Source organism: Pseudomonas sp. (assembly GCF_030684895.1).
Taxonomy (GTDB): Bacteria; Pseudomonadota; Gammaproteobacteria; order Pseudomonadales; family Pseudomonadaceae; genus Aquipseudomonas.
Genome location: NZ_JAUXXP010000013.1, coordinates 1 through 55788, shown reverse-complemented (window position 1 = coordinate 55788; position 55788 = coordinate 1). Strand labels below are relative to the sequence as shown.

The 55788-nt window shown below is 61.2% G+C and carries 54 protein-coding genes and 3 tRNA genes (1 of these 57 only partly in view); 27 read left to right on the top strand and 30 right to left on the bottom strand.

All coding sequences use genetic code 11. The annotated features are described in order from the left end of the window. The 4 genes from Q8M42_RS02245 to Q8M42_RS02230 all read right to left on the bottom strand — a co-directional run. Positions 1 to 763, bottom strand: the beginning of a protein-coding gene (locus Q8M42_RS02245) for an NAD(P)/FAD-dependent oxidoreductase (RefSeq protein WP_304868795.1). It extends 869 nt beyond the left edge of the window; 763 of the gene's 1632 nt are visible here — the first part of the coding sequence; the start codon lies at positions 761 to 763; its stop codon lies beyond the left edge, outside the window. 123 nt (positions 764 to 886) lie between these two features. Continuing rightward, the gene (gap, locus tag Q8M42_RS02240) at positions 887 to 1894 is read right to left on the bottom strand and encodes a type I glyceraldehyde-3-phosphate dehydrogenase (protein WP_304868793.1); all 1008 of its coding nucleotides are present in this window, start codon (positions 1892 to 1894) and stop codon (positions 887 to 889) included. Between the two features lie 82 nt (positions 1895 to 1976). After that, positions 1977 to 2648, bottom strand: coding sequence for a COG3650 family protein (locus tag Q8M42_RS02235; protein ID WP_304868792.1), 672 nt, complete (start codon positions 2646 to 2648; stop codon positions 1977 to 1979). Between the two features lie 70 nt (positions 2649 to 2718). Further along, positions 2719 to 3111 carry a hypothetical protein gene (locus Q8M42_RS02230; protein WP_304868790.1) on the bottom strand — a complete coding sequence of 131 codons (393 nt, stop codon included), beginning with the start codon at positions 3109 to 3111 and terminating at the stop codon, positions 2719 to 2721. A gap of 254 nt (positions 3112 to 3365) precedes the next feature. Between Q8M42_RS02230 and Q8M42_RS02225 the strand changes: the two genes are divergently transcribed. Continuing rightward, a complete protein-coding gene (locus Q8M42_RS02225) occupies positions 3366 to 3968 on the top strand; it encodes a DUF4823 domain-containing protein (RefSeq protein WP_304868789.1) in 603 nt (200 codons plus the stop codon). A gap of 3 nt (positions 3969 to 3971) precedes the next feature. Next, entirely contained in the window at positions 3972 to 4541 is a 570-nt protein-coding gene (locus tag Q8M42_RS02220) for a DUF1285 domain-containing protein (protein WP_304869125.1), read from the top strand. Positions 4542 to 4695: 154 nt separating this feature from the next. Here the strand turns inward: Q8M42_RS02220 and Q8M42_RS02215 are convergent, their stop codons facing one another. Then, complete coding sequence (locus Q8M42_RS02215) at positions 4696 to 6360, bottom strand: electron transfer flavoprotein-ubiquinone oxidoreductase (protein ID WP_305283172.1); 1665 nt, start codon at positions 6358 to 6360, stop codon at positions 4696 to 4698. A gap of 321 nt (positions 6361 to 6681) precedes the next feature. Here Q8M42_RS02215 and Q8M42_RS02210 point away from each other — a divergent pair, with 321 nt between their 5' ends. After that, positions 6682 to 7431 (top strand): electron transfer flavoprotein subunit beta/FixA family protein, encoded by a 750-nt coding sequence (locus Q8M42_RS02210; RefSeq protein WP_304868785.1) that lies wholly within the window; start codon positions 6682 to 6684, stop codon positions 7429 to 7431. Then, a complete protein-coding gene (locus tag Q8M42_RS02205) occupies positions 7432 to 8361 on the top strand; it encodes an electron transfer flavoprotein subunit alpha/FixB family protein (RefSeq protein WP_304868783.1) in 930 nt (309 codons plus the stop codon). Positions 8362 to 8425: 64 nt separating this feature from the next. Here the strand turns inward: Q8M42_RS02205 and Q8M42_RS02200 are convergent, their stop codons facing one another. Beyond that, a complete protein-coding gene (locus Q8M42_RS02200; protein ID WP_304868781.1) occupies positions 8426 to 9355 on the bottom strand; it encodes an alpha/beta fold hydrolase in 930 nt (309 codons plus the stop codon). A gap of 111 nt (positions 9356 to 9466) precedes the next feature. On the opposite strand from Q8M42_RS02200, the gene Q8M42_RS02195 reads away from it, so the two are divergent. From Q8M42_RS02195 to Q8M42_RS02160, 8 genes are all read left to right on the top strand, one after another. After that, the gene (locus tag Q8M42_RS02195; protein WP_304868779.1) at positions 9467 to 10294 is read left to right on the top strand and encodes an ABC transporter substrate-binding protein; all 828 of its coding nucleotides are present in this window, start codon (positions 9467 to 9469) and stop codon (positions 10292 to 10294) included. A gap of 9 nt (positions 10295 to 10303) precedes the next feature. Further along, a complete protein-coding gene (locus Q8M42_RS02190) occupies positions 10304 to 10660 on the top strand; it encodes a DUF4398 domain-containing protein (protein ID WP_304868778.1) in 357 nt (118 codons plus the stop codon). After that, complete coding sequence (locus Q8M42_RS02185) at positions 10657 to 11469, top strand: OmpA family protein (protein ID WP_304868776.1); 813 nt, start codon at positions 10657 to 10659, stop codon at positions 11467 to 11469. The genes Q8M42_RS02190 and Q8M42_RS02185 overlap by 4 nt, the downstream gene beginning before the upstream one ends. A gap of 232 nt (positions 11470 to 11701) precedes the next feature. Continuing rightward, entirely contained in the window at positions 11702 to 13141 is a 1440-nt protein-coding gene (locus tag Q8M42_RS02180; protein ID WP_304868774.1) for a PLP-dependent aminotransferase family protein, read from the top strand. Between the two features lie 78 nt (positions 13142 to 13219). After that, entirely contained in the window at positions 13220 to 14968 is a 1749-nt protein-coding gene (locus Q8M42_RS02175; RefSeq protein ID WP_304868772.1) for a VWA domain-containing protein, read from the top strand. Further along, entirely contained in the window at positions 14965 to 15546 is a 582-nt protein-coding gene (locus tag Q8M42_RS02170; protein ID WP_269382352.1) for an RNA polymerase sigma factor, read from the top strand. Before Q8M42_RS02175 ends, Q8M42_RS02170 begins: the two co-directional genes overlap by 4 nt. Beyond that, positions 15543 to 16319 carry a hypothetical protein gene (locus Q8M42_RS02165; protein ID WP_304868768.1) on the top strand — a complete coding sequence of 259 codons (777 nt, stop codon included), beginning with the start codon at positions 15543 to 15545 and terminating at the stop codon, positions 16317 to 16319. Before Q8M42_RS02170 ends, Q8M42_RS02165 begins: the two co-directional genes overlap by 4 nt. A gap of 161 nt (positions 16320 to 16480) precedes the next feature. Continuing rightward, positions 16481 to 16978: a hypothetical protein gene (locus Q8M42_RS02160; protein WP_304868766.1), complete on the top strand. Its 498-nt coding sequence runs from the start codon at positions 16481 to 16483 to the stop codon at positions 16976 to 16978. A gap of 34 nt (positions 16979 to 17012) precedes the next feature. Here Q8M42_RS02160 and Q8M42_RS02155 read toward each other — a convergent pair whose 3' ends face one another. Further along, positions 17013 to 18839 carry a long-chain-acyl-CoA synthetase gene (locus Q8M42_RS02155; RefSeq protein ID WP_304868764.1) on the bottom strand — a complete coding sequence of 609 codons (1827 nt, stop codon included), beginning with the start codon at positions 18837 to 18839 and terminating at the stop codon, positions 17013 to 17015. A gap of 180 nt (positions 18840 to 19019) precedes the next feature. Here Q8M42_RS02155 and Q8M42_RS02150 point away from each other — a divergent pair, with 180 nt between their 5' ends. Beyond that, positions 19020 to 19403, top strand: a complete 384-nt coding sequence (locus Q8M42_RS02150) for a VOC family protein (RefSeq protein ID WP_304868761.1) — start codon at positions 19020 to 19022, stop codon at positions 19401 to 19403. Between the two features lie 42 nt (positions 19404 to 19445). On the opposite strand, the gene Q8M42_RS02145 is transcribed toward Q8M42_RS02150, so the two are convergent. From Q8M42_RS02145 to Q8M42_RS02115, 7 genes are all read right to left on the bottom strand, one after another. Then, on the bottom strand, positions 19446 to 20264 hold the full coding sequence (locus Q8M42_RS02145) for an NAD(P)-dependent oxidoreductase (RefSeq protein WP_304868759.1): 819 nt from the start codon (positions 20262 to 20264) through the stop codon (positions 19446 to 19448). Between the two features lie 112 nt (positions 20265 to 20376). Then, the gene (locus Q8M42_RS02140; protein ID WP_304868757.1) at positions 20377 to 22365 is read right to left on the bottom strand and encodes an acetyl/propionyl/methylcrotonyl-CoA carboxylase subunit alpha; all 1989 of its coding nucleotides are present in this window, start codon (positions 22363 to 22365) and stop codon (positions 20377 to 20379) included. A 132-nt stretch (positions 22366 to 22497) separates the two neighbouring features. Next, positions 22498 to 23295, bottom strand: coding sequence for an enoyl-CoA hydratase/isomerase family protein (locus Q8M42_RS02135; protein WP_304868755.1), 798 nt, complete (start codon positions 23293 to 23295; stop codon positions 22498 to 22500). A gap of 201 nt (positions 23296 to 23496) precedes the next feature. After that, positions 23497 to 24654: a citronellyl-CoA dehydrogenase gene (gene atuD, locus Q8M42_RS02130; protein ID WP_275961452.1), complete on the bottom strand. Its 1158-nt coding sequence runs from the start codon at positions 24652 to 24654 to the stop codon at positions 23497 to 23499. 18 nt (positions 24655 to 24672) lie between these two features. Next, positions 24673 to 26289, bottom strand: coding sequence for a geranyl-CoA carboxylase subunit beta (gene atuC, locus Q8M42_RS02125; protein ID WP_304868751.1), 1617 nt, complete (start codon positions 26287 to 26289; stop codon positions 24673 to 24675). 7 nt (positions 26290 to 26296) lie between these two features. Continuing rightward, a complete protein-coding gene (locus tag Q8M42_RS02120; protein ID WP_304868749.1) occupies positions 26297 to 27166 on the bottom strand; it encodes an SDR family oxidoreductase in 870 nt (289 codons plus the stop codon). Between the two features lie 125 nt (positions 27167 to 27291). Then, positions 27292 to 29079, bottom strand: a complete 1788-nt coding sequence (locus tag Q8M42_RS02115) for an acyclic terpene utilization AtuA family protein (protein WP_304868748.1) — start codon at positions 29077 to 29079, stop codon at positions 27292 to 27294. A 242-nt stretch (positions 29080 to 29321) separates the two neighbouring features. Here Q8M42_RS02115 and Q8M42_RS02110 point away from each other — a divergent pair, with 242 nt between their 5' ends. The 3 genes from Q8M42_RS02110 (at position 29322) to Q8M42_RS02100 (ending at position 31733) form a co-directional block, all read left to right on the top strand. Further along, positions 29322 to 29945 carry a TetR/AcrR family transcriptional regulator gene (locus Q8M42_RS02110; protein ID WP_304868746.1) on the top strand — a complete coding sequence of 208 codons (624 nt, stop codon included), beginning with the start codon at positions 29322 to 29324 and terminating at the stop codon, positions 29943 to 29945. 110 nt (positions 29946 to 30055) lie between these two features. Then, on the top strand, positions 30056 to 30841 hold the full coding sequence (locus tag Q8M42_RS02105) for an ABC transporter substrate-binding protein (RefSeq protein WP_304868744.1): 786 nt from the start codon (positions 30056 to 30058) through the stop codon (positions 30839 to 30841). Positions 30842 to 30911: 70 nt separating this feature from the next. Further along, positions 30912 to 31733, top strand: a complete 822-nt coding sequence (locus Q8M42_RS02100; RefSeq protein WP_370692733.1) for a substrate-binding periplasmic protein — start codon at positions 30912 to 30914, stop codon at positions 31731 to 31733. Between the two features lie 54 nt (positions 31734 to 31787). Here Q8M42_RS02100 and Q8M42_RS02095 read toward each other — a convergent pair whose 3' ends face one another. The 7 genes from Q8M42_RS02095 to Q8M42_RS02065 all read right to left on the bottom strand — a co-directional run bounded on the left by Q8M42_RS02095 (position 31788) and on the right by Q8M42_RS02065 (position 39129). Beyond that, positions 31788 to 31955: a DUF2897 family protein gene (locus Q8M42_RS02095; protein ID WP_304868742.1), complete on the bottom strand. Its 168-nt coding sequence runs from the start codon at positions 31953 to 31955 to the stop codon at positions 31788 to 31790. 76 nt (positions 31956 to 32031) lie between these two features. Beyond that, entirely contained in the window at positions 32032 to 33378 is a 1347-nt protein-coding gene (locus tag Q8M42_RS02090; protein ID WP_304868740.1) for a class II 3-deoxy-7-phosphoheptulonate synthase, read from the bottom strand. Positions 33379 to 33544: 166 nt separating this feature from the next. Beyond that, entirely contained in the window at positions 33545 to 35335 is a 1791-nt protein-coding gene (locus Q8M42_RS02085; protein ID WP_304868738.1) for an amidohydrolase family protein, read from the bottom strand. Then, the gene (locus tag Q8M42_RS02080; protein ID WP_304868736.1) at positions 35332 to 36072 is read right to left on the bottom strand and encodes a sulfite exporter TauE/SafE family protein; all 741 of its coding nucleotides are present in this window, start codon (positions 36070 to 36072) and stop codon (positions 35332 to 35334) included. The genes Q8M42_RS02085 and Q8M42_RS02080 overlap by 4 nt, the downstream gene beginning before the upstream one ends. Continuing rightward, entirely contained in the window at positions 36072 to 36854 is a 783-nt protein-coding gene (locus Q8M42_RS02075) for an SDR family NAD(P)-dependent oxidoreductase (protein WP_304868734.1), read from the bottom strand. Before Q8M42_RS02075 ends, Q8M42_RS02080 begins: the two co-directional genes overlap by 1 nt. Beyond that, positions 36854 to 37789: a bile acid:sodium symporter family protein gene (locus Q8M42_RS02070; protein WP_304868732.1), complete on the bottom strand. Its 936-nt coding sequence runs from the start codon at positions 37787 to 37789 to the stop codon at positions 36854 to 36856. The genes Q8M42_RS02075 and Q8M42_RS02070 overlap by 1 nt, the downstream gene beginning before the upstream one ends. Further along, positions 37789 to 39129, bottom strand: a complete 1341-nt coding sequence (locus Q8M42_RS02065; RefSeq protein ID WP_304868730.1) for an NAD(P)/FAD-dependent oxidoreductase — start codon at positions 39127 to 39129, stop codon at positions 37789 to 37791. The genes Q8M42_RS02070 and Q8M42_RS02065 overlap by 1 nt, the downstream gene beginning before the upstream one ends. 163 nt (positions 39130 to 39292) lie before the next feature. Between Q8M42_RS02065 and Q8M42_RS02060 the strand changes: the two genes are divergently transcribed. After that, positions 39293 to 40066, top strand: coding sequence for a spermidine synthase (locus Q8M42_RS02060; RefSeq protein WP_136665054.1), 774 nt, complete (start codon positions 39293 to 39295; stop codon positions 40064 to 40066). Between the two features lie 164 nt (positions 40067 to 40230). On the opposite strand, the gene Q8M42_RS02055 is transcribed toward Q8M42_RS02060, so the two are convergent. Further along, positions 40231 to 41022: a crotonase/enoyl-CoA hydratase family protein gene (locus tag Q8M42_RS02055; RefSeq protein WP_304868726.1), complete on the bottom strand. Its 792-nt coding sequence runs from the start codon at positions 41020 to 41022 to the stop codon at positions 40231 to 40233. Between the two features lie 332 nt (positions 41023 to 41354). On the opposite strand from Q8M42_RS02055, the gene Q8M42_RS02050 reads away from it, so the two are divergent. After that, on the top strand, positions 41355 to 43070 hold the full coding sequence (locus Q8M42_RS02050) for a DEAD/DEAH box helicase (protein WP_304868724.1): 1716 nt from the start codon (positions 41355 to 41357) through the stop codon (positions 43068 to 43070). A 70-nt stretch (positions 43071 to 43140) separates the two neighbouring features. Here the strand turns inward: Q8M42_RS02050 and Q8M42_RS02045 are convergent, their stop codons facing one another. Then, positions 43141 to 43911, bottom strand: coding sequence for a class III extradiol ring-cleavage dioxygenase (locus Q8M42_RS02045; RefSeq protein WP_304868723.1), 771 nt, complete (start codon positions 43909 to 43911; stop codon positions 43141 to 43143). A gap of 171 nt (positions 43912 to 44082) precedes the next feature. On the opposite strand from Q8M42_RS02045, the gene Q8M42_RS02040 reads away from it, so the two are divergent. Further along, the gene (locus Q8M42_RS02040) at positions 44083 to 44739 is read left to right on the top strand and encodes a thiopurine S-methyltransferase (protein ID WP_304868721.1); all 657 of its coding nucleotides are present in this window, start codon (positions 44083 to 44085) and stop codon (positions 44737 to 44739) included. A 53-nt stretch (positions 44740 to 44792) separates the two neighbouring features. Here Q8M42_RS02040 and htpX read toward each other — a convergent pair whose 3' ends face one another. From htpX to Q8M42_RS02020, 4 genes are all read right to left on the bottom strand, one after another. After that, entirely contained in the window at positions 44793 to 45665 is an 873-nt protein-coding gene (gene htpX, locus Q8M42_RS02035) for a protease HtpX (protein ID WP_304868719.1), read from the bottom strand. Between the two features lie 144 nt (positions 45666 to 45809). Next, on the bottom strand, positions 45810 to 46262 hold the full coding sequence (locus Q8M42_RS02030; RefSeq protein ID WP_304868717.1) for a hypothetical protein: 453 nt from the start codon (positions 46260 to 46262) through the stop codon (positions 45810 to 45812). Then, positions 46262 to 47005: an SDR family NAD(P)-dependent oxidoreductase gene (locus tag Q8M42_RS02025; RefSeq protein WP_304868715.1), complete on the bottom strand. Its 744-nt coding sequence runs from the start codon at positions 47003 to 47005 to the stop codon at positions 46262 to 46264. The genes Q8M42_RS02030 and Q8M42_RS02025 overlap by 1 nt, the downstream gene beginning before the upstream one ends. A 12-nt stretch (positions 47006 to 47017) precedes the next feature. Next, the gene (locus tag Q8M42_RS02020; protein WP_304868713.1) at positions 47018 to 48229 is read right to left on the bottom strand and encodes a pyridoxal phosphate-dependent aminotransferase; all 1212 of its coding nucleotides are present in this window, start codon (positions 48227 to 48229) and stop codon (positions 47018 to 47020) included. A 170-nt stretch (positions 48230 to 48399) separates the two neighbouring features. On the opposite strand from Q8M42_RS02020, the gene msrB reads away from it, so the two are divergent. The 3 genes from msrB to Q8M42_RS02005 all read left to right on the top strand — a co-directional run bounded on the left by msrB (position 48400) and on the right by Q8M42_RS02005 (position 49861). Further along, on the top strand, positions 48400 to 48795 hold the full coding sequence (gene msrB, locus Q8M42_RS02015; RefSeq protein WP_304868711.1) for a peptide-methionine (R)-S-oxide reductase MsrB: 396 nt from the start codon (positions 48400 to 48402) through the stop codon (positions 48793 to 48795). Between the two features lie 110 nt (positions 48796 to 48905). Further along, positions 48906 to 49391, top strand: a complete 486-nt coding sequence (locus Q8M42_RS02010; RefSeq protein WP_304868709.1) for a glutathione peroxidase — start codon at positions 48906 to 48908, stop codon at positions 49389 to 49391. Beyond that, entirely contained in the window at positions 49388 to 49861 is a 474-nt protein-coding gene (locus Q8M42_RS02005) for a MarR family winged helix-turn-helix transcriptional regulator (RefSeq protein WP_304868707.1), read from the top strand. Before Q8M42_RS02010 ends, Q8M42_RS02005 begins: the two co-directional genes overlap by 4 nt. On the opposite strand, the gene Q8M42_RS02000 is transcribed toward Q8M42_RS02005, so the two are convergent. Then, positions 49837 to 52149 (bottom strand): response regulator, encoded by a 2313-nt coding sequence (locus tag Q8M42_RS02000; RefSeq protein ID WP_304868705.1) that lies wholly within the window; start codon positions 52147 to 52149, stop codon positions 49837 to 49839. The genes Q8M42_RS02005 and Q8M42_RS02000 overlap by 25 nt on opposite strands. A gap of 99 nt (positions 52150 to 52248) precedes the next feature. Between Q8M42_RS02000 and Q8M42_RS01995 the strand changes: the two genes are divergently transcribed. Continuing rightward, positions 52249 to 53142 (top strand): ATP-binding protein, encoded by an 894-nt coding sequence (locus tag Q8M42_RS01995; RefSeq protein ID WP_304868703.1) that lies wholly within the window; start codon positions 52249 to 52251, stop codon positions 53140 to 53142. Continuing rightward, positions 53135 to 53617, top strand: a complete 483-nt coding sequence (locus Q8M42_RS01990; protein WP_304868701.1) for a GAF domain-containing protein — start codon at positions 53135 to 53137, stop codon at positions 53615 to 53617. Before Q8M42_RS01995 ends, Q8M42_RS01990 begins: the two co-directional genes overlap by 8 nt. Positions 53618 to 53685: 68 nt before the next feature. Here the strand turns inward: Q8M42_RS01990 and Q8M42_RS01985 are convergent, their stop codons facing one another. Next, a complete protein-coding gene (locus tag Q8M42_RS01985; RefSeq protein ID WP_304868699.1) occupies positions 53686 to 54348 on the bottom strand; it encodes a glutathione S-transferase family protein in 663 nt (220 codons plus the stop codon). Between the two features lie 51 nt (positions 54349 to 54399). Further along, positions 54400 to 55170: a hypothetical protein gene (locus Q8M42_RS01980; RefSeq protein WP_304868697.1), complete on the bottom strand. Its 771-nt coding sequence runs from the start codon at positions 55168 to 55170 to the stop codon at positions 54400 to 54402. Between the two features lie 224 nt (positions 55171 to 55394). Here Q8M42_RS01980 and Q8M42_RS01975 point away from each other — a divergent pair. From Q8M42_RS01975 to Q8M42_RS01965, 3 genes are all read left to right on the top strand, one after another. Then, a tRNA-Glu gene (locus tag Q8M42_RS01975) sits at positions 55395 to 55470 on the top strand. 39 nt (positions 55471 to 55509) lie between these two features. Continuing rightward, positions 55510 to 55585 (top strand) — tRNA-Gly (locus Q8M42_RS01970). Positions 55586 to 55628: 43 nt separating this feature from the next. Beyond that, positions 55629 to 55704 (top strand) — tRNA-Glu (locus Q8M42_RS01965). The last annotated feature ends 84 nt before the right edge of the window (positions 55705 to 55788 follow it).

Below are 55788 nucleotides of genomic sequence, written 5' to 3'. Positions count from 1 at the left end.
CACTGTCGAGTACCACGCCCTTGAGCTGACCACCCAGCCGGTCGCCTTCGATCAGCACGTCACTGACGCGCTGCTGAAAGCGTACTTCGCCGCCCAGCGCTTTGATCTCTTCGCGCATGGTGGCGACCACGCCGGTGAGGCGGAAGGTGCCGATATGCGGTTTGCTGACGTAGAGAATTTCCTCTGGCGCGCCGGCTTTGACGAACTCCTGCAGCACCTTACGCCCGTAATGCTTGGGGTCCTTGATCTGGCTGTACAGCTTGCCGTCGGAGAAGGTGCCGGCACCGCCTTCGCCGAACTGCACGTTGGACTCCGGGTTAAGCACGTTCTTGCGCCACAGGCCCCAGGTGTCCTTGGTGCGCTGGCGCACTTCGGTGCCGCGTTCCAGCACGATGGGTTTGAGTCCGGCCTGGGCGAGAATCAGCGCAGCGAAAATCCCGCACGGGCCAAAGCCAACTACCAGCGGACGCTCGGCGAGGTTCTCGGGCGCCATGCCGACAGGTTTGTAGGCGGTATCCGGGGTGATGCTGATATGCCGGTCATCGCTGAACTTGGCCAGCAGCGCCGCTTCATCGCGCAGCTCGCAGTCGATGGTGTAGATAAAGTGCATTTCAGTGGATTTTTTGCGCGCATCGTAGCTGCGCTTGAACAGGCTGAAGTCGAGCAGCTCGCTGTCGGCAATCCCCAGGCGTTGGACGATGGCTGGGCGCAGGGCCTCCTCGGGATGATCGAGGGGCAGCTTGAGTTCGGTGATGCGTAGCATGGGGGCGTTCCACTTTCAGGGCCGGAGGCAACCCGGCAGCTTTTAAAAGGCGGCGATTATACGCCTGATCCGTGGCTAAAGGCCGCCGCCGATAGCGGCCGCGGCCTGTCATATGGCTGAGTGCTAGCGCGCCTCAGGCTTTACCCAGGCCAGCATTACATCGAGCATGCGGTTGGCGAAGGCCCACTCGTTGTCATACCAGGCCAAAACCTTGACCAGGTCTCCCTGCACACGGGTGTGACTGAGGTCGACCACGCAGGACACTGGGTAGCCGTTGAAGTCGCTGGACACCAGCGCCAGCTCATTGCATTCCATCACCCCTGGCGGCAACTGCAAGGCGCCGGCCTTTAGCGCGGCGTTGATCGCTTCGCGGCTGGTCGGGCGTTCGCTGGTAAAGGTCAGATCGACCAGCGACACGTTGGGCGTCGGTACGCGTATCGACAACCCATCCAGGCGGCCGACCAGTTCCGGCATCACCAGGCCGATGGCCTTGGCCGCGCCAGTGCTGGTGGGGATCATCGACAACGCGGCGGCGCGGGCGCGGTAGAGGTCGCTGTGGGTTTTGTCCAGCAGGTTCTGGTCGTTGGTGTAGGAGTGGATGGTGTTGACCAGCCCCTGACGAATGCCCACGGCCTCGTGCAGCACCTTGGCCATTGGTGCCAGGCAGTTGGTGGTGCAGGAGGCGTTGGACACGATCTGCTGATCGCCCAACAACTGGTGATTGACGCCGTAGACCACGGTCAGGTCGGCACTGTCCAGCGGATGTGAGAGCAACACCCTCGGGCTGCCGGCGCTGATGTGCTGTTCGACCTGTTCGCGCTTCTTCAGCTTGCCGGTGCATTCGAGCACCAGATCCACCGCGTGCTCCCGCCAGGGTAGGTTGGTTACTTCGCGCTCACGCAGCAGCTGGATCGGATGGCCGTTTACCAGCAAGGTATCGCCATCCAGGCTGATCTCCCCAGGAAAGCGGCCGAACGTCGAATCGAAGCGGGTGAGGTGGGCGAGGGTGCTTTGCTCGCCCAGATCATTGATCGCGGTGAGGTGAATCTGCTGTTCCAGTTTGCGTTCAAACAACGCGCGCACCAGGCAGCGACCGATACGGCCATATCCATTGATAGCAATGCGCAGCATAACGATATCCCTTTGGCTGACTTCCCTTGCAGCTTAGGCCAATCGTCTGCCGCTCGGCTGATCTATCTCAGCTATCTGATTGCTAATCGTTGCGTGCGCCGCCCAGGTAGGCGCAGCCCCGCAGGACTTGCCCATTGAGGCGCAACTCGGCGCTCAGGTGCTGCACTGCGCCACTCATACCGTCGACGCAACGCTGCCGAGCGACCCATAGATCAAGGCGTTGGCCGTTGGCTTCGCTGCTGAGGTTAAGGCGGCCTTCGGGCAATTGCTCCTCCAGATAAGGCAGCGCCTGTGGCTCCTGACCAGGGCGGTTGAGAATCAGCCCCTGATTGCTTACCGCGATATTCCAGCCCGGTTCGTGGCCGCTGGCACGCAGGATGGTGCGGGCGAAGTTGATGTCCGTGCAGCCATGGCCTTCAGCCTGCACGCGGTACACCTGGCTCGGCACGAACTGGCCGTCGACACCTTTCTGCGCATTGGCCTGCAACTGGCCGCGCATATCGACATACAGCGTGGCGTGGCCATCACCGAACAGCGTGCTGGCATCGCTGCTCAGCTCGGCTGCACTGTCTTCCTTGAGGATAAATTGACGTTGTTCCTGGCAGGGGCGAAACAGCAACTGGCCCGCGTTCAGGCTCAGCTCGCCTTGCATGCGCGTCTGCTGGATCAGCGGCTCGGCGGGTTTGTCGGTGAACACCTGGCAACTGGCGAGCAGTGGCAACAAGGCAAAGCAAAAAGGGCGGCTGAAACGCATCGGTTATCTCCTGATTAGGTGCGCGACGTTAACCAGCTGATCAGTTGATCGCAAGCGGGCTGGTTCGGCTTCAGTCGCGGCAGTAACCCTCACCGTCTCGGATCACCAGGCAGTCGCGCTTGTCCAGTAGCCATTTCATTCCGGTGGCCTTGCCGTCACCGCTGTGCAGGCGCTCGAAGCGTCCTGCGCGAACGAACACGATGCCGTCGGCCTGCGCATCCCCCGGGTAGGTGGCGGCTCCGTCGAGATCATGAATCAGTACGGTGAAAGCGCGGTCGTGATGACTCAGCTCCAAGTAAGTGCCTTCCGTGCCTTGCCAGCGGCCCAGCCAATGCATGTAAGCCTCGGTCGAGGTCGCTTCGGCTGGTTGTGGTCGTGGCGTTGCCGGGGTTTCGGCGGTGCTGCAGGCGCCTAGCATGGTCAGCAGGGGCAGGATGGTCAGTGCGATGAGGTGGGGCTGCATATGAGGGTCCAGTAGAAGTGGGCATGATGAAAGTCGGCTTTTTTCATGCTTAGGGCTGTAGGTTTTAACGGTGTTCTACTACGGGAAAGTTGGATTTGGCTATGTTTGCTGTTCTTTCCTGTTCAATAGCCTGCGCAGGGATGTACGCCACAAGGGTTTGCTGGTGCGCTGTTTTTGCGTTGCGATAGCTGGCGTGAAATCTGCATCTAGGCGCTATCCGCCGGTTTTTTGTCACCGGCTGCGGGAGAGGCGTGATGCGTAGTCTGTTGCTGATAGTGGGTGTGCTGCTGCTGAGCGGCTGCATGAAGGCCAGTGATCTGGCAGATGAAGCGATTTATCAATTGCGCGATGTCGGCGTGCTCGACCACAGCCAGACGCGCCGCGCGAGCCCTTGGCGCTTACAGGCCGATTCGTTCATTTATATCGCTCAAGGCCATTTTGTGCCGCCGGGCTCAGCCTATCCACGGCCCAATGTGGTGGCGGAGGAGGCCTACAAGGGCTTTATCGAGTATTTCCCCATGGTGCGTCGCGCCAAGGCGCCATTAGGCCTGGAAGAGTCGCTGGCCGAGGCCCGTGAGGCCGGCGCGCACTATCTGCTGTACAGCCGCTTTGCCTATGCCGATGACCGTATCGGCACCGTTGAGGAATGGGAGGATCAGGAGGCGCTGGATCGTCTGGGCACCGATCGCGGGGTGATTCAGTTGATGCTGATCGAGACCAATACTCGCTATTTGGTCGACACCACACGCATTCGTAGCCGCGGAGGCTTCCTGACGCTTTATGATGCCAAGCCTGAGGACCTGATCGGTCCGGCGCTGCAGGATTACGCGCGGCGTTTATTGGGCTTGGGGCGTTGAGTGATGACAGATACAGGCAAGGCCGGCGACCTGCTGGCGCAGATACCCAAAGGTGAGGGCAAAGGTTTGCCGCCGGTGCACCTGTGGCATCCCGAATTCTGCGGCGACATCGATATGCGTATCGCTCGCGACGGCACTTGGTTCTATATGGGCACGCCGATCGGGCGCAAGCCCATGGTCAAACTGTTCTCCACCATTATTCGCCGCGATGGCGACAAGTACGTGCTGGTAACACCGGTGGAAATGGTCGGCATCCAGGTTGATGACGCGCCCTTTGTGGCGGTCAGCCTGCAGGTAGAAGGTGAGGGCGAGATGCAGGTGCTGCGCTTTGTCACCAATGTGGAGGATGAGGTGGTGGCAGGTAGCGAGCACCCATTGCGGGTCGAACTGGACGCTCTGACCGAGGAACCCGCGCCTTATGTGCATGTGCGGACTAATCTCGAGGCGCTGATCCACCGCAATGTGTTCTATCAGCTGGTTGAGCTGGCGGTACCGCGCGAGCTCGATGGTAAAACCTGGCTGGGTGTGTGGAGCGGTGGTGAGTTCTTCCCTATCGGCCCGTTGCCGGAATAACAGTACGTAGCCTGGATGAAATCCAGGGGCCCGCTGGCAGGGTTCAAGATTGGTCCCGGATTGCATCCGGGCTACAAAAAGGCATGACCAGCACTCGGGAAACCGAACGCTGCACTTCAAACAAAAAGGCTCCCGAAGGAGCCTTTTTTGCGTCTTACATATTGGGGTAGTTAGGCCCGCCGGTGCCTTCAGGGGCCACCCAGTTGATGTTCTGGGCCGGGTCCTTGATGTAACAGGTTTTGCAGTGCACGCAGTTCTGCGCGTTGATCTGGAACTTCTGCTCGCCATCTTCCTTGGTGACGATTTCGTAAACGCCGGCTGGGCAGTAGCGCTGCGCCGGTTCGTCGTACATAGGCAGGTTCTTGCTCAGCGGAATGCTCGGGTCGGTGAGCTTCAGGTGGCAGGGTTGTTCCTCTTCATGGTTGGTGTTGGAGAGGAATACCGAGCTGAGCTTGTCGAAGCTGAGTTTGCCGTCGGGCTTCGGGTAGCTGATCTTCTGCGCGTCTGCTGCTGGCTTCAGGCAGGCGTAATCCGGCTTGGTGTCATGCAGGGTGAACGGGATCTTGCCGCCGAAGATGTTCTGGTCGAGCCAGTTGAAGCCGCCACCAACCAGTGGGCCGAACTTGTGCAGCGCTGGGCCGAAGTTACGGCTGCGGAACAGTTCGTCGTACAGCCAGCTGGCCTTGAATGCGTCGACGTAGCCGGTCAGCTGGTCGCCGCCTTCCTTGCCTGCAAACAGCGCGTCAGCCACGGCGTCAGCAGCGAGCATGCCGGATTTCATGGCGGTGTGGCTGCCCTTGATCTTGGCAAAGTTCAGGGTGCCGAGGTCGCAACCGATCAGGGCGCCGCCGTTGAAGACCATCTTCGGCAGCGAGTTGAGGCCGCCTTTGCAGATGGCGCGGGCACCGTAAGCGACGCGCTTGCCGCCTTCCAGGTACTGAGCGATCACCGGGTGGTGCTTGTAGCGCTGGAACTCATCGAACGGCGACAGGTGCGGGTTGCTGTACGACAGGTCGACGATCAGACCGACTACCACCTGGTTGTTTTCCAGGTGATAGAGGAAGGAGCCACCAGTGTTTTCGCTTGCGACTATATCCAGCGGCCAGCCGGCGGTGTGCACCACCAGGCCTTGCTCGTGCTTGGCCGGGTCGATGTCCCAGATTTCCTTGATGCCGATGCCGTAATGCTGAGCATCGGCTTCGGAGTCGAGGTTGAATTTCTTGATCAGCTGCTTGCCGATATGGCCACGGCAGCCTTCGGCGAACAGGGTGTACTTGGCGCGCAGTTCCATGCCTGGGGTGTAGTAACCCTCTTTCGGGTGGCCTTCGCGGTCAACACCCAGATCGCCAGTGAGAATGCCGTAGACCGCGCCTTCTTCGTTGATCAGCGCTTCCTGGGCAGCGAAGCCTGGGTAGATTTCTACGCCGAGGTTTTCTGCCTGCTGCGCCAGCCAGCGGCACAGGTTGCCCAGGGAAATGATGTAGTTGCCATGGTTGTGCATGGTCTTGGGTACAAAGAAGTCCGGAACCTTGGTGGCCTTCTCTGCATTGCTGAGCACGTAGATGTCATCGCGCTTGACCGGCGTGTTGAGCGGGGCGCCGAGCTCTTTCCAGTCAGGAAACAGTTCATTCAATGCGCGCGGCTCGAACACCGCACCGGAAAGAATGTGTGCGCCGACTTCGGAGCCTTTTTCGACCACGCAGACGCTGATTTCTTTGCCGGCTTCGGCGGCTTTCTGCTTCAGTCGGCAGGCGGCGGACAAACCAGCAGGGCCGGCGCCGACGATGACGACGTCGAATTCCATAAATTCGCGTTCCACAGGCAATCTCCTACTCAGGGCTCTCTAATTTTATTTGGCGATCGAGCTCGTTCCATGAGCGATGCTGGCGCATTATATCCAGACCCTTCGGATGGGCCAATACAAACGTTTGTTTGAATTTTCTGTAGGGCTGTTAGAATCTTACTACATCGCTGACGATTGGCCGCTTCGTTGTATTGACCAGTCTAGGTCGTGCGGTCAAGATACGGGCGGTTTTGTGTCTGCCGTTATTGGTCGACTCCCGGTTCCGGCCGGTCTGCTGTTCCCCGCCATGTTCGCTTCTGGCGACATTCTTATTCACCGGAGAGTAACGAGGAATCCATGAAGGTTCTTGTAGCTGTCAAACGAGTGGTCGACTACAACGTCAAAGTTCGCGTCAAAGCGGACAACAGCGGCGTTGATCTTGCCAACGTCAAGATGTCGATGAACCCCTTCTGCGAAATCGCCGTGGAAGAAGCTGTACGCCTGAAAGAGAAAGGCGTGGCGAGCGAGATCGTTGTCGTCACCATCGGCCCGGCCACTGCTCAAGAGCAGCTGCGTACCGCGCTGGCGCTGGGTGCTGATCGTGCCATCCTGGTTGAATCCAGCGACGAGCTGAACTCTCTGGCGGTGGCCAAACTGCTCAAGGCAGTGGTCGACAAAGAGCAGCCGCAGCTGGTGATCCTGGGTAAACAGGCCATCGACAGCGACAACAACCAGACCGGCCAGATGCTGGGCGCGCTGACTGGTTTCGGCCAGGGTACTTTCGCTTCCAAAGTGGAAGTTGCCGGTGACAAGGTCAACGTAACCCGCGAAATCGACGGCGGTTTGCAGACCGTTGCGTTGAGCCTGCCGGCCATCGTGACCACTGACCTGCGTCTGAACGAGCCGCGTTATGCGTCGCTGCCGAACATCATGAAAGCCAAGAAGAAGCCGCTGGAAACTGTAACCCCGGCTGATCTGGGCGTTTCCACCGCATCCACCGTGAAAACCTTGAAAGTCGAAGCGCCTGCTACCCGCAGCGCTGGCATCAAGGTCAAGTCCGTGGCTGAACTGGTCGAGAAACTGAAGAACGAGGCGAAGGTAATCTAAATGACTATCCTGGTTATCGCTGAACACACCAATGCCGCCCTGGCTCCAGCCACGCTGAACACTGTTGCAGCTGCTGCGAAGATCGGTGGCGACATCCACGTTCTGGTTGCCGGTTCCGCTTGCGGCGCTGCTGCCGAAGCTGCTGGCAAAATTGCTGGCGTGGCCAAGGTGCTGGTTGCTGACAACGCCGCTTTCGCACACCAGCTGCCGGAAAACGTCGCGCCGCTGGTAGCTGAGCTGGGCAAGGGCTACAGCCACATTCTGGCTGCTGCTACCAGCAACGGTAAAAACATCCTGCCACGCGTTGCTGCTGCGCTGGACGTTGATCAGATCTCGGAAATCATCGCTGTTGAAAGCGCTGACACTTTCAAGCGTCCGATCTATGCCGGTAACGCCATCGCCACCGTGCAATCCTCCGCTGCCGTTAAAGTGATCACCGTGCGTGCCACCGGTTTCGATCCGGTTGCTGCTGAAGGCGGTTCTGCTGCTGTTGAAGCAGTGGGCGGCGCAGCTGACGCTGGCAAATCGGCTTTCGTCGGTGAAGAACTGGCCAAGTCCGATCGTCCGGAACTGACCGCTGCCAAGATCGTCGTTTCCGGCGGCCGTGGCATGCAGAACGGTGACAACTTCAAGCACCTGTACGCCCTGGCCGACAAGCTGGGCGCTGCTGTAGGTGCCTCGCGCGCCGCAGTCGACGCAGGTTTCGTACCCAACGACATGCAGGTCGGTCAGACCGGCAAGATCGTTGCGCCTCAGCTGTACATCGCCGTCGGTATCTCCGGCGCGATCCAGCACTTGGCCGGTATGAAAGACTCCAAGGTGATCGTTGCGATCAACAAGGATGAAGAAGCGCCGATCTTCCAGGTAGCCGATTACGGTCTGGTAGCAGATCTGTTTGAAGCTGTACCTGAGCTGGAGAAACTGGTTTAAGCCGGTTTTCCTAGTGCAGAAAAACCCGCTCACTGAGCGGGTTTTTTCTTGCCTGCATTTTTCGCTAATCCGGCAGCGCTTGAAGAAAGGCCCGGTAGTGCTGCGCGGTCAGCTCTGCTCGCTCAATCATTGGTGCATGGCCGGTATCTGCCAGGATAACCACGCTGGGTTGGCGCAGCAGCGGCTGCATGACCTCGACGCTGGAGACGTGCAAGGCTCGATCTTCTGCGCCCCAGATGATCAGCGTGGGTGCCTGAATCTTCGGTAGTTCAGGCTCCAGCGGGATATAGCGCTCGATCAAATGGGCAAATACCTGGTCGTAGTGCGCGCTGTTGGCGATGGCCTGCTCGGCGAAATAGCCCTTGAGCGATTCCGTCAGGTAGGGCGGCTGCACGAAGATAAAGTCGAGCAAACGCTGAAAATCCTCGGGGCTCTTCACCACCAGCGGATTCGGTTCGCCGCGCTGCAGCCGTTGCATCAGCTCGCTAGGCTGTGGCGATGTGATGCCGGCGTTGTCGAGTAAGGCCAGAGACAGCGTTCTGTGTGGATAGCGTGCGGCATACAGCGCGCTGATATGCCCGCCCATGGAGTTGCCGATCAGGTGCAACTGCTCAATGCCCAATGCATCGATCACGCTGGCCAGGCGTTCGGTCTGGGTGCCGACATCGTAACTACCGGCCGGTTTGTCGCTGGCACCGAAACCCGGCAGGTCGAGGGCTATAACCCGATAATCCTGGCTGAGGTGGCGGGCGAAACGCAGCCAGTTGTCCTTGTTGGCAGCAAAGCCGTGCACCATCAGGATGGTTTGTGCGCTGCTTGGGCCGCCCTCGTAGTAATGAATGCTAAGATCGCCCACGCTGATCTGTTTGAGACTCAGCCCGGCACGCTGTCGCTCCACCAGCTGTATGCTCGTCAACAAGGCGGCGGGCGACAAGTAGAGCAGGGCGGCGGTGCCGGCGAGCAGTAGTATCAAGGCTGCGATCAGTTTTTTCATGGTTAGTCTTTATCGCGAATTCGTATGGATGCGTATTAAGCTAGCATGATCCAGAAGTTTCCCGATGTGTGGCCGCAGACGCCCATCCAAGGTTAAGCCGAGAAGTCGCCAATGCTTGAGCGTGGTTTTTATAGGTTGGTTCTCCTGCTGTTCGCAGCACTGCTGATGCCGGCGTTTGCCGTTGCCGCAGGTAAGTGCGAGCGCCTGGTGGCGACCGGTAATCCGGAGTACCCGCCCTACCTCTGGCGTGACCCGCAGAATCCTCAACAATTGATCGGCGCCAATGCCGATCTGCTGCAGCACCTGGCCAAAGAGCTGGGAGTGGTGGTGGACATCATCTATACCGGGCCCTGGTCGCGGGCGCAGGATGAAGTGCGCACCGGCCGCGTCGACCTGATTGCCGGTGCCTTCCTGACTCTGCCGCGCCTGGGGGTTATGGATTACGTGCATCCAGCGTTCTACTTCACCCCAAGTGTGGTGTGGGTGCATCGCGGGGCGGAGTTCCCCTATGCCGGCTGGGATGACCTGCGCAATCGCACCGGCGATACCCTGGTTAACAACAGTTTTGGCCAGGCTTTTGATGCCTACGCCAAGGGCAATCTGACATTGGAAGGCGTTGCCAGCCTGACCCAGGCGTTCCAGAAACTCCTGCTGGGGCGTACCGACTACGTGCTGTACGAGCGTTACCCGGGGCAGGCGCTGGCCGATAGCCTGGGCATGCAGGGCGACCTGCTGGTGCTTGATCCACCGATCTCCAGTGAAGGCCTGTACCTGACGTTGTCGCATAACTCGGCCTGCAACGATGCCTGGCTGCGCGGCATGCTGGCGAAGAAAATGAACGAAGCAATCGCCAGCGGTTTGCCGGATGACTTGCTGCAGCGCAATCTGCAGCGCTGGAAAGATCAACAGCTCACACCCAGCGGTGACGCTGAACAGTAGGGAAAATCTGTGATTTATCGACGTATCTGTGCGGCCTTGCTGCCGCTCATGCTCAGCGCCTGTGCATCTGATCCCGCGCCCAATGAACAGCTGCGCTTGACCGAACAGGCGCTCAGCCAGGCCAAGGCGCTGGGTATTTCCGCCGAGCAATCGGCCTCGTTGCGCCTGGCTGAGGAAAAACTCGCCCAGGCACAAACGGCCATGCAGGACGAGGATTACAAACAGGCGCGGGTGTATGCCGAGCAGGCCGAGCTGGATGCGCGGCTGGCCGAAGCTGAGCACTTGACCGAAAAAAGCCAGCAGCAACTGGCCGAGCTGAGTAACGCCATCAACCGCTTGCGCAAACAGCTGGGGGGCTTGCAATGAAGCATGCTCAGCTCAGCCTGTTGGCGATTTTTGCGGCTGTATTGTTGACCGGCTGCGCCTCATCGCCCAGCACCAGTGACCAGGCACTGCAGGGCGCGAACGCCGCCTTCCAGCAGGTCAAGGAAGATGCTGACGTGCTGCGCAGCGCACCCAAGGACCTGATTCGCGCCGGCGAGTCGCTGGCCAAGGCTGATCGTCTGTCGAGCTACTGGGGCAGCGCCGCTGATGTCAGTCACTATGCCTATCTCAGCCAGCAGTACAGTGCGATTGCCGGGCAGAAGAGCACGCTCAACCTGAATCAGGAGCGTGCGGTCAAACTGGAGCTGGAACGCCAGCGGCTGCAGTTGGCGCTGCGTGAAGCCAAGCTGCTCAGTGTGCAGGACCAGAGCAACTGGCTTGAAGAACAGATGGTCAGCCTGGCCACCAACCAGAGCGAGCGCGGCCTGGTGATGACCTTGGGTGATGTGCTGTTCGATGCCGGCCACAGTGACCTCAAGGCGTCAGCCAACCGCACGGTGCTGAAATTGGTGCAGTTCCTTCAGCTCAACCCGCGGCGCGTCGTGCGCATCGAGGGCTATACCGACAGCCGTGGTGATGCCCAGGAAAACCTCGAACTGTCCCACGCTCGCGCCCAGGCAGTGGCTGATGTACTGATCGATCTGGGCATCGATGCCAAGCGCATCGACGTGCAGGGCCATGGCGAGAGCTTCCCGGTAACCGAAAATGCCTCGGCCAAAGGCCGGGCGCAGAATCGTCGGGTGGAGATCGTGTTCTCCGATGAGCAAGGTAATTTAGGCTCGTCGCGCTAAGCCATCTGTCGTTCAAAAGCCTCGGTTAGCCGGGGCTTTTTATTGCCTGCCATCCAGACTGCCGCAGCCTGCGTGCGTCGTTAGGCAGCGCCGCACAATTCATACAATGACCGATTGAGCCGTTACAGTCCTGGCGGGTTGGTACTGTATCGCCCACAATTCAGTGAACTGTGCCGGTGCAATTGTAAAAGCCCGGTTTACTGTTACGGTTCAGTCAAGCAGGAACGCGGTCATGACCAATCTGTTGCTTTATCAGCGCATTGCCCAGCAACTGGCGGAAGATATCCGTCGCGGCGTCTACCAGCCCGGTGAGCGTGTGCCTTCGGTGCGCAAGATGAGTGCGCAGCTCAGCGTCAGCCATGCGACTGTGCTGCAAGCCTACGCCAACCTGGAAGATCAGGGCCTGATCCGCGCCCGCCCACAGTCTGGCTTCTACGTGCACCAGACCCCGGCCCTGACTGCGCCAACCCCGGATATCGCCCGGGTAGAGCGCCCTGGCCTGGTGACGCGCAGCAGCATCATCAATCAGGTCCTCACCGAGTCGCGCCGCGAGGGCGTGTTTCCCCTAGGTGCGGCGGTGCCGCATGTGGATTACCTGCCGGTACGTGCATTGCACCAGCAACTGGCCAAGGTCACCCGTTTTCACAGTGCGCGGGCTTTCAGCTATATGTTCAGCCCAGGCTTCGAGCCGCTACGGCGCCAGGTGGCGATCCGCATGCGCGATGCCGGCGTGGTGGTTGACCCGACTGAGGTGGTAATCACCCACGGCTGTGTAGACGCCTTGCAGATGAGCCTGCGGGTGCTGACCAAACCGGGTGATTTGATCGCGGCCGAGTCGCCGACCTATTACGGCCTGCTGCAACTGGCCGACCTGCTTGGCCTGAAGGTCATCGAGATTCCCAGCGACCCCACCACGGGCATCAGCCTTGAAGCCCTGCAACTGGCGGCCAACCAGTGGCCGATCAAGGCGCTGGTGCTGACCGCGCGGCTGAGCAACCCGCTGGGTGGCACCATTCCCGAAGAGCGTCAGCGCCAGCTGCTGCGTCTGGCCAGTGATTACGATATTCAGATCATCGAAGACGATATCTACGGTGAACTGATGTTCGAGCAAGGCCCGACCAAGGCGCTTAAATCCCATGACCGCGAAGGGCGGGTGGTGTATTGCTCGAGCTTCTCCAAGACCCTCTCACCAGGAGTGCGTATCGGCTGGATTGTCGCCGGCAAGTATCAGGATGAAATTCAGCGCCTGCAGACCTTCAGCACCCACTCGGCCTGCAGCGTGACGCAGATGGCGGTGGCGGCCTATCTGGAGAACGGTGGTTACGACCGCCACCTGCGCTTTATCCGTCAGGAATACCGCAAGAACCTCAGCGCCTTCCAGCTGGCGGTGCAGCAATATTTCCCGGAAGGCACGCAGATGAGCCGGCCCAAGGGCGGTTTTATCCTCTGGGTCAGCCTGCCGGCGCGGGTCAATACCAAAGACCTGCACGTGCGCGCGCTGCAGCAGGGCATCAGCATCGCACCTGGGCTGATCTTCAGTAATACCGAGCAGTTCAACCACTGCATCCGTCTGAACTGCGGCATCCCGTGGAACCGCGAAGCTGAGCGCGCCTTGATGACGTTGGGCATGCTGGCCGGGCAGTTGTGTCAGGAAGGCGCTGCGAGTTTTTAACAGCGGCTTAACCCGATGTAGCCAAGGGCTGCGTCTACCTGAGCGAATGGTTCATTCGATCGCTCAGGAGATACCCCCATGTCTGCTTACCCCGTGTTGCTTACCCGTCCTCTGCTTGCCGGTTTTGCCGCAGGCGTCCTGATCAGCCTCGGCGCGTGCAGCGCTGCCAATCCTGAAGCGCCGGCTACCGAGGCTGGCAGCCCGCCGCTCAGCGATCAGGCCCATAAGCGTGAACGTGCCGAGTTGCATGAACAGCTGGCCGCTGCACCCGCTGAACTGCAACGTAAAAGCCAGGCGGCGGGGAGGGCGGTGATGCCCAGCGTGGCGTATGCGCCTATGCCGATGTCTATACAGGCCGATGCCTTGCCACCAGGCTACCGTGACGAGAATCGCGAGCAGTACCAGAAACTGGCCAATAACCCGGTGCATGCGGTGGCCGAGACGCCGGTGTCGACCTTTAGCATCGATGTGGATACCGGCAGCTACGCCAATGTGCGGCGTTTTCTTAATGGCGGTCAGCTGCCGCCGCAGGATGCGGTGCGTCTGGAGGAGCTGGTCAACTACTTCCCCTACGCCTATCCGCTGCCCAAGGGCGATGTGCCGTTTGGCGTGCACACTGAGCTCGCGGCCACGCCGTGGAACCCGCAGAGCCGCCTGCTGCGTATCGCCATCAAGGCCTCGGATCTGCGCGTAGAGGAATTACCAGCGGCCAATCTGGTGTTTCTGGTGGATGTCTCCGGCTCCATGGATCGCCGCGATGGCCTGCCCATGGTGCAAAGCACCTTGAAGCTGCTGGTCGAGCAGCTGCGCGCTCAGGACAAGGTATCGCTGGTGGTCTACGCCGGCTCATCCAGCGTGGTGCTGGAGCCAACATCCGGCAGCGAGAAGGCCAAGATTCGCGCCGCTATCGACCAGCTCACAGCGGGCGGCTCCACGGCGGGCGAGTCGGGCATTCAACTGGCTTATCAGCAGGCGCAGCAGGGCTTTATCGACGGTGGCATCAACCGCATCCTGTTGGCCACTGATGGCGACTTCAACGTCGGTATCAGCGACTTTGAGACGCTCAAGCAACTGGCCGCCGACAAGCGCAAAACCGGCGTCTCCCTGACCACCCTGGGCTTTGGTACCGATAACTACAACGAACAGCTGATGGAGCAGTTGGCCGACGCTGGCGATGGTAACTACGCCTATATCGACAACCTGCGCGAGGCGCGCAAGGTGCTGGTTGATCAGCTCAGCTCGACCCTGGCGACGGTCGCCCGCGATGTGAAAATTCAGGTCGAGTTCAACCCAGCTGAGGTCAGCGAGTATCGCCTGCTGGGTTACGAGAACCGCGCGTTGAAGCGTGAGGATTTCAGCAACGACAAGGTCGATGCCGGTGAAATTGGCGCAGGCCATACCGTGACCGCGCTGTATGAAGTGGTGCCGGTGGGCGGCAAGGGTTGGCTGGAGCCGCTGCGCTATCAGGTCGCTGCAAAACTCGACCGTAAAGCGGGCGAACTGGCCTGGCTGCGCATTCGCTACAAGGCGCCGGGGCAGGACGTCAGCAAATTGCTGGAACAGCCGATTCAGGCCAGTGACGTGCCCGCCATCAGCCAGGCCAGTGAGGACCTGCGCTTTGCTGCCGCGGTGGCTGCTTTTGCTCAGCAGCTCAAGGGCGATACCTACATCGGGCGCTTCAGTCTGGCCGACAGCGCCGAGTTGGCGCGCAACGCCAAAGGCGATGACCGCTTCGGTCTGCGCGCCGAGTTCGTACAGCTGGTGGAACTGGCGCAGAGTCTGCAAACTGCGACGAACCGTTCAACTACCGCACGAGTACAGCAGTGAATCGACCCCTCACGGATGACGACGCCGCCTTGTTGCGGCGTTACCGCCGCGGTGACGCGGCGGCTTTTGCCGAGTTGTACCAGCGCCACCGGCTTGGCCTGTTCCGCTTTCTGCTCGGCCTATGTGGCGACCACGCCCTGGCCGAGGAGGTGTTTCAGGACACCTGGATGAGCCTGATCCGCAGCCAGAGTGAACAGCGCGATAGCGTGCTGTTCAAGACCTGGCTGTACCAGATCGGCCGCAACCGGTTGATCGATACCTGGCGCAAGCATGGTCGGCACCAGGCGGGGCATGCTGAGTACGATGAACAGCAGCATGCCCCGCACGACCCGCAGCCGGGGCCTGAGCAACAGCTCAGCCTGAGCCGCGATCAGCAGCGTTTAGAGGCCGCCCTGGCGGATTTACCGGCGGAGCAGCGCGAAGTGTTTCTGCTGCGCGCCCACGGTGATCTGGAGCTGGCCGAGATCGCCGAGCTGACCCAGATACCTGCTGAGACGGTCAAGAGCCGTTTGCGCTATGCCCTGCAGAAGTTACGTCGGCTGCTGGCTGACCCGGCCGCCGAGGAGTTGTCCGTATGAACCACGACCAACATAGGCTCGATGAGCAGGAACGGCAGATGCTTGAGCATTTCCGCCAGCACAGCGGCGGCGAGCCCAGTGCACTGCTGGATGCGCAGATTCTCGCGGCGGCCAGTGCCGCTGTGCGCAACGCGGCCACAACCGAGGCCAAGCTGGGCTGGAACGCGCGCCTGCACAGCTGGCTGTTTGGCGCGGGTGGCCGGCAGCGCTGGTCGGTGGCATTGGCCGGCGTCGCTTGCCTGGGAATTGGTGTAAGCCTGACCTGGCGCACCTTCGAGCAGGCTCCGGATGCCTTCGATGCCGTGCCCAGTGGTGCGCCGATGGCGCCGGCTGCGGCGCGGATGGCCCCGCAAACGGCACCGATGTCCGCGCCGCTGGCGGAATCTGCTGTGGTTGCTGATGAGGCCGAACGCTCACGTGCGGCGCAGCCTGCTCCGCTGATCCAGGGCTACAGTGCTGATGCCGCCAAGGCCGAGAAGAAGCTGTCGGCCGGTGCCTCCAATCAGCTGCTACGTGAAGAGTCCGCGGCCGATGCGTTGCATGAGCAACTGCCACAGGCAGCCCGTGCGCCTGCTGTATCAGCCCCTGATAAAGCGGCAGAAACGGTAGGCAGTCAGGCCGAACAGCAACTGCGCAGTGAATTGCAACGCTTGCTCAAGTTGCGCCGTGATGGCTGGACGGACGAGGCCGATACCCTGCTGTTACAGCTGATGCGTGAGCACCCAGCGCTGGATATCGATGCGCAGTTGCAGCAATTGCAGGCGCCGGAATAAGGCGGGGTAGGTCAGTCGCTGGCGGCCATCGACTTCGGTGGCCGCCAGCTGATCCTCAGGCTAGAGCGCCGCGTTGTTACCTGCCGTACCGATTGCGCGCTTGCCAGAGTGCGGAGCAGAGGCCAGCATAGCGGCTTGTGTCACTGCCTTTGTACCTGCCCATGTTGCCTATCCGAAGCCTCGCGCTGCTGTTGACTGTCTTGTCACTGGCGGCCTGTGAGCAAAGCACCAACCCACCCGTGAAAGCCAAAGCTGAAACCGTCAATGCGCAACCGGCGCCAGAGGTGGTTACCAGCAAAGCGGTCAAGGCCGAGCCGGCACCCGTCGTAAGCAAGCCTGCGCAGCCCAAGGCTGCTGAAGCCAAACCTGCGGCAGCGGCTCAAACCAAACCGAAACCTGCTGTGGTTGCACGCGAGCCCGCGCCCGCTGAGCCGAAAGCACCGCTGGATCTGAGCCTGCATACCAATGTGTTTGATCCCCTGCAGCCGGTGGCACCGCTCAGCGACCTGTCGATCCCGTTATTGCCGCCTATGTTTGGCGACAAGGATAAAACTGAGGGGCCTTTTCAGCTTAACGGCAAGCTGATTACCAATGAGCGCGGTGATGACTACTGGGAGTCGGTCGAGGGTGCGCAACTGCAGTTCGAGTTCAAGCAGTAGCGGGCAGCGTTGCTCGCCTGTCTGCTGCCGGCAATCAAAAGCGGTAGGCCTGCTCGCCGATGGCGTTGAACAGGCTGTGGTTCAGTGGAGTAAAGCGCGCCTCGCCCGGCAGGCGCACCCATAGTGGCTCCTGCACCGCAGCGGGGTTGTAGGCGGCCTGCTTGAGGTCAGTCTTCTTGTATTTGAAGGTGCCGGTGGTTTCCACCTCGCCGAGCAGGCGGATAAACAGCGGCGCGGCATACACCGGTAATTCGGCATCCAGGTGCGCGGCGAGTGCGGCGCTATCCAGCTGCTGGCCTTCACTCAGGCGCAGCGCCGCCATGCCGCAGCGGCCGTTGGTGCCGGGGATTTCCACGCCATAGACCACCGCATCTTCGACGCCTGGGAAAGCGCCCAGCACGTTCTCCACCTCAGTAGTGGAAACGTTCTCGCCTTTCCAGCGAAAGGTATCGCCGAGGCGGTCGACAAACTGCGCGTGCTTGCAGCCGATATCGCGCATCAGGTCGCCGGTGTTAAACCAGGCATCGCCCTTCTTGAATACGTTGCGCAGGATCGCCGCCTCGCTTTTGGCCGGGTCGGTATAACCATCGAACGGCCATTTGGCGCTGATCTCGCTGATCAGTAGGCCAGGCTCACCCTTGTCGGCCTTCTGCAGAAAGCCCTTGGCGGTGCGCATCGCGCAATCATTCTCCAGGTCGTAACGCACGATGGCGTAGGTGGCGGGGGAGAAGCCCACGGTATTGTCGAAGTTGAACACGTTGGTAAAGCCGATATTGCCTTCGCTGGAGGCATAGAACTCGGTGATCTGCTCGACCCCAAAGCGGGCCTTGAATTCGGCCCAGATCGAGGGGCGCAGGCCGTTGCCAATCATGCAGCGCAAGCTGTTGTTCTGCTCTGCGGCGCACTCGGGCTGGTTAAGCAGGTAACGGCACAGCTCGCCGATATAGCCGAAGCAGGTGGCCTGGTAGCGCTGCACATCGGGCCAGAAGGCGCTGGCGGAGAACTTGCGGCGCAGGGCGATGGCCGCGCCACCAGCGATGGCTGCGCTCCAGCACACGGTCACGGCATTGTTGTGATAGCAGGGCAGAGTCAGGTAGAGCACGTCCTGATTGCTCAGGGTCAGGCCGGAATGGCCGAAGCCGCCGTAGGCCTTGATCCACTTGCCGTGGCTCATGATCGAGGCCTTGGGCAGGCCGGTGGTGCCGGAGGTGTAGATCAGGAAACAAGGGTCCTTCATCTGCACCTTGGCGCTGTCCGGCAGGTTATCGCTGGCCTGGCTGCGCGCCAGTTGCAGCAGATTGGTCCAGCCGTCGGGTGCCTGGCCGGCGTCCTGCAGGCAGTCCTGATCGGCCACCCAGTAACGCGGCGTCTGTGGGTTATCGAGCTGTTCGGCGACCTCGTTGAAGGCAGCGAGCAGTTCTTCGCCGATCAGCATAAAACCCGGTTTGACCAGATTCAGGCTATGCGCCAGCACCTTGCCACGTTGGGTGGTGTTGACCAGCGCGCCGACCGCGCCGAGTTTGCTTAGGGCGGCGAGAATGGCCAGCAGTTCCAGGCGGTTTTCCAGCATCACCGCCACCACGCTGCCATGGCGCACGCCTTCGGCCTTGAAAGCCCAGGCCAGGCAATTGGCCCAGGCGTTGAACTGGGCATAACTGAGGCTGCGCGACTCATCCAGCAGCGCCGGACGGTCGGGATGCTGCTGCGCCGTACGCTCCAGCGCCCAGGCCAGGGAGAGGGTCTTCTCGCGGTTGCGAATGCCGGCGTAATACAGGCCGCGCAACATACGCGGCACACGCGGCAGGTGCTGGGGCAAACGGGCAAGAAAACGCAGGGGGGAAATCAGATCGGTCTGGCTCATGGCTCTCGCGCTTATGGTTGTTATGCGGGGGCGAAGCCCAACTCTAGTCGCCCGCTAGTACGCCTGCCATGGCTCTGGCGCAAGCCGAGCAGGGCAGATCGGCAAATAACCGCACGGGCCGTTGCCGAGGCATCCAGGCTGTGGCATTACAGGGAACGCTGAATGCTGAAGGAGCCGGCGATGAACCTGAATCAAGTCACTATTGCGGTCACCGATGTGCCACGCGCGATTCGCTTCTATCAGGGGCTGGGCCTGCAACTGATTGTTGAGAGCCTGCCGGACTATGCGCGGTTCTGCTGCCCGGATGGCCAGGCGAGTTTTTCCCTGAGCAAGGTTGCGCAGGTGCCGTTCAGCCAGACGTTGATCTACTTCGAGTGCGCCGAACTGGATCAGACCGTCGCCCGTCTGCAGGCCCAGGGCATCGAGTTCAGCATGCTGCCGACCGATCAGCCCTGGCTGTGGCGCGAAGCCTATCTGCAAGACCCGGATGGCAATCCGCTGTGTTTGTATCACGCTGGCGAAAACCGTCTGAATCCGCCTTGGCGGCTCCAACAAGACGCTTAATGCACTGCGCCACGACCCGCTCCAAGGAGCGGGCGTGCCGATTTAGTCGATAAACAGATCGTTCATTAGTTTGCCGGCTGGGTCATAGCGGTACTGCTCGAAGTGGCTCTGGCCCTGCTCACGCAGGATTTCCTCGTCGATCAGCAAGCGCCCGCTGATGCAGCGTTCGCTGCTGGACAGAATGGCGTGGGCGGCGTCGGCCATGATCGCCGGCAGGCGAGCGGCCTTCATTACCGCCGGGCCGCCGGCCTCGAACTCGATGGCGGCGGTGGCGATCACCGTCTTCGGCCACAGCGAGTTGACGCTGATGCCGTACTTCTTGAATTCCTCATGCATGCCTAAGGTGAGCATGCTCATGCCGTATTTGGTGGTGGTGTAGGGGCCGTAGTTGGCGAACCACTTGGGGTCGAGGTTAAGCGGCGGCGACAGGCTGAGAATATGGCCCTTACTCTGCTTAAGGTAGGGCAACGCGGCCTGGCTGCAGACCATCACCGCGCGGGTGTTGATCTGGAACATCAGGTCGAAGCGCTTGGGTTCGAGTTTCTCCACGCCCACCAGCTTGATCGCGCCGGCGTTGTTGATCAACGCGTCGATGCCGCCAAAGTGTTCGGCCGCCTGGGCCATGGCCGCTTTTACCGCGTTTTCGTCACGCACATCGACTTGCAGGGCCAGGGCCTTGCCGCCGACTTCCTCGACCTCGGCGGCCACCGAGTGAATGGTGCCGGGCAGCTTGGCGTGGGGCTCGGCGCTTTTCGCTGCAATCACGATATTGGCGCCCTCACGCGCGGCGCGCAGGGCGATTTCACGGCCGATACCGCGGCTGGCGCCGGTGATAAACAGGGTTTTGCCTTGCAGTGACATATGCGTGCTCTCGAATTGTTATGGTTTTTGTGGGAGGGGCCGGGCGGCGATCCGCTTTAGCCGCGACAAGTAACTAATTAGTCGCGGCTAAGGCCCCTCCCACGGGATGCGATCAGCTTTCGCTGGCTTCGATTTCCACCAGCAGCTGGCGATTCTTCACCTGATCGCCACGGCTGACGCCAATCCGCCGTACCACACCGTCGATGCTGGCCTTGAGCGGGTGCTCCATCTTCATCGCTTCCAGCACCAGCAGCAGTTGGCCCTTGCTGACGCTGACGCCTTCCTCGACCAATACCTCGACAATCGCGCCGTCCATCGGTGCCTTGACGCTGCCCGAGCCGGCGCCGCTGGCGCTGCTGACCGGCAGGTGGGTGATGTCGGTCAGTTGCAGATTGCCGTTATGGCCGTACAGCCAGAGGTTTTCGCCGGCCAGGTGATAGGCCAAGCGTTGGCGAATGCCGTCCAGCTCCAGGGTGGCCCAGCGGCCGTCGCTGGCCAGCAGTTTAAGGCTGACCTGTTGCTCGCCGATCCTGGCCAGCAGGCTGGGTTGTGGGCCGTCGGCCAGTACTTCAAGTTCTACTGAAAATTGCTGTTCACCCTGCTTAAGCAGAAAACGCCAGGGCGCGCTGCCGGCATTGCGCCAGCCGGACAGGCCCGGCTGATGGGCGCGGGCATTGGCCGATTGCTGAAACAGCAGGGCGGCGGCGGCGGCCAGTTCGCTGGCTTTTGGCGGCTGCGGGCTTAGGCTCGGGTCACTGGCGAAATGCTCGGCGATAAAGGCAGTGGTGGCGTTGCCGGCAGCAAACTCGGAGTGGCTAAGCAGGTTGGCGAGAAAGCGCTGGTTGCCATTCACGCCCAGCAGCACACAATCCTCCACCGTACGCACCAGCTTGCGTCGGGCTTCCTCACGGGTGGCGCCATAGGCGATGACCTTGGCCAGCATGGGGTCATAGAACGGGGTGATGGCCTGGCCTTCAACCAGGCCGTGGTCGATGCGGATGCCGTCGCGCAGCGCCGGCTCCCAGCGCAACGCCGTGCCGGTTTGCGGCAGGAAATTCTGCGTGGCGTCTTCGGCGTACAGGCGCACTTCCATGGCGTGGCCGGTGAGGCGAATCTCGTCCTGTTTGAGTGGCAGCGGCTGGCCCTCGGCAACGCGAATCTGCCATGCGACCAGGTCCTGGCCGGTGATCAGTTCGGTAACCGGGTGTTCGACCTGCAGGCGGGTGTTCATTTCCAGAAAGAAGAATTCGCCGCTCTGATCGAGCAGAAACTCTACGGTGCCGGCACCGACGTAGTTGACTGAGGCCGCCGCTTTCACCGCTGCCTCGCCCATGGCTTGGCGCAGCTCGGGCGTCATTACCGGGCAGGGCGCTTCCTCGACCACCTTCTGGTGGCGGCGCTGCACCGAGCAGTCGCGTTCACCGAGATACACGATGCTGCCGTGTTGGTCGCCGAATACCTGAATTTCCACATGACGCGGCTGGATCACCGCGCGCTCGAGAATCAGCTCGCCGGAGCCGAAGGCGTTCTGCGCCTCCGAGCGGGCGGTGCGGATCTGTGACAGCAGCTCACTGGATTCGTGAACTAAACGCATGCCACGACCGCCGCCACCGGCACTGGCCTTGATCATTAGCGGGTAGCCAATACGCTCGGCTTCACGGCTCAGGGTCTCGTCGTCCTGGGCTGCGCCTTCATAGCCGGGAATACACGGCACGCCGGCTTCGAGCATGGCGATCTTCGACAGGCGCTTGCTGCCCATCAGGTGGATGGCTTCCACAGTTGGGCCGATAAATACGATGCCGGCAGCCTCGCAGGCGCGGGCGAAGTCGGCGTTTTCCGAGAGAAAGCCGTAGCCGGGGTGGATGGCATCGGCTCCGGTTTTCTGCGCGGCGTCGATGATATTGGCGATCAGCAGATAAGACTGGTTGACCTGGGCCGGGCCGATGCACACGGCTTCATCGGCTTGCTGCACATGGCGTGCGCCGGCGTCGGCTTCCGAATAGACGGCCACGGTGCGGTAGCCGAGGTCCTGGGCGGTGCGCATCACCCGGCAGGCGATTTCCCCGCGATTGGCGATCAGGATTTTGTTAAAGGCGGGCATCTGGGTGCTCCTGCTGGTGATGGGTATCGCTGCGCTTAACCCATCCTACGGTCTTGTTGTAGGAGCCAGCTTGCTGGCGATCCTGATCTGAGCTGATCGCGAGCAAGCTCGCTCCTACAGTCGGTGTTGTGGCTACTGCGCCCACTTCGGCGGGCGTTTCTGTACAAAAGCCATGGTGCCCTCGACACCTTCGGCGCCGGTTACCGCGGCGGCAAACTGCTCGGCGGCGCGGTCCAGCAGGGTGCCGAGTGCTTCGTGTTCACTGGCCAGCAGCAGCGCCTTGGTTTGGGCGTTGGCGCCGGGTGCGCACTGGCGCACCTGGCTGAGTACCTGTTGCAGGCGGGCATCAACGGCTTCGTTATTGGCCTCACTGAAATGCACCAGACCCAGGCGCTCGGCTTCGCTGCCGTTAAAACGGGCGGCGGTCAGGGCCAGGCGGCGGGTCTGGGTCAGGCCGATGCGCTTCACCACAAAGGGGGCGATCTGCGCCGGCAAAATCCCCAGGGTGGTTTCCGGCAGGCCGAACTTGGCGTCCTGCTGGCAGATGGCGATATCCGACACACAGGCCAGGCCGAAACCGCCGCCCAGCACCGCGCCTTCCAATACGGCGATCAGCACCTGTGGCGCGTTCTGCGCCTCTTCCAGCAGGCTGCCAAAGGCGCGGTTAAGGTTGCGGTAGGCATCACCACCAGCCGCACGCGCGCCGGCCATATCCTTGATATCGCCGCCGGCGCAGAAGTGCCCGCCGGCGCCACGCAGCACGATGGCACGTACGCTGGGGTCTGCACGCAGGCTTTCCAGCACGGCGCGCAGCTCCGTGACCATGGCCAGGCTCATGGCATTGCGGCTATCCGGGCGGTTGAGGGTGACGTGCAGCACGCCGGCGTCGAGGCTTAGCAGCAGGGTTTCGCAGTTCGGTAGGTCGGCCATGGCAGGCTCCTTGATGTATTCGCAAGGGGAAGGTGGCCGTAGGGTGGGTCACGTTTTATCGACCCACCGAGCGGTGCCACGGTGGACGTAAAAAGCGACGTCCACCCTACGTTTTTCCGTTCTTAGCCCTTCTTTATGGCCCGCCATCCCTGGCGGCCACCCTTCGGGCCGTCGCTACGCGACGTTAAAAATAGCTCCCGGCTATTTTTTCTTCCCAGGCAGAATGCCCATCAGCTTGCAGATAATGCCCAGCATGATTTCGTCGGCGCCGCCGCCGATGCTCACCAGGCGCACGTCGCGGTAGGCGCGGGCCACCGGGTTTTCCCACATGTAGCCCATGCCGCCCCAGTACTGCAGGCAGCTGTCGGTGACTTCACGGCCGAGGCGGCCGGCCTTGAGCTTGGCCATCGAGGCAAGGTTGGTCACGTCGCGGCCGCGCACGTATTGCTCGGTGGCCTGATAAACCAGGGCGCGCAGGCACTCGACTTCGGTCTGCAGCTCGGCCATGCGGAAGTGGATCACCTGGTTGTCGATCAGCGCATTGCCGAAGGTCTTGCGCTCCTTGCAGTAGTCGATGGTGGCGTTGATGCAGTGCTCCAGGCCCTTGATCATGTTGGCCGCGCCGAACAGGCGCTCTTCCTGGAACTGCAGCATCTGCATCATAAAACCCGCGCCTTCGTGGCCGATGCGGTAGCGCTGCGGCACGCGTACGTTGTCGAAGAACACCTGGGCGGTCTCCGAGCTGCGCATGCCGAGTTTGTCCAGATGCGGGCTGACGCTGATGCCTGGGGTGTTCATCGGCACCATGATCAGCGATTTATTGACGTGCGGTTTGTCGTCGCTGGTATTGGCCAACAGGCAGATAAAGTCGGCGGACGGGGAGTTGGTGATCCACATTTTGCTGCCGTTGATCACATAGTCGCTGCCGTCTTTTTTGGCGGTGGTTTTCAGCCCGGCCACATCGGAGCCGGCGCCGACTTCGGAGACGCCGATACAACCGACCATCTCGCCAGTGATCGCCGGCTTGAGGAATTCTTCACGCAGCTCATCGGAGCCGAAGCGTGCCAGGGCCGGGGTGCACATATCGGTCTGCACGCCGATGGACATCGGGATGCCGCCGCAGATGATGGTGCCAAACTCTTCGGCGGCGACGATCGAGTAGCTGTAGTCCAGGCCCATGCCGCCGAACTTCTCCGGCTTGGAAATACCCAGCAGGCCGAGGTCGCCGGCCTTCTTGAAGATATCGTGGATCGGGAAGCGGCCGTCCTTTTCCCACTGCTCGACGTGCGGGTTGATTTCCTTGTCGACAAAGTTACGGACCGTGCGGCGCAGCTCTTCGTGTTCTTGGGTGAAGATCATTTCTTGTTCTCCGAAGGGTTACAGGCGGGCTACGCCGAAAGTGGTGGTTTTAAGCGGGCGAACAGCGGCTTCGGCACAGATATCCAGCAGGTAGCCGAGCAGCTTGCGCGTATCGCGTGGGTCGATCAGGCCGTCGTCCCACAGGCTGGCGGTGCCGTACAGCGCCGTGGACTGGCTGTCGAGTTTCTGTGCGGTAACGGTTTCCAGCATGTCGAGCATCTTCGGGTCGGCTTCTTTGCCTTCCTTCAGGTGTTTTTCCTCGGTGACGATGCGCAGCACTTTGCCGGCCTGGGCACCGCCCATCACGGCGGTTTTGCTGTTGGGCCAGGCGAAGATAAAACGCGGGTCCAGACCACGGCCGCACATGGCGTAATTGCCGGCGCCGTAGGAACCGCCGACGACTATGGTGAGTTTCGGCACTGTGGCGTTGGCCACCGCTTGGATCATCTTCGATCCGTGCTTGATCACGCCGAGCTGTTCCGATTCGGTGCCGACCATAAAACCGGTGGTGTTGTGGAAGAACAGAATCGGTGTGTTGCTCTGCTCACACAGCTGGATAAATTGCGCCGCCTTGGCTGCGCCTTGCGGGGTGATCGGACCGTTGTTGCCGATAAAACCGCAGGGCTGGCCTTCGATCTGCAAGTGGCCGCAGACGGTCTGGTTGTCGAACTCGTTCTTGAAGTCGAGAAAGGCCGAGCCGTCGGCGATGCGCGCGATGATTTCGCGTACGTCGTAGGGCTTCTTGGCATCTGCCGGCACCAGGCCGAGCAGTTCTTCGACCGGATACAGCGGCTCGCTGTAGACCTTGGCTGGGCGTGCCGGCAGTTGGGCATTCCACGGCAGCATGGCGAGGATTTCGCGGGCGATGCGTACGCCGTCGGCGTCATTCTCGGCCAGGTATTCGGCGGTGCCGGCGACTTGGGCATGCATTTCGGCGCCACCCAGTTGTTCATCGGTGGCGATTTCGCCGGTGGCGGCTTTCAGCAGCGGCGGGCCGGCGAGAAACATCTTGGCCTTGCCGCGCACCACCACCACATAGTCCGACAGCCCCGGCTGGTAAGCCCCACCGGCGGTGCTGGAACCATGCACCACGGTGATCTGCGGCAAACCCATTGCGGACATGCGCGCCTGGTTGGCAAAGCCGCGAGCGCCTTCGACAAAGATATCGGCGGCGTAGTTGAGGTTGGCGCCGCCGCTTTCGGTCAGCGCCACCACCGGCAGTTTGTTCTCGAAGGCGATTTGCTGTAGGCGCAGGGTTTTCTTCAGCCCGGTGGGGGAGATGGTGCCGCCCTTGATCGCGCTGTTGCTGGCGGTGACCAGGCAACGCACCCCGGCGATATAGCCGATACCGGAAATAATCCCGCCACCGGCCTGAGTGCCGTCCTTGTCGTCGTGCAGCTTGTAGCCGGCCAGCGACGAGAGTTCGAGAAAGGGCGCGCCAGGGTCGAGCAGCAGATTAAGGCGTTCACGGGGCAGCAGCTGACCGCGTTTTTCGAATTTAGCCTTGGCTTCAGCCGCCTTGTTCAGGCAGTTCTGTTCGATCTGGCGAAAGCTGGCCACGGCAGCCAGCATGGCCTCGCGGTTCTTGGCGAAGTCCTCGCCATGCACATCGATCTCGGATTGGATAACCGGCATTAGAGGCTTACTCCTGATCTTTCAGTACATCGGGCATATAGGCCCGGTGAAAGCCGTTATAGGTCTCGCTGTTTTTCGCTTTGCCGAGGGTCCAGGCGCGGGTGCCCTGGCTCGCGGCGCCGTCGATGCGGATGGTATTGCCGCTGATAAAGTTGGCCCCGGGTGTGAGCAGGAAGACGATGGCGGCGGCCACTTCCGATTCGCTGCCAATGCGTTGCAGCGGCACGTGATCCTTGAGCGAGCGGATCATGTTCTTCATCGACTCGGGGTAGGTGTCCATGCCGCTGGAGGCGATCCAGCCAGGTGCCACGGCGTTGACCCGCACCCCGGCGTGGCCCCACTCGTAGGCGGCGGTTTTGGTGAAGTTCTCCATGCCGGCGCGTGCGGCTCCCGAATGGCCCATGCCCGGCATGCCACCCCACATGTCGGCGAGCATATTGACGATTGAGCCGCCGTGTTTGCTCATGCTCTGCAGGAAGACTTCCTTGGCGATCAGAAAGCCACCCACCAGGTTGGTGCGCACTACGGTCTCGAAGCCTTTCTGGTTGATCCCGATCAGTGGCGCGGGGAACTGGCCGCCGGCGTTGTTGACCAGGTGATGGATCTGCCCGCGCTCGGCGACCACGGTTTTGACCATGGCCTTGACTGCTTCCTCATCACGGATATCGCAGACCTGAAAGCTGGCTTGGCCGCCGTCTTCAATAATTTCGCCGCAGGTGGCTTCAAGCTTTTCCAGCTTGCGCCCGACCAGAACCACATGGGCACCCAGGTGCGCCAGCTCGTGGGCGGTGCAACGGCCGATGCCGCTGCCGCCGCCGGTGACCATGATGGTCTGGCCGCTAAACAGGCCGGGTTTAAACACCGAGTCGTATGCCATTTTCGTTCTTATCCTTAGGCTTTTATCGGGCACCACCCTGTCAAGGAGGTGCGCTATCCGCTTTCTGTAGGAGCGAGCTTGCTCGCGATCATTGGACTGCTAAAGCATCGCGAGCAAGCTCGCTCCTACAGGTTGTCAGCCAGCGCCTTGGGCACCGGTATCGGGAATTCCAGCAACTGTTGGGCGAATGCCTTGCCCTGCGGGTCGATGCGCAGCGAGGCGACGCCGCCACCGCCCAGGGCGTTCTCCAGCAGGAAGTTCAGGCTATGGCTGCCAGGTAGATACCAACGGCTGACCTTGCCGGTTTGCGCATCCAGCGCGTGCTGCATCCATTCGGCCACGGCTCCCTCGGTTAGCGCAGCGGCGATCCAGGCCAAGTACTCGGGCTTTCTGGCCATTACACCAATATTGCTGTGGTTGCCCTTGTCGCCAGAGCGCGCTACAGCCAACTTGATCAGCGGTACGCAGGCGTCGGCCTGGCCGCTTGGCTGCGGGGCGGCTATATCGGCAGCAATCTGCGCGCTATCCAGCACCGTGATCTGCGGCAGTGCGACCGGTGTGCGTTCGCCGTTCAGTTCCACTTCCATGGCGCAGGCGCCTTTGTCAGTGAGAAAGCTGAACAGGCGGATTACCGGGTAAACCGTAGGGCGACCACCGACGATGCCGGTCAGTCCCGGTGCCATGCCGGTGGCTGCCTGGGCGATCTCGCGAGAGAACAGAATCAGCGCTTCTTTCTTGGCATGGCGCACGGCGATCTTGATCACGATCTCGCGGGTATCGGTGCGCTGGCCACGCGGGCCGTAAGTGGCCTCGGAGCCCAGCAGTTCGATGCTGACTTCCTTGTAAGGTCCCCAGCCACGTTCGGCGAACAGCTCTTCGGTTTTGTTGATGATGGCCTGGCTGACTCGTTGGGCTTTCTTTACCGCGTCGATGCCGGCCATCAGGCAGCTGGCGGTGCAGCGGAAGCCGTCCGGGTGGGTGGCGCTGACTTTGTACTGAGCAGTCGGCGGCAGGCCGCGTGCGCCTTTCAGCTCAACGCGGTTGTCACCGACTTGGGTCAGTTGCACCTGGGTGAAATCGCAGAGCACATCGGGCAGGTAATAGGCCCGTGGATCGCCGATTTCATAAAGCATCTGCTCGCCCACGGTAAAAGGCGTAACCAAGCCGCCGGAACCCTCCGGCTTGGCCACGACAAAGCTGCCATCGGCTGCCACTTCTACTACCGGGAAGCCGATATGTTCATAGTCCGGCACGCTCTGCCAGTCGGTGAAGTTGCCGCCGGTGCACTGTGCGCCGCACTCGATGATATGCCCGGCCAGCGCAGCCTGAGCCAGCTGGTCGTAGTCGCTCCAGCTCCAACCGAATTCATGCACCAGGGCGGCGCTAACCACGGCGCTGTCGACCACGCGACCGGTGATCACGATATCTGCACCCAGTTTCAAGGCTTCGACAATGCCCGGTGCACCGAGGTAGGCGTTGACCGACACGCAGAAGGGCGGCAGTGGTGCGCCGCTGAACATTTCCACGGTGCCGGCCTTGGCCAGCTCACCGAGCTTGGGTTGCAGGTTGTCGCCATGCAGCACGGCAATCTTCAATTGCACGCCAGCCTGTTCACAAGCCGCCGCCAGGGCAGCAGCGCAGGCGCTCGGATTGACGCCGCCGGCGTTGCTGATTACGCGGATGTTCTTCTGTGCGAGCTCGGTCAGCAGCGGGGCCAGGGTTTCCACAAAGTCGGTGGCATAGCCGGCGTCGGGCTTCTTCATCCGCGCGCCAGCCATGATCGACATGGTCACTTCGGCCAGGTAGTCGAATACCAGGTAATCCAGTTCGGTGCCTTTTACCAGCTGGGCGGCGGCGGTGCTGGTATCGCCCCAAAAGGCGGAAGCGCAGCCGATGCGTACGGTTTTAGTCATTGGAATGGGTCCGCAACACATGAATAAGGTGAGTTGAAGGCTACCAAGCAAGCGCTTGGTTGAAAAGCCCCGGGGCGAATCTTTCTAACCGAAAGTGCGGCCAAGCGCTTGCTTGGGTGGCTGGCGCAGCATAAATTTCACCAATAACGACAAGCACTTGGGTAAACCTGCTGATAACCAGCGTGCAATTGCACGCTGGGCCGCTTGGCCCGAGGCATACAGAGAGTTGGAGAGTAATTAGCGTGGATGATCAACAAGCTCAGGCGGTGATGCGCGATCTGGTGGCCAGCGGGCAGATCACCGATCCGGACAGTGCGCGTGGCAAGCTGCTGCAAACTGCGGCGCACCTGTTCCGCAGCAAGGGCTACGAGCGCACCACGGTGCGCGATTTGGCCAGCGCTGTGGGCATTCAGTCCGGCAGCATTTTTCATCACTTCAAAAGTAAGGATGAGATCCTGCGTTCGGTGATGGAGGAGACCATTCGCTACAACACTGCACTGATGCAGGCCTCGCTGGCCGAGGCGCGCGACCAGCGTGAGCGGGTGCTGGCGCTGATTCGCTGTGAGCTGCAGTCGATCATGGGCGGCACCGGTGAGGCGATGGCGGTACTGGTGTATGAATGGCGCTCGCTATCGGAGCAGGGTCAGGCCTTTATTCTGGAATTGCGCGACAACTACGAGCAGCTCTGGCTGGATGTGTTGGGCGAAGCCAAGGCCGCCGGCTACTTCAAGGCCGACCCTTTTATTCTGCGCCGCCTGCTGACTGGCGCGCTGAGCTGGACTACTACCTGGTTTCGCCCGGAAGGGCCAATGACCCTCGATCAGCTGGCCGAAGAGGCGCTGTCACTGGTGATCAAGGACGCTTGAGGAAATTCAGCTACGCTAAGGTGGCACATTGATAGTATTTTGGCGCCAACGGATTGCGAGCGTTTCAGGTCACGGAAGAAGTCGCTGCGTTTTGTTCTGAGGTTCGCCGTTTGGCCACGCTGTTACGAGGTTTACTGCTCGTCGTGCTGTTTTCTGTGGTGTGCGTTGCGCAGGCCGCGGAAGAGGTGCGAGTGGGGGCCTATCATTTCCCGCCCTATGTGATCAAACCGGAAAGTGAGCGCCCCGGTGGCCTGCTGCCGGAGCTGTTGCAGGCGCTCAATCAGCTGCAAAGCGACTACCGTTTTACCCTGGTGGCGACCTCGACCATGCGCCGCTATCGCGATCTGCAAAGCGGCCGTTTCGACTTGATCCTGTTTGAATCCCCGGCCTGGGGTTGGCAGGACACGACACATGCCGCGCTGGATCTGCATATCGAAGATGCCGAGGTCTATGTCGCACGCCTGCAACCGGGGCGTGACGAGCGCTATTTTGATCAGCTCCAGGGCAAGCGCATGGCCCTGTATAGCGGCTATCACTACGGCTTTGCCGGGTTCAACTCGGATAAACAGTTTCTCAGCGATACATTCAACGCGGTGCTGACCTATTCCCACGACAGCAACCTGATCATGCTGCTGCGTGGCCGGGCCGATGTGGCCGTGGTTACGCGTTCCTACCTGCGCGCCTACCAGCAGCGCTACCCGGAGCAGAGCAGCGCCTTGCTGGTGTCTCAGCGCGTCGATCAGGTGTACCAACACCAGGCGCTGTTCCGCCCTGAGTCGAGGCTGCAGCCACAGGTGTTTGCCGAGCTGCTTAAACAACTCAATCGCGACAAGCAACTGGATAAGCTGCTGGGGCGTTATCACCTGCGTGACGCATCGGTGCTGATAAATGACTGAAAATGCTCTGTTCGGTCAGATTTGCCTGAGTTAGGCTGCAGTTATTCGAAAATAGGGAAGTTGGCGTCAAATGGGGCTCTTCAGACGTGAGGTAAGCAGGTTTTTCGGTATTGGCCTGGCATTGCTGCTGGCCGGGCCGCTTATGGCCGCGCAGGACGTGCGCGTGGCTGCTGTGTATTTCCCGCCCTATGTGTTCAAACCTGAACAGGTCCAGCCCACTGGTTTACTCGATGAGTTGGTGGCGGCGCTGAATCAGGCCCAGACGGACTACCGCTTTGTGATGGTTCCGACTGCGGTTAAACGGCGTTTTCGTGACCTCGAACAACAGCGCATTGACCTGGCGATTTTCGAGAACCCCGGTTGGGGTTGGCAGGGCATTCCGCATGTGGCCCTGGATATGGGCCTGGAAGACTCCGAAGTGTTTGTCGCCCGCGCTGAGTCAGGCCGCGATCAGGGTTATTTCGACTCGCTCAAAGGCAAGCGTCTGGCGCTCTACCACGGCTATCACTATGCCTTTGCCAATTTCAATGCCGAGCCGAATTACCTGAGCAAGACCTTCAACGCCACCTTGACCCATTCCCACGAAAGCAACCTGCTGATGGTGCTGCATCAGCGTGCGGAAATCGCTCTGGTAACGCGCTCCTATATCGGCGACTTCCTCGAACGCAATCGGCAATACGCTGGCCAGCTGCTCATATCCCAGCGCGCCGATCAGCGCTATCGCCATCATGTGTTGTTGCGTCCGCAGGCGCCGATCACCCCTGAGCAGTTTATGGCGATCTATGAACCGCTGCGTGAGAACGGCGAGCTGGAGAAGATTTTCAGCCGCTACCAGGTCGCCGTTATGCCACCCGCAGCGGGTAGTTCAATAGCAGCAGGTGCTGCACAGTGAGTGTGCCGTAACCGCGACCACGGCGCATATGCATGGCCTATCTGGGATGGGGCGTTATGGCTCGCGGGCGTCCTTGGCCTCTTGCTCCAGTTTGCGCTGGCGGACTTTCGCCAGTTGTTCCTCGCTCAGCGGTAGCGGTTTAGCGGTGCGCAGCAGTACCATCAAGCCGCCGACGATGGAGCCCAGCACCAGCAGCATCAATAGCCAGATATACCAGGTCATGGGCGCTTCCTCGTAGGGGGGAGTGGTCACCATAACGCGTTGGCGGCTGATCTGTCAGGTCAGCCGCCAATAGGGCTTAGCGGCGTACCTGCTTAAGGGTTTCAGCAATCAGGAAGGCCAGTTCCAGTGACTGGTCGGCGTTCATCCGTGGGTCGCAGTGGGTGTGGTAGCGGTCCGACAGGCCGTCTTCGGTAATCGGTCGCGCGCCGCCGATGCATTCGGTGACGTTTTGCCCGGTCATCTCGATATGGATACCGCCGGCGTAGCTGCCCTCGGCCTGGTGCACGGCGAAGAACTGCTTCACTTCGGCGAGAATCTGCGCAAAGTCGCGGGTCTTGTAGCCGCTTGAGGCCTTGATGGTGTTGCCGTGCATCGGGTCACTGCTCCACAGCACCTGGCGGCCTTCGCGCTGCACGGTCTGGATCAGGCGCGGCAGACCGGCTTCGACCTTGTCGGCGCCCATGCGCACGATCAGGTTGAGGCGGCCGGGATCGTTGTCCGGGTTGAGGATGTCGATCAGGCGGATCAGGTCTTCGCTGTCCATGCTCGGGCCGACTTTCACCCCAATCGGGTTGCCGACGCCACGCAGGAACTCGACATGCGCGCCGTCCAGCTGACGGGTGCGGTCGCCGATCCACAGCATATGCGCCGAGCAGTCGTACCAGCCGCCGGTGAGGCTGTCCTTGCGCACAAAGGCTTGCTCGTAGTTCAGCAGCAGCGCTTCGTGGGCGGTGAAGAAGCTGGTTTCACGCACCTGCGCAGCGCCGTCCATGCCGCAGGCGCGCATAAAAGCCAGGGTTTCGTCGATGCGCCCAGCCAGTTGGCTGTACTTCTCGCCAAGGTCCGAGTTGGCGATAAAGTCGAGGTTCCACTGGTGCACCTGATGCAGGTCGGCAAAGCCACCCTGAGCAAAGGCGCGCAGCAGGTTCAGCGACGCGGTGGACTGGTGGTAGGCCTGCAGCAGACGCTCCGGGTCCGGCACGCGGCTGGCAGAGTCGAAACCGATGCCGTTGACGATGTCGCCGCGGTAGGCGGGCAGGGTTACGCCGTCGATGGTTTCATCATTGGCCGAGCGCGGTTTGGCGAACTGACCGGCCATACGCCCGACTTTGACCACCGGGCAACCGGCGGCGAAGGTCATGACGATGGCCATTTGCAGCAGCACTTTGAAGGTGTCGCGGATTTTCAGGGTGGAGAACTCGGCAAAGCTCTCGGCGCAATCGCCTCCCTGTAGCAAAAACGCGCGGCCCTGGGTCACCTCAGCAAACTGGCGGCGCAGTTCGCGGGCCTCACCGGCAAATACCAACGGCGGATAACTGGCGAGCTTTTGCTCAACGGCCAGTAGGTGCGCGGCGTTCGGGTATTGCGGTTGTTGCTGGATCGGCTTGGCTCTCCAGCTTTCAGGGCTCCAGGGTTGCGACATTGCGGCTCTCGGCTTAAGTCAATTTAGGCGGACGGGCATGGTAACCGATAAGCCATGGACGGCAAGTCGATAGGCGCGATAGAGCCGCTGCATGGTTCAGCTTTTGTAGCCCGGATGTAATCCGGGGGGCTGCTGGCTCTGTTCCCGGATTACAACCGGGCTACGTTCAGGCAGTGGCTGGTTTTAAGTCCAGCGCCTTCGCTGTACGCGGCAGTACGTCACGCCCAGGCAGAAACTTGCCAAAACCTGGCTGCTTGCCCAGCGCCTCAGGGAACTCGCTGCCACGACGGTAGGCAATGCGGCCGTTGATCAGGGTGGCATCCACCGCCGCATCGTTGCGTTTGACCACGCGCTCCAGGCCGAGCACCTCCATCGGCGCTTCATGGATGTCATCCAGTTCATCGGTCAGCCCAGCCGGGTTGACGATCACCACATCGGCGCGGTCGCCGACGCGGATAGTGCCGGCATCCACGCCGATAAAGTTAGCCAGTTCACCGCTCAGGCGATGGATGGCCCGGCCCATGTCCATAAACGGCGTTCCGGCCAGTTCGGCGTCACGCACGTATTTGAGGAAACGCAGCGGAAAGTTGTACTGGGCAATGGAGCGCAGGTGCGCGCCAGAGTCGGCGAAGCCTGGCTGGGTCCAGGGGCTGGCCAGCAAGGCGTGCATCACCGGCTCGCGCTGGTTGCCGTAGCAGGTGGTCCACTTCAGCGCCTCGCGGTACTGGCAGGCCAGCTCGAAGTAGGCGTCTACCGGGTCCAGGCCACGGGCGGCGCCGAGCTGTTTGAAGTTCTTGCCGACCAGGCTGGCGTCCGGGCATTCGGTTACCCAGCAGTCGGAGAAATCGCGGTGCCACAAACCTTTGGTTAGCACGGCTTTGACCTGCTTTTTGAACAGGGCGCGGAACTCCGGCTCCAGCACCTTGGCGTAGAGCTCGTCCGGGTCTTTGATATTGCGCAGGATCTCGCCCGCACCGAACTCCTCGAAGGCGTTCACATTGAGCCCTTCCAGGCGCAGGGTGAAGGGCGCGGGCAGGGTCTGCCAGCGGAAATAGCCGCGCAGCACGCGGTTGGCTAGCCAGCCAGAGAGGCGGGTGAAGTAATGCAGCAGCGGCTGCGATTTCAGGTCCAGCGCGGTAAGCATCGAACACTTCAGCGGTTTTCTAAACCAACCGTGGGCCTGCCAGAGGAAGGCGAACACGTTGACCTTGGTCACCGCGTTGGGCGCCCCCTGCATCACTGCGCCGCGACGACGCAGGATGGCGAACAGGCGGGAGAATTCCGTCCAGCTGGCAAAAGTCGAGGGCAGTGGGCTGGACCAGGCGCGGTCGCCATCCATCTTGTCCAGGCGCGTGGTCATCACCGACAAACCGATGCAGCCGGCATCCAGCGCCTCTTCCAGCAGCTGTTCCATGCGCGCCAGTTCAGCCTCAGTCGGTTTGATCGAGCGGGTGGCGCGCTCCAGACCGAGCACCGCCACGCGCAGTTCGGAGTGACCGAGGAAGGAGCTGACATTCGGCCCCAGCGGCTGTTGATCGTAGAAGGCGCGATAGCCGGCGGCGTCGCGCCAGGTCTTCTTCTCTTTAAGAATCGGCAGCACGTACTCACGCGGCACCGCCTCGACGCGGGTGAACAGGTCCGAACAGTCCTCAGCATCGGCCAGCACCATGCTGATCGAGCAGGAGCCGATGGTCACGCTGGTGACGCCGTGGCGCACCGACTCCTTCAATGCGGGCGCGGCGATCACTTCGGCGTCGTAGTGTGAGTGAATTTCCAGAAAGCCCGGCGTGACCCACTTGCCGGCAGCATCCAGCACCTCGGGGCAGTCGCTTTCATCCAGCGAGCTTAGGCTCAGTACATCGATGCGCCCGTCCTTGATGCCGATATGCCGCAGCGCACCGGGTGCGCCTGTGCCGTCGAAATACAGACCATTTTTGATGATGATGTCGAAGCTCATAGCAGGCTCCAGGGCGCAAGCAGCAGGCCGCCGGTGACCAGCAGCAACAGGTAGATGGCAATGCGGAAATGCTGTTCGTTGAAGCGCTGGTGCAGGCGCTCACCCAGCCACACGCCGATCAGCAGCAGCGGCGCGTAACTGGCGACTTGCGGCAGCGCGGGCAGCAGGCGGCCGTCGAGCAGAAAGGCCAGGGTCAGCAGGCTGTTGAGGGTGAACCACACCGTGACCAGGGTGGCGCGCAGGCGCGCTTTATCCAGTTGCGTACCGGTCAGGGCGAACACCAGCAACGGCCCGCCTGAGGCAAACAGGCCATGGCTGATTCCGGCGCACAGGCTGAGCAGGCGGCTGAGCCACAGTGGGCGCACGGGTTGCGCGGCAGCATGACGCAGACGCCACAGCTCGCGGGCGGCAAACCACAGCACCAGTGCGCCAAAAAGGCGCTTGGCCAGGGCCGCATCGAGAAAGGGCAGCAGGGCATAGCCGATCAGCGTGCCCGCGACCATGCCAGGCAGAATCATGCCCAGCAGCAGACGGCGGTCGATCATCTGCCGATGCCGCCAGACCAGGTAGCCGGTCATGCAGATATTCAGGGGCACCAGCACGGGTAGCAACTGGTCGATGGGCAGCAGCAGGGCGCCCAGCGACAGGGCGATGACGATGCTGCCGAAGCCGGTGATCGCCTCCAGGGTGTAGGCCAGCAGGATAAAACCGGCCAGAGTCAGCCAGATAACCTCCATCAGCCCATCTCCCCGGCGAAGCGTGCGCTCATCTTGCGGTAGTAGAAACCGGGGGCGATACGCCAGAGCAAGCTGGCCAACCAGCTGCCACGGTCTGGGAACAGACGTTCGCGGCCTTGCACTTGGGCCTGGAGAATCTGCGCGGCCATCCAGTCGGCGCCGCGTACCTGGCCGATGGTTGAGCGACCGTGCTGCGCCTGCTTGCCATCGCCGCCAAGGGCGTTCTGCTCGATCGGTGTATCGAGAAAGCTCGGGTAGACCAGCAGCATGCGGATGCCATCGCGGGCGGCCTCGGCGCGCAACACCTCGAAGAACTGGCCGAGAGCGCTTTTCGCCGCGCAATAACCGGCACGGCCGAGCACCGGCATCCAGCCGGCCATGGAACCGATGGCGATGATCTGCCCACGGCTCTGGCGCAGCAGCGGCAGGGCGCTCAGGGTCAGCTCTACGGGGGCTTGGTAATCGACGGCCATGACCTTGCGCAGCACCGCCGGGTCGGTCTGCATCGCTGGCGAGCGGTGGGTGATGCCGGCGTTGTTGATCAGCACGTCGAGGCGGCCGAAACGCTCGCTGCAGGCTTGCAGCAACTGCTGATGCAGGAGCGGATCGGTGATGTCGCCAGCCAGCCCGATTACCCGCTCTGCGCCGAGCTCATTGACCCTTGCGCTCAGGCCGCCTGCGTTGATATCGGTGAGCAGCAGATTGCAACCTTGGCCGTGATAGGCGCGCGCAAGCTGCCAGCCGAGGCCGCTGGCGGCTCCGGTGATCAATACGGTGAGCATTATTTTTCTCCAGCGTTAGCCAGGGTCGCAGGTGCCAGCGGCAGGCTTGCAGGTGGTCTACGTGACCAGATAAAGGCCAGCGTCAGGCCGCTGACCAGGTGCCAGCAGCCCCAGAACGCTGCAATCAGCAGCATGCCGCTGGCCTGTGGGAAGAAGGTGAAGATGATCACCAGGCCCAGGGCCGAGTTCTGGATGCCGACTTCCAGGGTGATCGCCCGGCGATCTGCTGCCGGCAGCCCGGACAGCCGTGCGCACCAGTAGCCCACTGACAACGCCAGGGCGTTGTGCGCCACTACCAGCCAGAAGAACAGGTGGAAATGCGCGATAAACTGGTTGAAGTTACGGCTAAAGGCCAGGGTGACAAAGGCCAGCATCACCAGCAGGGCAAAGATGCGCAGCGGCTTTTCCACCTTGAGTGACAGGCCAGGAAAACGCCGGCCAACCCACATGCCGACAATCAGCGGCAGGCCGAGTACCAGCAGCACCAACAGCAGCAGGCTGACCGGATCCATGGCGATCTGCGTCAGCAGTGGTCGGGTCAGCGGGTTAAGCCAGGCGTAAAAGCCGAAGTTCAGCGGCGTCAGCACGCTGGCCGCAAGGCTGGATACCGCCGTCATGCTTACCGATACCGCGACGTTGCCACGGGCCATCCAGGTCATGATGTTGGAGAAGCTGCCGCCGGGGCAGGCCGCCACCAGCATCATGCCAAGGGCCAGCATAGGGTCGACCCGAAATGCCCAGCAGGCCAGGCAGGTCAGCGCCGGCAGCAGGACAAACTGCGCGAGCAGGCCGATCAGCGGCGCCTTGGGTTCGCGGGCGATGCGTTTGAAGTCATCCAGGCGCAGGTCCAGCGAGACGCCGAACATCATCACCGCGAGGATGATGTTGATCAGCACCAGGCTGCTGGGGTCGAACTGGATATTCACCGGCTCCATCACGGGCTTCCTTCAATGGTGCGGCTGGCGGCAGCGGGCAACGCCGCCAGGCCGGCGCGCAGGCTGTTGCTGTGCTGCGCGATGCTCTGACGATAGCTGTCCTTGTGCACGTAGTAGGCCATGCGTTCCAGTTGCAGGTACTGGTAGCCGCCGTCCAGGCGCATGCTTGCCCGTTCGCGCTTGAGCGCCTGGAAGTCCTTGGCCGCCTGGCTACCAGCCTGCAGGCCCTTGATATACAGCGCCACCAGCTCGGCCTGCTCGTCGCGGCCCTGCCAGCCGAGGCCCGAAGCTTCGACCATGCCCAACATAAACAGGTCGTCATACTCGGGGTGGAATACGTTGAGGTACAGCTGCGGCGCTCCAGCATTGCTCGGCCAGTTGAGGTGCGCGCGGTCGATAAAGGGGTAGTCGAGCTTGTAGCCGGTGCCTTGCAGAATCAGGTCGTACTCGGCCTGTTCGCCATCGCTGAAGGTCACCTGCAGGCCATCGACCTTGGCCACATCGCGGCGCGCCTGGATATCACCGTGTCCCAAGTAATGCAGCACCAGGGAGTTCATCACCGGGTGCGACTCGTAGAGTTTGTAGTCCGGGTCGGGCAGGCCGTATTGCGAGGGTTTGCCGACCAGCGCGCGCACCAGCAGGCCGTCGAGAAATTGCTTGAGCGGGCGCGGCAGCTTGATCGCACCGCCGAGGGTATCGGTCGGGCGGCCCAGGGTGAATTTGGGCAGGAAGTAATAGCCACGGCGCACTGACAGGTCCACTGATGCGGCGCGGTGTACGGCGTCCACGGCGATATCGCAGGCCGAGTTGCCGCAGCCGATCACCAGCACGCGTTTACCGTCGAACACCGCTGCCGAGCGGTAGTCGCTGGAATGCATCAGCTCGCCGCTGAACTCGCCGGGCAGTGCTGGCTGGTTAGGCGTGTGCAGGGTGCCGTTGGCCATCAGCACGCCGTCGAACAGCCATTCACGCTGTACGCCGTCGTACTCGCTGATCAGCTTCCAGCCTTTGTCCAAGCGCTGAATTTCCACCACGCGGGTGTTGAACTGGTAATGCGCATACAGCCCAAAATGTTTGGCGTAGTCACGGAAGTAGCGGCGCATCTCGCTGTGATGCGGGTAAGGTGCCACTTCGTCGCGCATCGGGAATTCGCTGAACTGGGTGGTGCCCTTGGAGGAAATCAGGTGCGCCGAGTCGTACATGGTGCTGTGCGGATTATCGATGTCCCACAGGCCGCCGACATCCGCGTGCAGTTCGAAACCGACAAAGTCGATGCCGTGCTTGTGCAGTTGACGTGCTGTACACAGCCCCATGGGGCCGGCACCGATAATGGCGTACATGGCAAACCTCGATAATCGTTTTTATTGTTGTAGTCGCAGAACGATAAACTCGGCGCCCCCGACTGCGGCAAATTATCGCGTGACCAGGGGAGGGTGCCTCAATGACAATTAGCGCCTTTCCTCTGGCTGAAATGGTCGGGGATGTCACGGTGGAGAGTGGTGGATGCCAGGTTTACCCCCGGTTGGGCAGATGCCGGACCCGCTGTTGATCGCCGAAGTGCACGATGCCTTCGGGGTGATCCAGGTAGTCGAAATGGGCGCTTACCGCTTTCTCGAATTCGGCGAGGCGATTGAGCAGAGCTGCGTGTATATGCCGGACCCCAGCTGGCTGGAGTACGACTACACCCGCGCCATGCTGCTTGGCGCGCTGTGCCATGAACATCCAGAAAGCGCGCTGTTTCTCGGCCTCGGTGCCGGCAACCTGACCCAGGCCTGCCTGCGCTTTCTGCCGTTGGAAGATGTTGAAGTGATCGAGCTGCGCGCCGATGTGCCGCGCTTGGCCATGGAACATATGGGCCTGGTCGATGACCCGCGCCTGACCATCCGCATCGGTGATGCCCTGGAACTGCTGGAAAGCGCGGAAAAGACCGACCTGCTGTTTGTCGACCTGTATACCGACCATGGCCCGGCAACCGGGCATCTGGCCTGGCGATTCCTGGAAAATTGCCAGAAGCAGCTCAACCCCGGCGGTTGGCTGATTATCAACCAGTGGGCCGGCAACGACGGCAAGCCGCTGGGCGCGCCGCTGTTGCGCGGCCTCTACCATCGGCATTACTGGGAGTGTCCGGTGAAGGAGGGCAACGTGGTACTGCTGGTGCCGGCGGATCTGGAGCAGGAAATCGACTTTGCCGAGCTGCGCCGTCGTAATGAGCTGCTGGCGCCGCAATTTGGTTATTCGCTGGAGTCGTTGATTAAGGCAGTGCGTCCGGCGACCTGAGAACCTGTTTACGGTCTGCTGCGCGTCGGCCCTGCTGCGTTAAAAGCAGGCTCGGAATGCTCATTTACACCAGTAAACTCCGCTTCCTCGCCTGCTTTTGCCTTGCATGATCCTAGCTCGCAATACCGTAAATCAGGTTCTTAACAGCTCGCGGATTATGAAACTCAGCGTCCTTTGAAATCGCCCGGACGGCGTTCCAGCATGGCTTTCACGCCCTCCTGGGCATCCTCGCTGGCCATCAGCCGGGTAACAGTCGGGTGCAGGCTAGCGGCGGCGGCAGCCGGGCCTTCGACTACGGCCTGGCGGGCCGAGGCTAGGGTGGCCTGCACGCCCAGCGGCGCCTGGGCGGCAATGCGTTCGGCGAGCCACAGCGCCTTGGGCAGCAACTCTTCGCTAGCCACCACCTCCTGGATAAAGCCCAGGCGATAGGCTTCGTGAGCATCGAACTCATCGCCGGTCAGCAGCCAGCGCATGGCGTTGCCCCAGCCGGCGGTTTGGTGCATGCGCAAGGTCGCGCCGCCAAACGGGAAGATCCCGCGTTGCACTTCCATCTGGGCGAAGCGGGTATTGCTGGCGCACAGGTTGATGTCCGAGGCGAGCATCAACTCGATACCGATGGTGTAGCAGTAGCCTTGCGCGGCGACGATCACCGGTTTGCTCACCCGTGGCCCGCCGAATACGCCCCAGGGGTCGCAGCCGCCTTCAGGAATCTTCCAGCCAGCGGCAAACTGCGCGGCCACATTGGCCAGGTCCAGCCCGGCGGTGAAGTGTTCGCCATGGGCAAATACCAGCGCCACCCGCGCCTCGCTGTCACGCTCGAACTCACCGTAGGCCAGGCACATGTCGTCGAGCATGGGCATATCGAAGGCGTTGCGTTTGCTCGCTCGGTCCAGGCCGATCAACATGATCTGGCCGCGTTTTTCACGGCTGACGCGGCCGCTGGTGCTTTGGGTCATGGCGGGGAGTCCTTGTGCGCAGGTTAGTGAACTGGGGCGTGAAGCCGTTACAGCATGGCAGCTGCAGGCTATCAGAGGATGACCATCCGGCGTGCTATATGCTCTATTTCAGGAAAAACCAGTACATTTGGCCAGGTTTTCCGGTATAGTGCGCGCCGGTCAATTCTTGGCCACGTTCAGGTAGTACAACTCGCCCGAAGGTTTACTTTGGCAGTTAGTCCGTTTTGCGGACTATCCTTGACGATTCATTTATCACACGTTTTCGCAAATCCCCGCCGACATGGCTGCCAGGGTGACTCTCGGGTCTTACACGGCATGCGCAGCTTTGGAACATGGGTCTTTGCGGATGCACTAGAGGCAGACCCATGACCCAGGAAACCGGCGGCTTCGCCGCTCTCGATCTACATCCCAATGTTCTCGCTGCTGTAATTGCCACTGGCTATGAAGAGCCTTCGGCTATTCAGATTCAAGCGATTCCAGTAATTCTCGCCGGCCACGACATGATCGGCCAGGCGCAGACCGGTACCGGTAAAACCGCTGCCTTCGCCCTGCCAATCCTCAGCCGTATCGACCCGGCCAAGCGTCAGCCACAAGCGCTGATCCTGGCGCCGACCCGTGAGCTGGCGCTGCAGGTTGCCACCGCTTTTGAAACCTACGCCAAGCAAATGCCGGGCGTTAGTGTTATCGCCGTTTACGGCGGCGCGCCGATGGGCCCGCAGCTCAAGGCCATCCGTAATGGCGCACAGATTGTTGTGGCCACCCCGGGTCGTCTGGTTGATCACCTGCGTCGTGACGAGAAAGTCCTGTCGACCATTCAGCACCTGGTCCTCGACGAAGCCGACGAGATGCTCAAGCTGGGCTTTATGGATGACCTCGAAGTCATCTTCAAGGCCATGCCGGAAAGCCGTCAGAGCGTGCTGTTCTCCGCCACTCTGCCGCACTCGATCCGTTCCATCGCCGAAAAACACTTGCGTGACCCTAAGCACGTCAAGATCGAAACCAAAACCCAGACCGTAACTGCCATTGAGCAGGTGCATCTGATGGTTCACGCTGACCAGAAGCACGCCGCCGTACTGCGTCTGCTGGAAGTCGAAGAGTTCGACGCGCTGATCGGTTTTGTGCGCACCAAGCAAGCCACCCTGGATCTGGCCGCCGCGCTGGAAGCCAAGGGCTACAAGGCCGCTGCACTGAACGGCGACATCGCGCAGAACCAGCGTGAGCGCGTGATCGACTCGCTGAAAGATGGCCGTCTGGACATTGTGATCGCCACCGACGTTGCCGCTCGCGGTCTCGACGTACCGCGCATCACCCACGTGATGAACGTGGACATGCCCTACGATCCGGAATCCTACGTCCACCGTATCGGCCGTACTGGCCGTGCCGGCCGTACCGGTCGCGCCCTGCTGCTGGTGACGCCGCGTGAGCGCCGCATGCTGCAAGTGATCGAGCGTGTCACCGGGCAGAAGGTTGGCGAAGTCAAGCTGCCAGACGCCAAGCAGGTACTGGACGCACGCATCAAGAAGCTCACCAACAGCCTGGCTCCGCTGGTTGCTGATGCTGAAGCCAGCCACGGTGATTTGCTTGATCGTCTGACTGCTGACATCGGTTGCAGCCCGCGTGCCCTGGCCGCAGCCCTGCTGCGCAAGGCCACCAACGGCCAAGCGCTGACCCTGGCTGAGGTTGAGCGTGACCAGCCGCTGGTACCGAACAGCGGTGCTCCGCGTGAACGTAGCGAGCGCAGTGATCGTCCTGAGCGCCCTGATCGCGACGGCAGCCGTGAGCGTCGTGCGCCGGTGCCATTGGCCGAAGGCCGTGCCCGTTGCCGCACCGCCCTGGGCGCTCGCGACGGTATCGCCGCGAAGAACCTGCTCGGTGCGATCCTCAACGAAGGCGGCCTGGTCCGCGAAGCCATCGGCCGCATCCAGGTGCGCGAGAGCTTCAGTCTGGTCGAGCTGCCGGAAGAAGGCCTCGAGCGTCTGCTGACCAAGCTGAAAGACACCCGCGTTGGTGGCAAGCCGCTGAAGCTGCGTCGTTATCGCGAAGATTGATGCTTCGCTGAATAAAAAAGCCCCGCCTAGTGCGGGGCTTTTTTACGCCTGCTGTTTGTCGGGCGCAGGCTTAAGTGAAGCTGTAGATGTCCATTCCCAGCGCACCCAGGGTAAAGCCGCTGTGCTCGACCTTGAATTGTCCGCCTGCGCCCTCGGCGAAGAACAGCGGCAGCAGATGTTCATCGCTGGGGTGGTTGCGCGCTGCATGGGGTGCTTGTCGGCGGTAGTCCTGCAGAGCGGCGTGATCCTGCTCGATTAGTTTCTCCACGATCCAGTCGCGAAACGCCTGAGCCCAGGGCTCGATGACATCCGGGCCTGCGTGCCAGTCCAGTTCGCCCAAGTTGTGGGTGATGCTGCCTGAACCGATCAGCAGCACGCCCTGGGCGCGCAGGCCGGCCAGGGCTTGGCCGACCTGGCGTTGCAGGGCTGGGCCATGCTGGCTGGGCAGGGAGACCTGCACCACGGGTATATCGGCTTGCGGGTACATCAACGACAGCGGCACCCAGGCGCCGTGATCCAACGGCCGCTCGGCGTCGAGCTGCGCTGGCAGGTTGGCGGCGGCCAGCAGTTGGATTATGTCCGCCGCCAGCGTTGGGTTGCCAGGCGCCGGGTATTGCACTTGATAGAGCTCGGCAGGAAAGCCGCCAAAGTCATGCCAGGTTCGCGGTTGCGCCGCGCTGCCTACCCGCAGCTCGCGGCTTTCCCAGTGCGCGGAAACCACCACAATGGCGCGTGGCTTGGGCAGTTGGCTGGCCAGGCGAGCCAGGGCAGGGCCGCTGGCGCCGGGTTGCAGGGCCAACATGGGTGAGCCGTGGGAGATAAACAGGCTGGGCAGTGACATGGCAGACTCCTGATGGATTGCTTGCATCTTCTATCAGCCAATCTGTGCATAAAAGCGCAAAAGCTAAGGTGTTTTGATCGTTTTAATAGATGGGTTTGTGCGAGCCGAATCCCTTGGCCTTATTGGCCGCCATGCGGCACGATCCTCAGCTGAATTTTTACAGGAGCTTTTATGCACGCAGAATTCTGGCAGGCGCGTTGGGCGCGCAGTGAAATTGGCTTTCATCTGCCTGAGGTCAATCCTTACCTGCAGCAGCACTGGCCGGCGCTAGATTTACCGGTAGGTACGCGGGTGCTGGTGCCGCTGTGTGGCAAGAGCCTGGACCTGGCCTGGTTGGCGGGGCAGGGCTATCAGGTGGTAGGTGTCGAGCTGGCGCAGCGTGCGGTAGAGGACTTCTTCGCCGAGCATAAGCTGCAACCGGAGGTCAGCGAAGTGGGCGCTTTCAGGCTGTATCGGGCTGGCGCTGTGGAGCTCTACTGCGGTGATTTCTTTGCCCTGACGGCGCAACAGCTTGCCGGCTGTGCCGCGCTGTATGACCGCGCGGCGCTGATTGCATTGCCACCCGAGATGCGCGCTCGTTATGTGGCGCACCTGACGCAGCTTCTACCCAGCGGCAGCCAGGGTTTGCTGGTGAGCCTGGACTATGACCAGGCGCAGATGGACGGCCCGCCCTTTGCCGTAGTGGATGATGAGGTGCAGCACCTATTTGCGCCCGCCTGGCAGTTGCAGGAGCTGGCGTGCGGCGATGTGCTGGGCGACAACTGGAAGTTTCTCAAGCGCGGTCTTGAGCGCCTGGATGAGCGGGTCTATCGCTTGAGTAAGGTCTGAAGCCGGAAAAGAAAAAGGCGGCCCGTGGGCCGCCTTGTGCGTTGCTGCTGAGCTTAGCCGCGCTGACGCAGGGCTTCGATACGCACTTCCAGCGGTGGATGGGTCATCAGCAGGCCGGCCAGGCCGCCTTTCAGGCCGCCGTTGATGCCAAACGCCATCATGCTGTTGGGCATGTTCACCGGCACTTCCTGTTCGGCGCGCAGGCGCTGCAGGGCGGCGATCATTGCGCCCGTACCGGCCAGGCGGGCACCGGCTTCGTCGGCCTTGAATTCGCGCTTACGCGAGAACCACATAACGATAATGCTGGCCAGTATGCCCAGAACAAGCTCGGCGAAAATGGTCGCGACGAAGTAGCCGATACCTGGGCCGTCTTCGTTTTTCAGGATTACCTTATCGACGAAGTTGCCGAAGATCCGCGCGAAGAACATCACGAAGGTGTTCACCACGCCCTGGATCAGCGCCAGGGTGACCATGTCGCCGTTGGCCACGTGGCCGATTTCGTGGGCCAGTACGGCGCGAACTTCGTCAGGCGAGAAACGCTCCAGCAGGCCCTGGCTGACCGCTACCAGGGCGTCGTTCTTGTTCCAGCCAGTGGCGAAGGCGTTGGACTCATAGGCCGGGAAGATACCCACTTCCGGCATCTTGATTCCGGCTTCGCGGGACAGTTCTTCCACGGTCTGCAACAGCCACTGTTCGTGACGGGTGCGTGGCTGGGTGATGATTTCGGTCTTGGTGCTCATCTTCGCCATCCACTTGGACAGCAGCAGCGAAATCAGCGAACCGGCGAAACCGAACACGGCGCAGAAAACCAGCAGGCTGCCATAGTTCTGACCGGTAAAGCGGTCCACCCCAAGCAACTTCAGGGTGATGCTGGCGATGATCAACACCGCCATGTTGGTGGCCAGGAACAGCATAATGCGCATCATGGTGTATTGAGACTCCTCACGGGAAAGATCTATCAGGCCGCTGAAAACCCTGTTTTGGCTGTTTCGCCTGGTTTTCAACGGCCACTATTGGTTATGACGGCTATATAAGGGCGCCCCCCCAAGCACTTCAACCTGGCGACTATTTCAAACTATGTCGCTTGTGCCATTCAGGTTGGATTCAAACAGCAGGCGGGTGAGGCGGGCGACGCGTTCGCCATGCCGTTGGCCCAGTGCTTCGCGCAGCTGAAAGGCCAGGGTGGCATGCACGCGGCGCACGCTAGGCGGCAAGGCATCACCCTCACGCAATGCATGGGGTACGCCGCGAGTCAAGCGCAGAAAGCCTTTTTCACTGAGTACCGCTTGATCCAGAGCGTCGTAGCCGATGGTGGTGTCGAAGCGGATATAGCCTTCCTCAGCCAGCCACAGCAGGGCGCCCAGGCAGCTTTGATGGCGTGGCGTGGGCAGGCCAAACTCATCCGGCTCTTCGCGGCCGATCAGGTCTTCGACATACAGCGCTGATTTACTCGGAAACGCCTGGTACAGGGTCAGCATGCCGGCGGCGGCATCCTTGTAAAAGTCGTCGATCTGCAGGTCCATCAGAATTTGCCAATCATTGAGGTTGGAAGATAAGGCAGCACGCGGCCCAGCAGCGCCCAGGGCCAGCCAGGCACGTAGGCGCTGACATGGCGTTTGTCGATGTGCTTGGCGATCAGTGCTGCGCCGCGCTCCACGTCAATCAGGAACGGCCGGCTGGCCATATCGCTGTTCAGTGGCGTATCGATAAAGCCCGGCAACAGCAGGGTGGTGTCGATGTTCTTGCCCAGCAGTTCAGCGCGGGTGGCTTCCATATAGCTGATCAGGCCGGCCTTGCTCGCCGAGTAGGCCGCCGTGTGCGGCAGGCCGCGTTTGCCGGCGACTGAGGCGACGGCGACCAGATGGCCATGGCCTTGTTGGCGAAACAGCGCACAGGCGGCGTCCAGGCAGGCAATTGCGCCGATCAGGTTGGTTTCCACGGTCAGTCGGGCGCGCTTGAAGTGGCCACCGCCGGCTTTACCGGTCAGGGCGATGCCTGCGTTGGCGATAATCCCGTCCAGCCCGCCGAGGGCATTAGCGGCCAGACCCAAGGCATCCTGGCAGGCGTCGTAGTCGGTCACATCCAGCGGCAGCACCACTATCTTGCGCTGAAAGCGCGCCTGCAGCTCTGCGGCCAGCAGATGCAGGCTGTCTTCGCGGCGTGCGGCCAGGGCCAGGTCGTAACCCTTGGCCGCCAACTCGCGGGCCAGGGCGGCGCCGATGCCTGAACTGGCCCCGGTCAGTAGGTAGCGTTTGCCCTGGCTCATGGCTTGCTCCGGTTACTGTTGGTAAGTCTTGAGGAAGCTGCCGATGCGGCCGATGGCCATTTCCAGCTCATCCACGCGCGGCAGTGTGACCACGCGGAAGTGATCTGGCCACGGCCAGTTGAAGGCGGTGCCTTGGACGATCAGCAGTTTTTCCGAGAGCAGCAGATCCAGCACGAACTTCTCGTCGTTATGAATCGGGCAGACTTTTGGGTCGATCTTCGGGAAGGCATACAGCGCGCCCATCGGCTTGACGCAGCTGACCCCAGGGATGTCGTTGAGCAGCTCCCAGGTGCGGTTGCGTTGTTCCAGCAGGCGGCCGTTGGGCAGCACCAGGTCGTTGATGCTCTGGTAGCCGCCCAGTGCGGTCTGGATCGCGTGCTGACTCGGCACGTTGGCGCACAGGCGCATATTGGCGAGGATGTCGATGCCTTCGATATAGCTCTGCGCGCGGTGCTTGGGCCCGGAAATCGCCACCCAGCCGGAGCGGAAACCGGCCACGCGGTAGGACTTGGACAGGCCGTTGAAGGTCAGGCAGAGCACGTCCGGCGCCAGCGAGGCGGTGCAGATATGCACGGCATCGTCATAGAGGATCTTGTCGTAGATTTCGTCGGAGAACAGCACCAGGTTGTGCTGGCGCGCCAGTTCGACGATATCCAGCAGCACTTCCTTGGAATAAACAGCGCCGGTGGGGTTGTTCGGGTTGATCAGCACCAGGGCCTTGGTGTTCGGCGTGATTTTGGCGCGCATGTCGGCGATATCGGGGAACCAGCCAGCCTGCTCATCGCACAGGTAATGCACCGGCTTGCCGCCTGCCAGCGCTACGGAAGCGGTCCATAGTGGGTAATCCGGCGCCGGGATCAGCACTTCATCGCCATTGTTCAGCAGCGCCTGCATGGCCATCACGATCAGCTCGGACACGCCGTTGCCAAGGTAGATGTCCTCGATGCCAACGCCTTCCACCTGCTTCTGCTGGTAGTACTGCATCACCGCCTTGCGTGCGCTGAACAGACCCTTGGAGTCGCTGTAGCCCTGGGCGGTCGGCAGATTGCGGATCACGTCCTGAAGGATCTCCTCAGGCGCTTCGAAACCGAACGGTGCCGGGTTGCCGATGTTCAGCTTGAGGATGCGATGGCCTTCCTCTTCCAGGCGTTTGGCGTGCTTGAGCACCGGCCCGCGGATGTCGTAGCAGACGTTGGCGAGCTTGTTCGATTTGCTGAACTGCATGTAAGTGATCCCGAATGGTGGAGCGCCGCTGAATTACCCTGCAAAAAGGCGCGATCTGACGAGCCTTGGCAGGTTGTAACGCCGGTGACAGACTGGGGTCGAATGATACGTGGCAGCCCGACCTTGGCAAAGGTACTGGTCGGGCTTTTTTCTCTGAAGGAGACCTGCCTGTGGACAAGCTGGAAAAACCCCTGGAAGCCTGGCGCGAAGAGCTTTCTGAGGAACAGTTTCATGTGTGCCGCCTAGGCGGCACCGAGCGCGCTTTTACCGGCCAGTATCACGACAGCAAGGTGCCGGGTATTTACCACTGCGCCTGCTGCCAGGCCGAGCTGTTCGACTCGGATGCCAAGTACGACTCCGGCAGCGGCTGGCCGAGTTACTTCCAGCCGGTCAGCAGCGAGGCCATCAGCAGTTTGGATGACTTCAATCACGGCATGCACCGCATCGAAGTCAAATGCGCCAAGTGCGATGCTCACCTGGGGCATGTGTTCCCCGATGGGCCGGCGCCGACGGGGCTGCGTTATTGCATCAACTCGGCATCGCTCAAGCTGGTGCCGAAGGCTTAATGTCATTGCACAGGCCTGCTATCAGCGGGCCTTATTATGAGGCAATTAAATTGCATGCAATTTAATTGCTCGCTATCTTGCGTTCACTCCCACTTATCAGGATGTCCAACATGAGCAACGCACTCTTTGATATTCCGGTTACCACCATCAAGGGCGAGCAGAAGACCCTGGCCGATTTCGGCGGCAAGGCCGTGCTGGTGGTCAACACCGCCAGCAAGTGCGGCTTCACCCCGCAGTACAAGGGCCTGGAAAACGTCTGGCAGCAATACAAGGACCAAGGTCTGGTGGTGCTGGGCTTCCCCTGCAACCAGTTCGGCAAGCAGGAGCCAGGTGATGAGGGCGCGATCAGCGAGTTCTGCGAGCTGAACTTCGGTGTGAGCTTTCCGCTGTTCAAGAAGGTCGATGTGAACGGCAGCGATGCCCATCCGCTGTTCGTCAATCTGAAGAAAAGCGCGCCAGGTCTGCTCGGCAGCCAGGGCATCAAGTGGAACTTCACCAAGTTTCTGCTGAGTGCTGACGGCGCGGTGATCAAGCGTTTTGCCCCGACCACCAAGCCTGAAGACCTGACTGCAGAGATCGAAGCACTGCTGAAATGACCCAGGCCAGCTTGCACTCGGATGACGGGCTGCAGCTGGACAACCAGCTGTGCTTCAAACTCTACGCCGCTTCACGGGCGGTGATCCGCGCCTACAAGCCGATGCTCGATCAGCTCGGCCTGACCTACCCGCAGTACTTGGCCATGCTGGTGCTGTGGGAGTGGCAGCAACAGCCGCCGGCGCTGCCGACGGTCAAAGCGCTGGGTGAGCGCTTGTTGCTCGATTCCGGCACGCTGACGCCGCTGCTCAAGCGCCTGGAGCTGCAAGGTTTGTTGCAGCGCAAGCGTTCGGCCAGTGATGAGCGTGAGGTACACCTGGCGCTGACCCCGGCCGGCTTCGCCTTGCGTGAGCAGGTGTTGCCGCTGAAAAGCCAGCTGCTTTGTGAGCGCGGCATCGACCTCGATCAGGTTACTGCGTTGCGCAGCCAGGTGGGTGTGCTGCTTGATCAGTTTATGGCGCTTAACCACTGATCGAGCAGCGCCGCTAGCTCATCCTTGCGGAAGGGCTTGGCTAGGTAGTCATCCATTCCCGCAGCGCGGCAGCGCTCGCGCTCATCGGACAGCGCGTTGGCCGTCAGGGCGATGATGGGCAACTCGGCGAGTTCGGCCTTCTGGCGAATCCGCCGGGTGGTTTCATAGCCATCCATGACCGGCATATTGCAGTCCATCAGAATCAGATCGACCGCCTGGGTTTCCAGCAGGGTCAGGGCTTCGCCGCCATGATTGGCCAGCAGCACCTCGCAGCCGAGCTTGCCCAGCATGCCTTTGGCCACCAGCTGGTTGACCGGGTTGTCTTCCACCAGCAGGACGCGCGCCTGGCGGTTGCGTTGCGGCTCGCTGTGCTGCTCGGCGGCATGCGTCTCGCCCTGGCCGAGGGTGCGGCGCAAGGCCTGCAGCAGCGCTTGGCGTGACAGCGGCCGTGCCAGTTGTTCGATAGGTGAAAGTTTTTCCACCTGTTCGCTGCTGAGAAAGTTGCCGTAGGCGCTGACTAGCAGAATCGGCAGGTTGCAGAGCGAGCGCAGCTCATTCAAGCGCTGCGGGCAATCGCTGATCAGCAGGTCGGCATCAAGCGTGCCCAGCACCGCATCTGCGTCCAGGTGCTGATACTGCAGGCCCCAGCTCGGCAGCAGGCTGGCCAGCTGTTCGCTGAGTCCGGAGCTGGCCGGGCACAGGCCGATAATGCGCCCGTGCAACAGGGGAAGTTGCTTAGCGTTGGTCTGGCCGGGTAGCGGTAGATCGACGCAAAAAGTGCTGCCGAAACCTTCCCGTGTCTCCAGGCTCAGCTGGCCGTGCATGGCTTCGCAGAGACGGCGTGTCAGGGCCAGGCCCAGGCCGGTACCACCAAATTGCCGGGTGATGCCAACACCGGCCTGGGCAAACGGATGGAAGATCCGCGCCTGGGCGTCTTCTGCAATGCCGATGCCGGTGTCGCGAACAATGATCCTGACGCCGCTGGCCTGGGCGCTGACGCTGATATCGACGCGGCCAAAGCGGGTGAATTTCAAGGCATTGGACAGCAGGTTGCTGACAATCTGCCTGACCCGCGTCGGGTCGCCGAGCAGCTGATTGGGCAGCAGTGGGTCGATCAGGCAGGTCAGTTCAACGCCGGGTGCGGCGTTCTGCGACAGCAGGTTGGCGGTGTCTTCAACCATGCTCGCCAGATCGAAGGGGATCTGTTCCAGCTCCAACTGCCCGGCCTCGAATTTCGACAGGTCGAGAATGTCATTGAGCAGCTCCACCAGCACCTTGCCGGAGTCGTGGGCAATCGACAGCTGCTGGCGTTGCTCGTTATTCAGCGGGCCGTCCAGCGACAGTGCGAGCATGCCCAGCAGGCCGTTGAGCGGGGTGCGAATCTCGTGGCTCATATTGGCGAGGAAGGCCGAACGCGCCTGGGCCATGTCCAAAGCCGTGCGTTTGGCTTGCTCCAGCTCGCGGTTGGAGTCGAGCAGGCGGCTATTGGCGGCTTCCAGCTGCTCGGTGCGCGCCGAGACCATGTCTTCCAGCTCGGCCAGGTAGCGGGTCAGGCGGGCTTCGGCTTGCTGACGCTGCTCGATTTCGCTGGCGATGCTGCTCAGTTGGCGGTTGGTGACATCGACCAGTACGCCGATCTCGTCGCGCTCATGGTTAGGCGGGTAGGGCAGCTTGGCGTTGTTGGGGCTGCGCAGGTCGCGCTCGCTGAGGGCGCGGATAAAGCCGGTGAGCGGCTTGGTCAGCATGAAATAGAACAGCACCAGCAAAATCAGCGACAGCAGCAGGCTACGGGCGAAGCCGGTGAGCAGGGTCAGCAACGAGCGATTGAGGAAGTGGCTGCCGAAGGCGTAGGTGTCCACCTCCAGGCTCAGTTTGCCAAGCGCTTCATTGGGCGAGTGGCTGACGAACAGGGCGGTCTCGAAGTGTCGGCGCTTGCCGAACATAAAGTCGCTAAGTACCCGGTAGCGACTTTCCATCGCGGGACGGTTGACGCTGGCCAGGGTCAGTTGGTTGTTGTCGATGATCTGCGCACTGATCACCGCTGGAGAACGCAGCAGGCCCAGCACCAGTTCCTGAGCCAGTTCGGCGTCGATGTTGTAGGCGATGCGCGCAGCCGGGTTGTGGCTGATTTCCATCAGCGCGTTAATCTCGCGGTTGATGGAGGCATCTTCGCTGGCATAATCGATGCCCACTTGAATAAAGCTGAGCGCCGTGCCGAGGATAAAGGCTACCAATACGGTCAAGCCGGCCTGTTTGAATGACAGGCGTTGGGTTAGCGCTATATCCATATGGGCCGGTTGTTCTCGTGTTGAGTCGCCTGCCAAGCATAGCCCATCTGTTTTGCCGGACGGCAGTGGCAGAACGGCTCGAAAACCCTGGAGTGTGTTGTGGATTCGCGTTTAAGTGATTTTTTGTTGCGTGCCGAGGCTGTATTGGCGCGCCTGGAGCCATTGTTGCCGGCGCAGCGCCCGGTTATCGACTGGCAGCAGAGCCTGGCGGCGCGTTGGCAGCGTGATGGTCGCAGCGGCTTTTTGGCGCCGCTTAAGGTCGGTCTGGATGTGAGCCTGGATGATCTGATCGGGGTGGATCGCCAGCGTGCTCAGTTGGCGCGCAATACTCAGCAGTTTATCCAGGGCCTGCCGGCCAACCATGCGTTGCTCTGGGGCGCACGCGGCACGGGTAAATCATCGCTGGTGCGGGCGCTGCTGGCCGAGCATGCGGCGGCGGGGCTGCGGCTGATCGAGATTGAGCGTGATCATCTGGCCGACTTGCCGCGCATTGTCGAGCGGCTGAGCGAGCTGCCGCAGCGTTTTGTGTTGTTCTGCGATGACCTGTCATTTGAGGCCGGCGAGGGCGATTACCGCATGCTGAAAACCGTGCTCGATGGCTCCCTGGAGCGTGCGCCGGACAATGTGTTGCTGTATGCCACCTCCAACCGTCGCCATCTGTTGCCGGAAAAACAAAGCGACAACGAAAGCTGGCAGCAGGTGGATGGCGAGCTGCATCCCAACGAGGCGGTGGAAGACAAGATCGCGCTGTCCGACCGCTTCGGTCTGTGGCTGTCGTTCTATCCCTTTAGCCAGGAGCATTTTCTTGACGTGGTCCGCCACTGGGTCGCGGTGCACGCCGCGCAGGCCGGCTTGGCCTGGCAGTGGCATGATGAGCTGGAAAAGGCCGCCATACGTTGGGCCTTGGGCCGCGGTAACCGCAACGGACGCTGCGCCTATCAATTCGCCCGTGACTGGGTGGGTCTGCAATTACTGAGTAAGCACGATGATTGATCTACAACAAAGCGGGCAAGGGCTCGACGGTTACCCGCTGCTGGTGGCGCAACTGCAGGCACTGCTGGCGGATGAGCGGGACTTTATTGCCAATGCGGCGCAGTTTTCGGCGTTTCTGTTTCAGGAACTGAGCGACCTGAACTGGGCGGGTTTCTACCTGGCGCGTGGCGATGAGCTGGTGCTCGGGCCTTTTCAAGGCAAGGTAGCCTGCGTGCGGATTCCCTTCGGTCGCGGTGTGTGCGGCGCCGCAGCGGCCACTGGGCAGACCCAGCGCGTTGAGGATGTACATGCCTTTGCCGGGCATATCGCCTGTGACAGCGCCTCCAATAGCGAGCTGGTGGTGCCGTTGTTCAAGGGCGGACGTTTGCTTGGCGTGCTGGATCTCGACAGCCCGTCGCTGGCACGCTTTAGCGCAGCGGATCAGGCCGGTATCGAGCGGCTGGTCGAGGTGTTTGTCGAGCTGACCGATTGCTGAGCAGCGCTAAAGGCAAGGTAAAAAAGCCCGGCAATCGCCGGGCTTTTTGTTGGACGGCTACCGATTATTCAAGCCTTGGCGGCCATCTTGGCGAGCATCTTCAGCTCGCCCGGCAAGACAGCCTGTACCGAGGTGCGCGCAGTGATTCGTGCATAGTGCGCACTCAGGTTGGGCCAACGCTGCACGTCCAGTTGCTCGCCGCCATGTTGCATATTGATCAACTGGCAGGTCAGGGCCAAGTCGGCCAGGGTCAGGCTGTCGCCGACCAGATAGTCGGCTGAACCGAGAGTCTGTTCCAGGTAGTCGAAGTGCGCGGGCAGTTTTTCGTGCAGGGCTTTCTGCACGGCGGCTTCGTCGCAGCTCTGGCCCATGCTGGGTTTCAGTGCGCGGTTACGGAATACGCTGAAGGTGCACAGTGGGGCCAGTTCATAGTCGGCATATTTCTCCAGCCAGCGCCCCCGTGCGCGTTGTTCGGCGTTCTGCCCGAGCAGGCTAGGACGATCAGAATGCTTGTCGTCCAGGTACTGGCAGATCACGCTGGAGTCGGCGAGGGTGAAGTCGCCATCCCTCAGGGCGGGAATACGCCCCAACGGGCTCAGCTCGCGGTACCAGGCTGGTTGGCCGAACGGCAAAATGATTTCCAGTTGGTAGTCCAGGTTCTTTTCAGCCAGAAACAGGCGAACTTTACGGACGAAGGGTGACAGCGGGGCACCGTAAACAGTCAGGCTCATGCGCGGCTCTCGTGGGCAGGGCGGTAGCGCGCAAACTGCGCGCTGGAGAGGTTAGTCGTAGATGTTCTTCTTCTTCCACTCGTCATCGCCGCCGAGAGACTCCAGACCGGCATCCAGCTCGCTGGCTTGGTCAGTGGTCGGCTTATTGCTTTCCAGAACCATGGCATTGGCGCGCGCCAGTTGCTCTTCGAATTTCTTCAGGGCGTTCTGGTAAGGAGCCGGATCAGGTTGTTTGCGCAGGTATTGCACGCCGCGCTCGAATGCCAGGCGTGCCTGGCCTGGCTGGTTTTGCTGCAGGGCCTGTTGGCCGAGGTTGCCGAAGAACTCGATATGCACCTGGGTCAGCATATGGCGCACTTCTTTCAGCCAATGCTTGGCCTCATCGGTTGGGATAATCCCGTCTTTGGCGCAACGGGTCAGTTGGCCGTGGAGGTTTTCCAGCTGGAAGCGTACTTCCTTGGCCTTGGCTTCATTGAGGATGGGCTGCGGCGGGTTGTTTACGGCAATCGACTCGCCCTGGGTGATCAGCTTGCGCAGCTCTTCAATGCGCGCCTTGAGGGCGTTATTGCCCCTGTCCAGCGGCAGCATGCGTTCACTGAAGTGCAACTGCAGGCGGCTGAGCATCAGTTTCAGTGCTGGTGTCATCAGTTGGCCGGGGAGGGCTTCGGCGAGGTCCGTGCAGCGGCGCAGGCGATCATTAAGGTCGGCCTTGATGCGCGCCTTCTCCAGTTTGTTGTTCTCGACCATATGATTGATGTAGGCAATGGCGATCAAAACGACGATGCCAGAAACAATCAATATGGTAATCACGAGTGGGGACATGGGTGCAGCCTCTCGATCACCGGTTTTTCGTCCGAGTGTAGTGCCTTAGCCGGGAGGCTGATAGGGCTGCCTCACTTTCGCAGCTGAAGTCTTTGATTTATAAAAATTTTTACACAGAGGTTGACGGGCCTTGCAAGGCTCCATAGAATGCGCGCCACTTCGTAGCGCAATGCCTCACGGCAAAACGTGTAGAAGCCGGATAGAAGTTGTAGTTTCCGGGCTGCGTCCCCTTCGTCTAGTGGCCTAGGACACCGCCCTTTCACGGCGGTAACAGGGGTTCGAGTCCCCTAGGGGACGCCACTTCTTCAATGGAGTGTGCTGTAAAAAACCAAGTTGTATGCGGGAATAGCTCAGTTGGTAGAGCACGACCTTGCCAAGGTCGGGGTCGCGAGTTCGAGTCTCGTTTCCCGCTCCAAATTCAGGTGGTCTGCGTAAGCAGGTAACCGACAAGTTCCAAGGTCCCCTTCGTCTAGTGGCCTAGGACACCGCCCTTTCACGGCGGTAACAGGGGTTCGAGTCCCCTAGGGGACGCCATTTTTAGTACCAAGCTGTATTGCGGGAATAGCTCAGTTGGTAGAGCACGACCTTGCCAAGGTCGGGGTCGCGAGTTCGAGTCTC

Coding starts and splice junctions, on each gene's coding strand:
- Q8M42_RS02165 (WP_304868768.1), top strand. CDS start 15,543: ATGAACCACGACCAACATAGGCTCGATGAGCAGGAACGGCAGATGCTT.
- Q8M42_RS02100 (WP_370692733.1), top strand. CDS start 30,912: ATGGGGCTCTTCAGACGTGAGGTAAGCAGGTTTTTCGGTATTGGCCTG.
- Q8M42_RS02195 (WP_304868779.1), top strand. CDS start 9,467: ATGCTTGAGCGTGGTTTTTATAGGTTGGTTCTCCTGCTGTTCGCAGCA.
- atuD (WP_275961452.1), bottom strand. CDS start 24,654: ATGATCTTCACCCAAGAACACGAAGAGCTGCGCCGCACGGTCCGTAAC.
- Q8M42_RS01985 (WP_304868699.1), bottom strand. CDS start 54,348: ATGAGCCTGACTGTTTACGGTGCCCCGCTGTCACCCTTCGTCCGTAAA.
- Q8M42_RS02225 (WP_304868789.1), top strand. CDS start 3,366: ATGCGTAGTCTGTTGCTGATAGTGGGTGTGCTGCTGCTGAGCGGCTGC.
- Q8M42_RS02025 (WP_304868715.1), bottom strand. CDS start 47,005: ATGAGCCAGGGCAAACGCTACCTACTGACCGGGGCCAGTTCAGGCATC.
- Q8M42_RS02080 (WP_304868736.1), bottom strand. CDS start 36,072: ATGGAGGTTATCTGGCTGACTCTGGCCGGTTTTATCCTGCTGGCCTAC.
- Q8M42_RS02020 (WP_304868713.1), bottom strand. CDS start 48,229: ATGCAGTTCAGCAAATCGAACAAGCTCGCCAACGTCTGCTACGACATC.
- Q8M42_RS02150 (WP_304868761.1), top strand. CDS start 19,020: ATGAACCTGAATCAAGTCACTATTGCGGTCACCGATGTGCCACGCGCG.
- Q8M42_RS02010 (WP_304868709.1), top strand. CDS start 48,906: ATGAGCAACGCACTCTTTGATATTCCGGTTACCACCATCAAGGGCGAG.
- Q8M42_RS02140 (WP_304868757.1), bottom strand. CDS start 22,365: ATGCCCGCCTTTAACAAAATCCTGATCGCCAATCGCGGGGAAATCGCC.
- Q8M42_RS01990 (WP_304868701.1), top strand. CDS start 53,135: ATGATTGATCTACAACAAAGCGGGCAAGGGCTCGACGGTTACCCGCTG.
- htpX (WP_304868719.1), bottom strand. CDS start 45,665: ATGATGCGCATTATGCTGTTCCTGGCCACCAACATGGCGGTGTTGATC.
- Q8M42_RS02075 (WP_304868734.1), bottom strand. CDS start 36,854: ATGCTCACCGTATTGATCACCGGAGCCGCCAGCGGCCTCGGCTGGCAG.
- Q8M42_RS02060 (WP_136665054.1), top strand. CDS start 39,293: ATGCCAGGTTTACCCCCGGTTGGGCAGATGCCGGACCCGCTGTTGATC.
- Q8M42_RS02200 (WP_304868781.1), bottom strand. CDS start 9,355: ATGAAAAAACTGATCGCAGCCTTGATACTACTGCTCGCCGGCACCGCC.
- Q8M42_RS02180 (WP_304868774.1), top strand. CDS start 11,702: ATGACCAATCTGTTGCTTTATCAGCGCATTGCCCAGCAACTGGCGGAA.
- Q8M42_RS02235 (WP_304868792.1), bottom strand. CDS start 2,648: ATGCGTTTCAGCCGCCCTTTTTGCTTTGCCTTGTTGCCACTGCTCGCC.
- Q8M42_RS02045 (WP_304868723.1), bottom strand. CDS start 43,911: ATGTCACTGCCCAGCCTGTTTATCTCCCACGGCTCACCCATGTTGGCC.
- Q8M42_RS01980 (WP_304868697.1), bottom strand. CDS start 55,170: ATGTCCCCACTCGTGATTACCATATTGATTGTTTCTGGCATCGTCGTT.
- Q8M42_RS02095 (WP_304868742.1), bottom strand. CDS start 31,955: ATGACCTGGTATATCTGGCTATTGATGCTGCTGGTGCTGGGCTCCATC.
- Q8M42_RS02205 (WP_304868783.1), top strand. CDS start 7,432: ATGACTATCCTGGTTATCGCTGAACACACCAATGCCGCCCTGGCTCCA.
- Q8M42_RS02185 (WP_304868776.1), top strand. CDS start 10,657: ATGAAGCATGCTCAGCTCAGCCTGTTGGCGATTTTTGCGGCTGTATTG.
- Q8M42_RS02055 (WP_304868726.1), bottom strand. CDS start 41,022: ATGACCCAAAGCACCAGCGGCCGCGTCAGCCGTGAAAAACGCGGCCAG.
- Q8M42_RS02135 (WP_304868755.1), bottom strand. CDS start 23,295: ATGGCCGACCTACCGAACTGCGAAACCCTGCTGCTAAGCCTCGACGCC.
- Q8M42_RS02005 (WP_304868707.1), top strand. CDS start 49,388: ATGACCCAGGCCAGCTTGCACTCGGATGACGGGCTGCAGCTGGACAAC.
- Q8M42_RS02030 (WP_304868717.1), bottom strand. CDS start 46,262: ATGGACCTGCAGATCGACGACTTTTACAAGGATGCCGCCGCCGGCATG.
- Q8M42_RS02175 (WP_304868772.1), top strand. CDS start 13,220: ATGTCTGCTTACCCCGTGTTGCTTACCCGTCCTCTGCTTGCCGGTTTT.
- Q8M42_RS02085 (WP_304868738.1), bottom strand. CDS start 35,335: ATGAGCTTCGACATCATCATCAAAAATGGTCTGTATTTCGACGGCACA.
- Q8M42_RS02115 (WP_304868748.1), bottom strand. CDS start 29,079: ATGACTAAAACCGTACGCATCGGCTGCGCTTCCGCCTTTTGGGGCGAT.
- Q8M42_RS02145 (WP_304868759.1), bottom strand. CDS start 20,264: ATGTCACTGCAAGGCAAAACCCTGTTTATCACCGGCGCCAGCCGCGGT.
- atuC (WP_304868751.1), bottom strand. CDS start 26,289: ATGCCGGTTATCCAATCCGAGATCGATGTGCATGGCGAGGACTTCGCC.
- gap (WP_304868793.1), bottom strand. CDS start 1,894: ATGCTGCGCATTGCTATCAATGGATATGGCCGTATCGGTCGCTGCCTG.
- Q8M42_RS02090 (WP_304868740.1), bottom strand. CDS start 33,378: ATGTCGCAACCCTGGAGCCCTGAAAGCTGGAGAGCCAAGCCGATCCAG.
- Q8M42_RS02160 (WP_304868766.1), top strand. CDS start 16,481: ATGTTGCCTATCCGAAGCCTCGCGCTGCTGTTGACTGTCTTGTCACTG.
- Q8M42_RS02120 (WP_304868749.1), bottom strand. CDS start 27,166: ATGGCATACGACTCGGTGTTTAAACCCGGCCTGTTTAGCGGCCAGACC.
- Q8M42_RS02210 (WP_304868785.1), top strand. CDS start 6,682: ATGAAGGTTCTTGTAGCTGTCAAACGAGTGGTCGACTACAACGTCAAA.
- Q8M42_RS02220 (WP_304869125.1), top strand. CDS start 3,972: ATGACAGATACAGGCAAGGCCGGCGACCTGCTGGCGCAGATACCCAAA.
- Q8M42_RS02000 (WP_304868705.1), bottom strand. CDS start 52,149: ATGGATATAGCGCTAACCCAACGCCTGTCATTCAAACAGGCCGGCTTG.
- Q8M42_RS02155 (WP_304868764.1), bottom strand. CDS start 18,839: ATGAGCCAGACCGATCTGATTTCCCCCCTGCGTTTTCTTGCCCGTTTG.
- Q8M42_RS02065 (WP_304868730.1), bottom strand. CDS start 39,129: ATGTACGCCATTATCGGTGCCGGCCCCATGGGGCTGTGTACAGCACGT.
- Q8M42_RS02050 (WP_304868724.1), top strand. CDS start 41,355: ATGGGTCTTTGCGGATGCACTAGAGGCAGACCCATGACCCAGGAAACC.
- Q8M42_RS02070 (WP_304868732.1), bottom strand. CDS start 37,789: ATGGAGCCGGTGAATATCCAGTTCGACCCCAGCAGCCTGGTGCTGATC.
- Q8M42_RS02040 (WP_304868721.1), top strand. CDS start 44,083: ATGCACGCAGAATTCTGGCAGGCGCGTTGGGCGCGCAGTGAAATTGGC.
- Q8M42_RS02230 (WP_304868790.1), bottom strand. CDS start 3,111: ATGCAGCCCCACCTCATCGCACTGACCATCCTGCCCCTGCTGACCATG.